Source organism: Corynebacterium sp. MC3, from assembly GCF_900099485.1.
In the GTDB taxonomy this organism is placed as follows: Bacteria; Actinomycetota; Actinomycetes; order Mycobacteriales; family Mycobacteriaceae; genus Corynebacterium; species Corynebacterium pseudogenitalium.
Map to the genome: position 1 here is coordinate 1 of NZ_LT622814.1, position 55,859 is coordinate 55,859.

Genomic DNA, 55,859 nt, shown 5'->3' on the forward strand with positions numbered 1-55,859 from the left:
GGTCGGGTGAAATGTATTCAGAGTATGTAGCACCAATTATGACGTAAATACTGGTGGGACTGTGCTACGATCAAATCGAAAAGGATCGGACCGTTAATCTTTCGTTAAGGAGCTACTGTGCGGTATCGAGTTTTGGTTGAGGGTCTTCTGCTTGTCTTCGCTTTTGGCGCTGTAGGGACGCCGGTGAGTGTTGTGCAGGCTCAAGAGGCTGGAGAGCAGGTCAATGAGTTATATGAAGGTGGTGAGGAACAACATTGGGTGGATGAGTCTGATGGAAATGAACCGTACGATGAGGGGTTGGACTGGTTCACTACCAATAAAACTCCTACATACGACAATAGGATCGGTGCCTTATATTTCTCTGACGGATTAAAATCGGAGCGAACATGTACAGCCAACTATATTGGAGATTATTACTGGCTGACGGCTCGGCACTGTGTTGAGGATGAATTGAATTCAATTGGATTTATCCAGCAGTCTGATGGTGAATTTGCCGGGATTGAGTTAATTGAAATGGCTCCCGACCCGGAGCACGATCTTGCGCTCATACGTGTGGGAACTGGAATTAATGCTAGAAAATTTGAGTTGAGTGCGAGGCCGCCACGAGTGGGTGACGGCGTTCGAGTAATTGGCTATTCGGGGCAGGTTGGGCAGCGCAATAATTTTTCGTCGGCAGCAGACTTTCGTGTGGGGGTAGTTGATTACCTGGTTCATACCACCAGGGGAGACGTTTACTCCGATCAAATGCGTTTAGACCCAACCGGCGACGCCAATTTGTGTCACGGTGACTCTGGTGCAGCGGTTTTTGCCGGGAATGAGATAGTTGGGGTTGCTTCGACTACTGAAATCCAGAATGATAGCTCTGGGCGGAAGCAGTGCATTGGGTCTGGATCGGCTGCAAAAATCGACTCGAATTTGGGTTGGATACAAAAAACGGTACAAAATCAAAGCTTGACTCAAGCTCAGAAGCACCGAGCTTGGCGGGGCGGTGTTACGGCGAAATTTAATCGTAAGTCCCTTGGTGTCCATGAGCGTTCGAAGCTCCCAGGCAGTTCTTGTGGGGGATCGTCGTGCGGAAAGTAAAGAAGATGCAGCGAAGATTTCTAGTGTGTGGCATGACTGCGTTGGTTACAGTTGTGCCTGGGGTTACCCACGGTGTTGGTGCAGCGGTTTCGGTTGACCAAACTGTGGGAGCAACAGTGGCGTCGAGCAAAACAGACAACGTGTTCGATTTCGCTGATGCTATGTGGTATGTATTCAAGCATCGTGAGGAGTCTGAAGAGATGAGCGAGGCGATGCGCTGGGGGGTGACATCAGAAGAAGAAGCAGCGAAGTGTCGTGAGCTGAAGAAGTCTCCAGTCCAGCCTGCAATTGGTGGCCCAATTTGTCCATCTCAGGCATATACGTCGGCAGACGTGGCCCTAGCGAAGTATGCCTCCACGTTTGCCAAAGGGTCGCCTATTTTGGCCTTGCGGATAGCTCTAGCGGTCTTGGCCGTTCTTGGTGGGGCTGCCTATGCGGTAGGTCCACATTTATCGAATTGGGGTGTTCCAGTCCCCTGGCTGTGATGACGTAAAAACCAACAGACTTAAAGGTTTTCGTACAACACCTCACAAAGATAAAGATGATGCCTTAACCGATCGCCACCGCACCGCCCCGGACTACCGCCCGATCGCCTCCACCGCCGCGGCGGCACCCCACTTGCCGAGCTGCTGCGCGTGGTGATCGACCGCACCTGAGACGTCGGCGGCGAGGCGTTGTGCCTGCTCAACAGTGCGGACCTGGCCGGCGCGCTGGGCGGCAACTTCGGCGTCACGTTGGGCGGCGGTGACGGCCTCGTCGAAGCCCTGCTTGCCGGTCTTGCTCGGTTTCAGTTCGGGGTTGTCCTGCATGATCTGGTGCATGAGGGCGCCTTGCTCCTGGTTGAGCGGGGTGAAGTTGCCGTGGGGCGCGGTGGAGTCGGGGAGGGTGAAGGCTTCGTTGACTTTGCCGTCGGGGACGTTGAAGGCGTCTTCGATGATGCGGTCGGCACGCTGGGCTTTGCCGAGGGGTCCTATGCCCATGGAGCTGACGCCGAGGACAGCGCCGTCGCGGGGGTCGTAGTTGATGCCGCCGGAGTCGCCGTGTTCGTAGCGCAGGCCCCAGGAGTAGATGCTGTTGCGGGAACGGGCGAGTTGGTGGCCGCAGGTGCGGCCGGTGGTGGCGCCGTCTTTGCAGATGGGCTGGCCGAAGTTGGAAGTGTCGAAGTAGCTGTAGGGCAGGTTGCGAGTGTCCTGGATGTAGCGCAGTTCGCGGGGTGCGCCGTGGGCGTGGCCGTTGGCGTCGCGCGAGAAGGACATGCGGGTGGCTGGGGTGCCGGGGGCGGCGGTGACGACGCCCCAGTCCGGGGTGTTGACGGTGTCCCAGAAGAACTGTGAGGGGAGGTAGACGTCGGCGTAGTCGGTGGAGGGTTTGAGATTGGTTGGGGTGCCGATGGGGCGGTAGCTGGCGTCGATAGGTACTTCGACGCGGTGGGTGCGCATGACGTCGGTGGGCTCGTTGTCGACGCCTTGGGAAAGGTCGAAGCAGTGGCCGGCGGTGAGCATGACGAGCTGGCCGTTGATGGTGCCGCTGAAGCCTTGGGAGCAGGACGCGGCGCTGGCGTGTTCGGGGATGGAAATTGTGTGATTGCCCACTCGCATTGTGGTCGGCGGCTGCTCGGGGAGGACGCGAAATGGCGCCCCAGGTGCGAGAAGTGCGACGGAGAGCGCGGCGGCGACGGCGTTGGCGTAGATCATGAGACCCAACCTTAAAGAAAAATCATACGATTCGTGGCATGATTGGTGCCATGACGAATGGAAAGTTGATTCTTGTCCGTCACGGACAAAGTGAATGGAACAAGTCCAACCAGTTCACCGGCTGGGTCGATGTCAATCTGACCGAGCAGGGTGAGCAGGAAGCCGTCAACGCCGGTAAGTTGATGGCAGAAAAGGGCGTGCTGCCGGACATCGTGTTCACGTCGCTGCTGCGTCGTGCGATCCGCACCGCGAACATCGCGCTGAACGCTGCGGACCGTCACTGGATCCCAGTTGTGCGTAACTGGCGCCTCAACGAGCGTCACTACGGCAAGCTGCAGGGCCTGAACAAGGCAGAGATCCGTGAGGAGTACGGCGAGGAGCAGTTCATGAGCTGGCGCCGTTCCTACGACACTCCGCCACCAGAAATCGACGCCGACAACGAGCACTCCCAGACCGACGACGTGCGTTACGCGTTCCTCCCAGAGGTCCCTCGCACGGAGTGCCTGAAGGACGTTGTGGAGCGCTTCCTGCCGTTCTACATCGACGTCATCCTGCCTGAGGTTCTCGACGGCAAGACGGTCATGCTGGCTGCGCACGGTAACTCGCTGCGCGCGCTGGTGAAGTACCTGGACAACATCTCCGACGATGACATTGCTGGTCTGAACATCCCGACCGGCATGCCGTTGGTCTACGAGATTGACAGCAAGGGCAAGGTGCTCAACCCAGGCGGCACGTACCTCGATCCGGAGGCGGCTGCGGCAGGTGCTGCTGCGGTTGCTAACCAGGGCCAGAAGTAAGTAGCCACATTGTCCCCGCTACTGGCGTTTTTAGGGGGCGTAGTTCTCGCAGCGCTTGCTGCACCGTTGGTGCGGCGGGCGCTGCGTTGGCGTTTACGCAACCGGGTTGATGGTGGTTCGGATTCCCGTAGGGCGGCCACGATTAGTGAGGTGCTGCAGCTGGCGGTGCAGGGCTCGCCGACGGGGATTGCGGTGATGAACCAGGAGGGCAAGGTGCTGCTCTCGAACGCGAGGGCGCACGATATGTCGCTGGTGTATGACCGCACGGTGCAGCCGGAGGTGTGGGAGACCGCACAGCAGGTCTTTGAGGATCAGGAGACGCACGTCCTTGACCTTGACCTGCCGATTCGCGCGACGGGGTCCCGCATTCGGAACGTGCGCGTGGTGGTCAAACCGCTGACGCTGACGGAGAACTCCTACGTGATTGCTTACAGCACGGACGAGTCCGAGAACGTGCGGATGGAGCACGCGCGCCGCGACTTCGTGGCGAACGTCTCGCACGAGCTGAAGACGCCGGTCGGCGGGATGGCGCTACTCGCGGAGGCGCTGCTGCAGGACCCGGATGACCCGGAGATGGTGGACTACTTCGGCACGAAGGTGCTGAAGGAGGCTCACCGGATGGGCGACATGATCACGGACCTGATTTCGCTGTCGAAGCTGCAGGGTGCGGAGGCGTTGCCTGAGATGTCGCCGGTGAGCCTCGACGAGGTGATTGACGACGCCATCACCCGCAACCACGTCACCGCCGAGGGCCGTAACATCGACCTGATCCGTGGAGAACCCACCGGGATTACGGTGATGGGGGACCAGTCCCTGCTGACGTCCGCGGTGAGCAACCTGGTGTCGAACGCCATTAACTACTCGCCGGACGGCCAGCCGGTGAGTATTACGCAGCAGGTGCGTATGTCCGGGAAGCAGAAGGTGGCGCTTGTGCGCGTCACTGACCGCGGGATCGGGATTGCGCTGGAGGATCAGAAGCGCGTGTTTGAGCGTTTTTACCGCGTCGATAAGGCGAGGTCGCGCTCGACTGGGGGGACTGGCTTGGGTTTGGCCATCGTGAAGCATGTGGCGCAAAACCACGGGGGTACTATCAGAGTGTGGTCGCGCCCGGGGACCGGGTCGACTTTCACGCTCGAGTTGCCGATGTAGCTTTTGCAGGAGGGTTTCCCTAACCGTGTCTACGAAGATCCTGATCGTTGAAGATGAAGAGTCCCTGGCGGATCCGCTGTCGTATCTGCTGGAAAAGGAGGGCTTTTCCACGGTGTGGGCGGCCGACGGCCCGGCGGCGCTCGAGGCGTTCGAGGCCAACGAGGTCGATCTTGTCCTGTTGGACCTGATGCTGCCGGGCATGAGCGGCACGGATGTGTGCCGGAAGCTGCGCGCGAGTTCGTCGGTGCCGATCATTATGGTCACGGCGCGTGACTCGGAGATCGATAAGGTGGTGGGCCTCGAGCTCGGCGCGGATGACTACGTGACCAAGCCGTACTCGACTCGCGAGCTCATTGCGCGCATCCGGGCGGTGCTGCGCCGCGGCGGGGAGTCGGCGGCGGAGGAAAAGGACGAGCCGAGCCGCGACGTACTCATCGGCGGCCGCGTCACCATGGACGTCGAGCGCCACAGCGTGCTTGTCGACGGCCAACCAGTCCGCATGCCGCTCAAGGAGTTCGACCTGCTGGAGTACCTGATGCGCAACGCCGGCCGGGTGCTTACGCGTTCCCAGCTCATCGACATGATCTGGGGTGCGGACTACGTCGGCGACACCAAGACCCTGGACGTGCACGTCAAACGGCTGCGCTCAAAGATCGAGGAGGAGCCGTCGAAGCCGAAGCAGCTGGTGACGGTGCGCGGCCTGGGCTACAAGTTCGAGGCCTGATCGCTGGCCGGGTGCGTGGTCTTCGCCTCACGCGGGAGTTTCGCGCGGGCGGCGCAGTGCGCGGCGAGGACCTCGTAGGGCTTCTCGCCAATGAGCTGCTGTAGCTCCTGCTTCATCGACTGCCACACGGGTGTACCGCCGGTGTGGCAGGCGGGCGCGTCGGTGCACCACCAGTCGAAGTCTTCGCCGCCGCCACCCCACTGGCGCCGGTCGTACTCGCCGATGGTGGTGCGCAGGATCTCCTGGCCGTCGGCGCGTTCCTCCCAGGAGTCCTCCCGGGAAAACGGCACTTGCCAGCACACTTCCGGTTTGGATCCGATGATGTTGCGGCCTTCCGCCATCGCCCACTGGTGCAGGGAACAGCCCGGGCCGGTTTCGGCGCCGGTGCGGTTGGCGAAGATGCAGGCGCCATCCACCACGCGCGTCTTGATGTGTGGGCCGTCGTCCTCTTCTTCGGTGTCGTCCCACTCCAGCCAGGGCTCGAGGATGGTGGGGTCGGCGGCTGCGATGTAGGAATCGACGTCGCGGGGGCGCAGCTGCCAGTACTTCGCGGGCATCTCGGCGACCGCATTATAGAGGTCGTCGCGGTCCGTTTCGTCGGAGAGGTACGCGCCGTGGATGCAGCAGCCGACAACGGAGAAGTCCTCATCAATCCCGTGGCACTGCGGCGTGCCAAACCGGCACGACCAGGTGGATTCCACCCACGTCAGGTCGATGCTGAAGTAGTGCAGCGGGTCCTCCGGGTGCATGAACACGAACCATTCGCGGGGGAAGTCGGTGGGCACTTCGCGTCCCGCGAGGATCGAGCGGCCGGCGGGGGATTCGGCGGGGAATCCGAGAAAAACTGGTTGATTCACACCAACACACCGTAGACGCACTACGCTGAGGGTGTGCGATTAGGTGTATTAGACGTAGGCAGCAACACGGTGCATCTCGTGGGGGTCGATGCCCGCAGTGGCGGCCGCCCCACCCCGATGAGTGACTGGAAGCAGCCACTCCGGCTCGTCGAACTCCTCGACGATGAGGGCAACATTGCGCCGAAGGGCGTCGACAAGCTTATCGACGCCGTGGGAGAAGCCGCCGGCTTAAGCAACAAGCTGAAGTGCGAGGAGTTCCTCGCCTTTGCGACGTCCGCCGTGCGCTCGGCAACGAACTCCGAGGAAGTGCTCAAGAAGGTTGAGAAGAAAACCGGCGTGCGCCTCGAAGTCCTCTCCGGCGAGGAGGAGGCGCGGCTGACGTTCCTCGCGGTGCGCCGCTGGTACGGCTGGTCTGCCGGGCGCATCACCAACCTGGACATCGGCGGCGGCTCCCTGGAGATGTCCACCGGCACCGAAGAAAGCCCCGACCTGGCCGTGTCCCTCGACCTGGGCGCCGGGCGGCTCACCCACGAGTGGTTCGAATCCGACCCGCCCGAGCGCAAAAAGATCAACCTGCTGCGCGACTACATCGACGCTGAACTCGCCGGGCCCGCCCGGGAGTTCCACGCGCTGGGGGAGGCGGGGCTGGCCGTCGGCACCTCGAAGACGTTCCGCTCCCTCGCCCGGCTAACCGGCGCTGCACCCTCCTCAGCTGGGCCTTTCGTGAAGCGAACCCTCACCGCGCCGGGCCTGCGCCAGCTCATCGCATTCATCTCCCGCATGACCGCAGCCGACCGTGCGGAGCTCGAAGGCATCAGCGCCGACCGCTCACACCAGATCGTTGCGGGTGCCCTAGTTGCAGAGGCTGCCATGCGAGCGCTTAAGCTTGATAAGTTAGAGATCTGTCCATGGGCGCTACGAGAAGGCGTGATCCTCCGTTGGATCGACCAAGGGCATGACTTAGGAGATGACGAAGGAGACAACGACTGATGTCTGAGGACAAGCAGCTGACGGTTGCGGAGCTCCTCGCCCGGGCCCAGAAAACCAACCCGGACGTGGGTAAGCGTCCCCGCCGACGCCGCAGCTTGGAGGAAGGCGGCGTCTCGGTCGCGGAGCTGACCGGCTCCTTCAAGGCTGTCGACGCCCGCCCGGCCGAAGCGAAGCACTCCAGCGTGCCACTCGACGCACCAGCCGAACCCGCACCGGCGAAGCCTGAGCCTGCTGCAGAGAAGCCTGCTGCCGAGAAACCTGCGGCTGCAAAGCCTGCGGCCGAGAAGCCGGTTGACCCGCCCGCGCCTGCGCCTGCCGCGCAGAAGGCCAGCCCTTCCGAGGACGAAACGACGCAGATCCGCGTCGTGGAGGACACCAAGGAGCCAGCGCAGCGCACCAGGACTGAGTCTGCTGAGAAACCCGCCGAGGAAGACGCGCTCGACCTCTTCGACGACGAGCATGCTGAGGATGTGGACGTCGAAAAGGCTGAAGCCGCCGAGGTCGCCGAAATCGATGACGACGGCGCCGTCAACCCCATCATGCTGGTGCTCTTCGTGTTCATCGGCGTAGTCCTGGGCGTGCTCGGGTTCATGCTGTTCAGCTGGATCTGGGCGAACCTGGCAACCGCACTCGCAGCCATCCTGGGCGCCGCCGCTGTTGCGGGCGTCGTCTTCGGTGTGCGCGCGATGCACACTGGCCGCGATGGTCTGACCATGACGCTCGCGGGCGTTGCCGCCCTGGTCATGGCGTTCGGCCCGGCCCTGCTCTAAGGGCGTTTTCCACCACAGTGCCCCCGTGGCGCTAGTGTGTGGTGCATGGAAAAAATCGCAATCATTGGCGTTGGCAATATCGGCGAGGCCCTGCTGCAGGGGCTGATCGCCTCAAAGGTTGAACCGCACCACCTCATTGCCACCTGCCGCTCCGAGGAGCGCGTGGCGGCGCTCGCCGAGCGCTACGCCATCCAGGCCACGACGGACAACGTCGAGGCCGCCACCGACGCCGACGTTGTCTTCCTGTGCGTCAAACCCAACCAGATCATTGACGTGATCGGGGAGATCGCGGAGACCGTCGCGAGCAACTCGGTGCCCACCGTGCTCGTCTCGATGGCAGCCGGCGTCGACATCGCCGACATGGAAGAGGCCATCTCGTCCGCGGGCACCCCCATCATGCGCGTGATGCCGAACACCCCGATGCTCGTGGGCAAGGGCGTGCTCGCCGTCTCCGCCGGCCGCTACGTGGAAGACGAGCAGCGGGAGGCCGTCGAAAAGCTCTTGACGTCCGCGGGCCGCGTCGTCGCCGTCCCCGAAAAGGCAATGCACGCCGTCACGGCGCTCTCGGGTTCGGGGCCCGCCTACTACTTCCTGCTCACCGAAGCACTTATCGACGCCGGCGTTGCCCTCGGACTGCCCCGGGACCTCGCCACGGAACTGGCCACCCAAACCTGCGCCGGCGCCGGAGCGCTCCTGGACCAGCACCCCGACCCTGTCGGCCTGCGCGCCGCCGTCTCCTCACCGGGCGGCACGACCGTCGCCGCAATCCGGGAACTCGAGGAGTCCGGCCTACGCGCCGCGATCTACCGCGCCACCGACGCCTGCGCGACGCGCTCCGAGGAATACTGAGCCTTTTGAGCCACAGCAGTCACCGCTTTCACACCAGATACGGGGTGTTTCTCCAGGCACTTTGAAAAAGTATCGGCACATGAGTCGCATTAGGCCCAGTGTTCACGATAAGGTTGTTTGAAGCACGTGCGTGTTTCGTCCTGCAGGAGGGGAAGCCTGCAGCGCGACCGTGCTGAAGGGTTTATGAATTAATGGCAAATGAAGATAAAGGCAAGTTCTTAACCGTCGCTGAAGTCGCCGAAATTATGCGCGTCTCCAAGATGACGGTCTACCGCTTGTTGCACTCGGGTGAGCTGCCGGCAGTACGCGTCGGCCGCTCCTTCCGTGTCAACGAAACGGCGGTCAGTGAGTACCTTGAATCCTCCGTGTACGACGTCGGATAAATAGCACTCACCTTGCCCGAACCTTTTTGAGTGCCAAACACCTTGGTTGTATGCTTACACCCATTGCGTACACCACGAGTGAATGCTGGCACGTCAAGAACGTACTACGAAGAAACGAGGAAACCTTATGGGTTCAGTGATTAAGAAGCGCCGCAAGCGTATGTCCAAGAAGAAGCACCGCAAGATGCTTCGCCGCACGCGTGTTCAGCGTCGTAAGCTTGGCAAGTAAGCTTTTGCAGCGCCCGCACCACATGGTTGGAGCGGGCGTTTTTTCATGCGTGTGGCTCGCGCTCCATACCGGTGAGCGAGCGAATTAGCCTGGGGAAATGCGGTTGTGGGCGTGGCTAAAACCCAAATGGTAGTAACAGGATTGTAGTAATCCCCGTTTTGGCCCCCTTGGGGCTGCGGATGTTTTGTTGGAGTGCATCACGAGGGACTTTGTCTCGTAGTTATGCACTCAGTGCCTGTCTATGCTCAGCGATGGTCGTATAACCATCACCAAGTGTCGACTTCAACCTTGTATGGATATAGAAGTCAATGTAGGACTCAATATACTCGCGCATCTGCGCAACTGTCATCTGCGACGTATGCGCCCTGCCTTTGAGTAGTTCTTGTTTCATCGTGCCGAAGAACCCTTCTGTGCGCGCGTTATCACCACTGGTGCCCTTCCTGGATAGTGACGGGATGTAGCGCCACCTGGCCCGACACCACTTGCCTTCCTGACACTTCGGACAGTCCAGGCGGTTATGCGTGTGATCGGTAATCAACTTCACCCACTTAGTGCTGCGGTAGAGTCCACCCCGGTCAGAATGGATAATTGGCTGCACCCCGTCAGGTTTTACCGCATCAATACGCGCGATCATGTCTGCGACCAGATCATGATTCGGTGATGTCGACATGGTCACCGCAATGGGCATTCCGTCATAGAAGTCAATAGCGGCAGACAGATAGAGTTTGCCGTCTGGGCAGTGGATTTCTGTGACATCGGTACCGATTTTTTCCCACGGTGTATCAGCATGAAAATCATGGATTAATCCCTTGGCATCAGCGTGGGTGCGAAAGTGCTCAGATAGCTCGATGACTTCAGGCGTTGGCTGCTGTGCGGTGTCGTGACATGCACACGCAGTGGTGCGGGGTTTGACCAACAGGAGGTTTGCTGGACTGTGGGCGGTCTCACCGGTGTAGGACGAGTACTTCGTTGACTGCTTCGCCGGTGGCCTGCATGCAAGTTCACCCATTAACTCACGCACGATCTTTTCCGATACCCGATGTCCTCGAGCTTTCAGCCAGGCATGGATACGCCGATACCCATAGCTTTGATTCGACTCGGCAACTGCTTGCAGGATCATCGGTTTGTACTGCTCACGACGCGCACTACGCCGGGCCAGCACACGCTGATGCTTGCCCTGGTGGTGATAAAACGTTGACTCGGCAATACCAACAAGCTGACACGCTTTCTTGATAGAGACACCGCGGGCGTCCGTGATGGCAACAACGACGGCGGCCTTCGCCGCTGTCGTGAGTACACCGTCACGGACGGTGACTTTTCCCTGCGTCTCACCACCCATGAGTACTTCAATAATCGCGTCTTTGACTGCTTGGCGGTCACGTTCATCAGCCAGCATCTTTTTCAACACTTCCGGATCATCCGGCAAAGCATCCAAGTCAGGTATTGGGCCAGGCCCGGGCAACCACTCATCAACCGGGCGTGGCGGTGTCGCAGTGTTGCGGTTGATGGTGGTTCGTTGGTGTTTGCGGGCTCGTTTGGTTTTGCGGTTATAACTCACGCGTTTCATTGTGGCTTGATATGCCGCATCGAACGTCATCGACGCTGCGTCGTTGCGTTCTTCTTCGTCAGGCCATAATTCACGCGTCCACCTGCCTACCGAGTGAAATGACACCTGGAACTCCGCCGCGATCCGGCGCAGTGACTTCGTGGAGGTCAGTCTGCGCGCGACGGCTTTGGCGATCGCCTCCGCGGTTGGGGGACCATCAGATCGGATGTAGCCGTTGCGTCTGTCAGTAATCCAGTTTTTCACCGAGCCTGCTGCGGGGCGTCGGCCGGTAACGTGTGCTACCCAGTCGCAGACCTCGGGGGTGGTCATGCCTTCGAAGTACTTGTCGACCGCGGACTCGCGGACGGTGTCGGGGAACTTTGCGGGCATCGGAATACCTTCCAGCCCTCAACACTCCAACGAAATGTCCGCGCTCCCCTTTTCGAGGATTACTACATTCCTGTTACTACACTTTGCAGGTCAGGCGGGTGTTCGGGCGGGTGGAGTACCCCGAAATTGCGAAAAGTTCCTCGGATTTCTGTGATCGCGGGAACTTTTTGATGTGGGTGGAGGTTGGGGCACGAAACACCTGAACGGTGTTCAATTGCGGTCTACACTGATGCGTACTTACAACACGTCCCCGCACTGAACGGAGCGCATTACCATGACCGACATCCTCGATATCGCACGCGAAAAAGCCCTTGAGCGCGGCGAAGGCCTGAACAAGGAAGAGCTCGTGCAGATCCTCACCATCGAGGACGAGCGCCTGCCGGAACTGCTCGACCTTGCCCATCAGGTTCGCATCAAGCACTGTGGCGTCGACGTCTCCCTGGAGGGCATCATCTCCTTAAAGACCGGCGGCTGCCCCGAGGACTGCCACTTCTGCTCCCAGTCCGGACTGTTCGAGTCCCCGGTCCGTGCCGTCACCCTGAATATCGACGAGCTCGTGGAGGCCGCGAAGCAGTCCGAGAAAATGGGCGCCTCCGAGTTTTGTATTGTCGCCGCCGTGAAAGGCCCGACGCAGGACCTGCTGGACCAGGTCGCGGCGGCGGTGACTGCCATTCGGGAGGAGGTGGACATCTCTATTTCTGCCTCGCTTGGCATTCTGACCCGTGAACAGGCGCGCCAACTCGCGCAGATGGGCGTGTCCCGCTATAACCACAACTTCGAAACCGCCGAATCCTTCTTCCCGAACGTGGTCACCACCCACACCTGGCAGGAGCGCAAAGACACTCTCGAGCACGTGCTCGCTGAGGGGATGGAGACCTGCTGTGGCGGGATCATTGGTCTGGGGGAGACGATCGAGCAGCGTGCCGAATTCGCCACGCAGCTTGCCGAGATCCAGCCTCACGAGGTGCCGATGAACTTCCTCGACCCACGTCCCGGCACCCCGTTCGCCGACCGGCCACTCGTCCCGCAGGGGGAGGCGCTTCGTGCCGTTGCGGCGTTCCGCCTGGCCATGCCCACAACCCAGCTCCGTTTTGCCGGTGGCACGGAGCTCGCGCTTGGCGACGACGGCACCGAAGTCGGCCTGATGGGCGGCGCGAACGCCATCATCGGCGGTAATTACCTGACCACGTTTGGCCGTCCGATAGAGAAGGACCGCGACGCCGTGGACCGCGTCCTCGACGGGAGCTCCCGGCCGCGCATCAACCTGGGTATTACACCCGTCGGCCAGAAGGTGAACTCCGGCCACGGCATCCTCTACGACACGATCAAGTCACTCTGATGCGCATTCCAGACAACACCGATCTTGCCGACGCCATCCTCTCTGGCGACATCGCCTGGCCCCTCGACCCGGCCCGCCCCTACGACGCGCCACGTATCTGCCCGCTGTGTCAGCGGCGGATGGTGGTGAAGATTTCGCCGATGGCGTGGTCGGCGGCATGCTCCCGCCACGGATTGCTGCGTTCGGAGTGGCTTGAGCGGTGATGCCCGCACCAAAAAACTACCGTCGACGCAGCGCCACCACGCCAGCCGCGACACCGGCAGCGAGCGTGCCACCCGCCAGAGCGCCGAGGGCCGGGAGCATGTACCGGCGTAGGGAGCGGTAGTCCTCGATGGTCCAGCCTTGGCCGGTCGCGTAGCGGCGCAGCGCACGGTCAGGGTTGATGGCAACGGGGTTGCCGACCATGGACAGCATCGGCAGGTCGTTGATGCTGTCGGAGTAGGCGGTGCACTTTGCCAGGTCGAGCTTCTGAATCGCGGCCAGTGCCGCCACGGCGTGCTGCTTGCCGGGGCCGTGGAGGATGTCGCCGACGAGGCGGCCGGTGAACTTGCCGTCTTCCTCTTCGGCGACGGTGCCGAGGGCACCGGTGAAGCCGAGGCGTTCCGCGAGCGCCTGGCCGATTTGGACCGGGGTGGCGGAGACCAGCCAGACTTGTTGGCCTTGGGCGATGTGGCGGGACGCGGCGTCGATAGTTGATTGGTAGGTCTTGTCGAGCATTTGGCGGTCGACGATTTCGGCGCAGAGCTCTTTGAGCTGCTCGACGTTCTTGCCTTTGACTACTTGGAGGGCCTGCTCGCGGCCTTTGGCGATGTCTTTGGCGCTTTCGGAGCCGGAGACGCGGTAGCGGATTTGCTTGGTCAGCGCGGGGAGGAGCTCGCGAAGGGTGATGAAGCGCTGCTTGGCCAGGCCCTTGGCCAGCAGGATGAGCGAGGAGCCCTGGATGAGGGTGTTGTCGATGTCGAAGAACGCGGCCGCCTCGGTGTCTTGGGGGACGTCGGGGTCGGGCTGGGTGATTTTCTCCCGGCCGGCGGTTTTGAAGGCGCCGCCGACGGAGTCGACGCCGGTGGCGAATTCTTCGATGCTGATGCCGAAGGTTTCTTCGATGGCGGCGGCTGCGGCGGCGTTACCAGCGGTGCGCTGGGATTCGGCGTCAAGAGGTGGGAGGGCAACTTCTTCGAGGAAGCGGCGAAGGTTGCCTTGGGTGAGTGACCATTGGGCCAGGAGTTCTTTGTGGTCGGACATTGCCAGCGAGCCTTTCACCGTGTGGCAGACGTGATAGCTTGTATCGTAAACAAGATTGGCGGAGAGATGAAACAGGTTGAACTGATGGTGCGCGCGACCTGCGGGTCATGCGAGCGGGTGGCTGCGCAGATCGCCCCGGTGGTCGAGCAGTGCGGCGCGCAGCTCACGCTTGTTGATGTCGACGCCTCTCCGTCACTCAACGCCGAGTTCGGGGATCGCGTCCCAGTTGTGGTGATTGATGGGGACGAGTTCGCGTGTTGGGAAGTGGATAACGCGGACCTGGCCGAGGCGCTGTCAGAGTGACGCGCTATCCTTTGGTTTGATTCACGGCTGACTGGAGGGATTGAGTGAGTGTTCTCGTTGTAGGGATGTCGCACCGCTCGGCGCCCGTTGCGTTGTTGGAACGCTTGAGTATGGATGATGCGGTGCAGCATTCGGCGGCGTCGGCGCTGGTGGAGCGCCCGTCGTTGTCTGAGGCGATGATCATTTCGACGTGTAACCGGCTGGAGGTGTACACGGTTGCCAACGCGTTCCATGCGGGTGTGCAGGATGTGTTGGCGGTGCTGGCCGAGGTCTCCGGGGTGAGTGAGGCGGAGCTGCGCGGCTACCTGTACGTGCGGTATTCGGACGCGGCTGCGGAGCACTTGTTGACGGTCGCGTCCGGCCTGGATTCCATGGTGGTGGGGGAGCAGCAGATCATCGGGCAGGTGCGTACCGCGTATACGCACGCGGCGGAGCAGGGCACGGTGGGCCCGGCGTTGCATTCGTTGGCGCAGTCGGCGTTGCATACGGGCAAGCGTGTGCATACGGAGACGTCGATTGATGATGCGGGCGGCTCGATGGTGACCTTCGCGCTGGATACGGCGATGGAGACGATGGGGGTGGACACGCTGGAGGGCCAGACTGCGCTGGTGTTGGGGGCTGGTGCGATGAGCTCGTTGGCGGCGACGCATTTGGGCAAGAGGGGCGTCGATAAGTTGATTATTGCGAACCGCACTCGCTCGCGCGCGGAGCGGTTGGCGGAGCACGCCCGGGAGGCCGGGGTGGCTGCGGAGGTCGTGGACTTCAATGCGCGCGCGGGGGCGCTGGGCCGTGTGGATATTACGGTGTCGGCGACGGCGTCGGATGGGTTCACCATTTCGGGCGAGGACATCTCGGGGCCGACGATGCTGATTGATTTGTCGCTGCCGCGCGATATTGACAACTCGGTGCTGGAACACGAAGGCGTGCACCTGATCAACATTGAGTACCTGCATGAGCAGCTGCACAACGCGGACTCGGAGGACTCGAAGGCGCTGCAGGCCGCGGAGGCGATCGTGGCCGAGGAGGTGCAGGTGTTTAGCTCCGAGCAGCGGATGCGCGAGGTGGCGCCGGCGGTGGCGCAGCTGCGCCGGATTGGCGCGGAGATCTCGGAGGAGGAGCTGGCGCGGCTGCGCAAGCGTCTTCCTGACCTGGGTGAAGAGGACTTCCAGCAGGTGGCGCGGTCGGTGAAGCGTGTGGTGGATAAGCTGCTGCATAAGCCGACGGTGAAGATTAAGGAGCTGGCGGCGAGCTCGGACTCGATTAGCCTGGAGACCGCCGTTGAGGAACTGTTTGGGGTGCGCCCCGTGTCGGCCGCTACTGATATGGACCGGTTGCCGAGTCCCGACGAATTGAAGTTGAAGGAGTCGTAATTTACATGCTGAAAATTGGTACGCGGGGTTCGCACTTGGCCACGACGCAGGCGGGTCACATGCGTGATGCCCTGATCGCGCACGGTTACCCGTCTGAGCTGCACATTGTGAAAACTGCCGGGGATGTTTCCCACGCGCCGGTGGAACGCATCGGCGTCGGCGTGTTTACGTCTGCGCTTCGCGACGCCCTCTTCGACGGCGAGGTGGACGTCGCCGTGCACTCCTTCAAGGACTTGCCGACGGCCCCAGAGCCCCGCACCTACCTGATCGTTCCGGAGCGCGAAGACCACCGCGAGGCACTCATCGCCCGCGACGGCCTGACGCTGGACACGCTGCCGAAGGGCGCGAAGGTGGGCACCTCGGCGCCGCGCCGTGTTTCCCAGCTGCGCGCGCTGCGCCCTGACCTTGAGATCCTCCCGCTGCGAGGCAACATTGAGACGCGCATGGGCCGGGTGGAAAGCGGCGAGATGGACGCGATTGTCCTGGCATATGCGGGCTTGGTCCGTGGTGGGTTCGCGGACCGCGCCACCCAAGTCTTCGATGCTGAGGTGTTCATGCCGGCTCCGGCGCAGGGCGCGCTGGCCGTCGAGTGCCGCGTCGACGACACCGCGCTGCGCGAGGGCCTGGACAAGCTGCTGCATGCGGATTCCTTTGCGTGCGCGGCGGCGGAGCGCCAGGTGCTGGCAACCCTGGAAGCGGGTTGCACGGCCCCGGTTGCGGCGCACGCGACCATCGCTGACGGCACCATTACCTTGCGGGCGGGGGTATTCGCCCTGGATGGCTCCAAGCAGCTGATTGAGGAGGCAACAGGCACGGACGCCCGTGAGCTGGGCACACAGCTTGCGCAGACGCTGATTGGGCGCGGGGCGGCAGAAATTATGCAGTAAGTTTTCAGACTGGTTTTGAAACAGGTTTTGAAACACGGCGTATGCAAATTAAGGTGTAACTACCATACGTCCAATCGTCTCGGTGTATAGGGGTCCCTTTGGGACTCGCTGTACGCCGGGACACTTCTTTACGCCTTATACAAGACCAGAAAAGACCATTTTGATGACACTGCCCTCAATCACGCCCCAGCCGGGGAAGGTGATCTTCGTCGGTGCCGGACCTGGCAATCCCGATTTGCTGACGATTCGCGCTCGCCAGGTGATGGAACGCAATTCTATCGCGTTGGTGGAACCGGATGTTCTTGAGGGTGTCCGAAATGTTCTTGCCGCAGCGTGCGCGGTGCCGCAGGAGAAGATCGACGCCGCGGAGGCCCAGTATGAGGCGATGTGTGCGGAGGCGAAGGCCTCCGGGGCGCGGCGCCGCCCGCCGAAGCCTGCGGACCCAACCGCGGCTGAGGTTGAAGAGGTGCCGCTTGGCACGGACGATATTGTTGCGCGGTTGCGCTCGGCGCTGCAGGCGGCGGCCGAGGTGATCCGCAAGGGGGATGACGGTGACGGGGATGTGATCCGTCTGGTCAGCGGGAACCCGCTGACGCGCGATGCGGTGCGGGAGGAGATCGCCGCGGTGGCGGCCGCCGGCCTGGAGTTCCAGATTGTGCCGGGGATGTCGCTGCCGTCGACGGTGCCGTCCTTTGCGGGTATCGCGCTCGGTTCAACGTATACGGAAGCAGATCTGGCGAACGGGCCGGTGGACTGGGACCAGTTGTCGCAGGCGCCGCAGCCGTTGGTGTTGCAGGCGGTGCGCGAGCAGCTGCCGGAGATGGCGTCGCAGTTGATGCAGCGCGGGTTCCCGGGTGAGCTGGCGTGCAGCGTCACGGCCAACGGAACGACGCGGCTGCAGCGCACGGTCGATGCGACCCTGGAGACCCTGGCAACCATGGACTCGGTGACGGCGGATCTGCCTGGTTCTTTGGTGGTGACGCTCGGTACTGTGAATGATGATCGATCGAAGTTTTCGTGGTGGGAAAACCGTCCTTTGTACGGGTGGCGAGTGCTGGTGCCGCGTGCGAAGGAGCAGGCGGAGGCGATGAGCAGCCGCCTGGCGTCGTACGGGGCGATCCCGCAGTCGGTGCCGACGATTTCTCTGGAGCCGCCGCGCAACCCGGCGCAGATGGACCGCGCGATTAAGGGCATCGTGGAGGGTCGCTACCAGTGGGTGGTGTTCACCTCGACGAACGCTGTGCACGCGGTGTGGAAGAAGTTCGAGCAGCTTGGCTTGGACGCCCGCGCGTTCGCGGGTGTGCACCTGGCGGCGGTCGGCCGCAAGACGGCGGAGGCGCTGCGCGCGCTAGGGATGAGCCCGGAGCTGCTGCCGCACCGCACGAAACAGAACGCCGCTGGCCTGGTGGAGGTGTTCCCCGAGTACGTCGAGGACATCGACCCGGTCTCGCGGGTGCTGCTGCCGCGGGCGGACATCGGAACGAACGTGCTGGTGGATGGCCTGATTGAGAAGGGCTGGGACGTCGAGGACGTCGTGGCCTACCGCACGGTGCGCGCGGCCCCGCCGGCTCCTGAGGTGCGCGACATGATCAAGACCGGCGGTTTTGACGCAGTCTGTTTCACGTCCGGCTCGACGGTGCGCAACCTGGTTGGCATCGCGGGCAAGCCGCACCAGCGCACGATCATCGCGTGCATCGGCCCAATGGCGGCTGAGGCAGCGCGCGAGCAGGGGCTGCGTGTCGACGTCGTACCAGAGGTTGCGGACGTGCCGTCGCTGGTGGACGCGCTTGCCGAGCACGTCGCTGCCCTGCGGGCAGCTGGGGAGCTGCCGCCGCCGCGGAAGAAGCGGAGGGCGCGTCGGAAACCGGCGTTATGATGTAGCACATGACTACATATCATCTTCCACGCCGTCCACGTCGCCTCCGCCAGAATCCTGCGATTCGGCAGCTCACCGCGGAGACGCGACTGGCTCCGGCCGATTTTATTTTGCCGTTGTTCGTGGCTGATGGCATCACCGAACGCCGAGAGATTGCCTCCATGCCGGGCGTGTACCAGCACACCACGGACACCCTGAAGGCGATCTGCCACGAGGCACTCGAGGAGGGGATCCGCTGTGTGGACCTCTTCGGCGTGCCGCTCGATGAGGATAAGGACGCCACGGGTTCCGTCGCGTGGGACCCGGAGGGCATCCTGAACCGGAACGTGCGCGCACTGCGCGAGGAGTTCGGCGAGGATCTGCTGATTATGGCAGACACCTGCCTGGATGAGTTCACGGACCACGGGCACTGTGGCGTAGTGGGCGTCGATAAGTATGGCAACCAGGTGGTGGATAACGATGCCACCTTGGATCTCTACCGCGATATGGCGCTGGCGCAGGCCGCTGCGGGCGCGCACATCGTGAGCCCGTCGGGGATGATGGACGGGCAGATCGGCGTGATCCGCGAGGGGCTCGACGCCGAGGGCTACCAGGACGTGGCCATCATGGCGTACTCGGCGAAGTACGCGTCGAAGTTCTTCGGGCCGTTCCGCGACGCGGTCGGCTCCTCCCTGAAGGGCGACCGCCGCACGTACCAGCAGGACCCGGCGAACGTGCGCGAGTCCCTGCTCGAGACCGAGCTCGATATTGAGGAAGGCGCGGACTTCGTCATGGTCAAGCCTGCGCTGCCGTACCTGGATGTGCTCAGCCGCGTGGCGGACATGTCGCCGGTGCCGGTGGCGGCGTACCAGGTTTCGGGCGAGTACGCGATGATGGTGGCCGCTGGTCAAAACGGTTGGATCGACTTCGAGGCGACCATGATGGAGTCGCTGACCTCTATCAAGCGTGCTGGCGCGGACCAGATTTTGACGTACTACGCAATCGAGGGCGCGCGTGCGCTGAAGGAGCTTCATGGCTAACACACCTCCCGCGGCGCAGGCCCCGGCCCTGCCACCGAGACACCGGAAGGACGAGCCGACGCAGCAACAGCCCGAGGCGGTGCGCTATCTCCTCGGCGCGTGGGCAGTGATGATCCTCGGTGAGCTCCTGCACCAGATCCTCGCCGTGGTGGTGACGGTGCTCGACCCGGCTGCGCTGCGCGAGGCGGCGAAGCAGGCCGCGAAGAACCAGTCGGAGGCGCTGCCGGAGAACATGATGCAGGCGAGCATGTACGCCACGGTTGTGCTGATGGCGTTGCTGCAGCTGGGCATCATCGTGGTGTTTTGCCTGGCGCTGCGCTCAGTGCAGCGCCGCGGAAAGTGGATGCTCAACGCCACGCGGGTGCTGCAGGTCTTCTCGGTCTTCTTCGCGGTGCGCGTGCTCACGCTCTTCTTGATGACGCCCGCTGCGACTAAAGTGCCGGTTGCGCTGTTCGCCGTCGACGGTGCGGTGCAGATCGTGGTCGGTGTGGCGGGAGCATTGGGGCTGTTCTATGCTTCCCGGAAGGAATCGCAGGACTACCTGCGTCCGGCTGAGCAGTAGCAGCAGTAGGGAAGAAGTGGAGTAACGGCGCATGGCTGATAATGTGACGCGCTCAATTGACGACGCCCGCCTGGCGGCCAAGGACGCCGGGTTCGACCCGGACTCGCGCCACTCCGAGGACAGCAACGGCAACCCGTTGCGCCCCCACGCTTCCTACGCGTTCGAGCTCGAGGGCCTGGAGGACGGCGCGCAGCTGCGCGACATCGAGGAGGCCCTCGAAGAGCTGCCAGGCGTGCAGGCGCGCCTGGTGTATCCGACGAAGATGGCGTGGGTGACCGCGCCGGACACCACGGCACCGCACACGATCGCCGAGGTGATGCAGCGCTTCGGGGTGGAGGTGCAGCTGACGGATTCGACGCTGCGCCGCCGCGCCCAGGGCCACTCGGTGGTGGATCACACGCTGCCGCGGAGAGGCACGCGTGGCATGTCCGGCCGGATGCGCCGGATGAAGGAACACGACTGTCTCTTATACACACATAGATGTGGATAAGAGCCCGGCGCGGATCTCTTCGGCGTGCCGCCCGGTGAGGACAGCGCACCGCCCGACGGCGCCGCGGCATGATGCGTGGCCAGGACGTACTGTTTACCGCCCGCGACTTGGTCACGCCGCTTCGCATGTGGATCGCTATTGTGCTGAGCATTCCGGTCGTCCTGATGGCGTACGTGCCGCAGTTCCAGTTTCCGGGCTGGCAGTGGTGTTCGTTGGCGTTGTCCACCCCGGTCGCACTGTGGTGCGCGTTCCCGTTCCACCGCGCGATGCTCGGTGGCGTGCGCCGCGGGATTTCCGCGCTGGACGGAGCGAGCTCGATCGCGATTTTGGCCGCTTGGCTGTGGTCACTGGTCGCGGTGGTGCTGACGTCCGCCGGGCAGATCGGCTGGACTACCAGTAGTGGCTGGGTGCCGCACCAGATGGGCCACGACGTTGAGATCTTCTTCGAGGTCTCCTGCGCCGTGACCACGTTGTTGCTGGTGGGACGCTACTTCACCATGCGCGCTCGCCCCCGCCTCATGGAGGATTTGCAGGCCCGCAACCCTGATCCGGACGCGGTGTACAAGGTGGTGCGTCGTTCGCGGGCGGGCAACGTGACGGAGGAAGACTTCCCGGCAGTCGAGCTGAACAAGGGGGATGACGTCTACGTCCACGCGGGCGAGATCATCCCTGCCGACGGCGAGGTGGTCGGCGGCTCTGGCGTGTTGAACCCGCAGATTATCGACGCCCGCGAGCCCTCCGAGGTGAAAGTCGGCTCAACGGTGCGCGCCGGGTCGGTGCTGCGCAGCGGCAAGATCAAGATGCGCGTGGAACGCGTCGGACACACCACCCGCCTGGGCGCGGTGGAGCGCTGGGTGGACGCGGTGCTGCGCCACCAGAACGAGGCCACGTTGATGTCCACGCGCGCGGCGGGCCTGCTCATCCCGGCGGCCTATGCGCTGGCCATCTTGGATTTTGGGCTGTGGGTGCTGCTGACCGGCAACTACAATGCTGGCTTTTCCACGGCGTTGGCCATCCTGGTGGTGGTGGCGCCGGTGGCGCTGGCGATTTCGCCGTCGCTGGCGATCCGCCTCGGCATTGAGTCTGCGGTGCGAAACGGCATCCTGATCCGCGACGGCGAACCCTTCCGCGCGCTGGAGTCGACGGACACGGCTGTGTTCAACCGCGTGGGCACCCTGGTCAAGCCGCAGATGACGGTGGAGACCGTCACCGCCGAGCGCGGCGAAAGCCCGGAGATGGTGATGCGCGTGGCGGGTGCGCTGTCGGTGGAGTCCAACCACCCGTCGGCACGCGCGATGGTGAAGGCGGCGCGTGAGGCGCGCGATGGGCGCACGAAGAGCGCCGATGTGCCGTCGTGGATCGAGATGAGCAACGAGGAAATCACGCCCGGCGGCGAGTTCCGCGGCCGCCTCACCTTGACCTACGGCGACGAGGACGAGGACCGCACCGAGTCCTTCGACGCCTGCCTGTGGCGCCCCACGAACCTGTCCCAGCTGCACGGCCGCCTCGCGATGGCCGCTACCGCCGGCGGTACCCCCGTGGTGGTGCGCTGGCGCGGCAAGGACCGCGGCGTCATCACCCTCTACGACCCCGCGAAGGACGACGCCCACGAGGCCATCAACCGCCTGGAACAGATGGGCGTAGAGACGGTGATGCTCACCCGCGATACCTACCCGGTGGCCCGCCGCTTCGCGGACTTCCTGGGCATGTCCAACGTGCTCGCGGGTATTACCGCGCCGGATAAGCCGGGGGCGGTTCGCGCCATCCACACGAAGGGCGCCACGGTTGCCATGATCGGCGACGCCACCGCGCTTCCCACTATCAAGGTGGCGGACGTCGGCCTGCTCTACGCCACCGACGACATTATCGACGCCCAGTCCTCCACCATCGCCCGCGCCTGCAACGCCGTGCTGATCCGCGACGACGTCTCCGCCGTCCCGCAGCTCATCGCGCACGCGCGCCGCGTGTGCCACATCATCGACTACAACATGATCTTCGCCTGGGCGTACAACTCCACCGCGATCGTGCTTGCCGCGATCGGCGTGCTGCCCCCGGTGGGGGCCACGCTGCTCATGCTCGGCAGCTCGCTCGTGATTGAGGCGCACTCCTCGCGGGCAAATCATTTTCCCACCTAAACCGCAACGGCGGTAGGGTGGGAGACTATGACCAGACGCGACCTTTCTTCTGCCCCGTTCATTGAGGCCGCCAACGGCCGCACGCCCTCACGCACCCCGGTGTGGTTCATGCGCCAGGCCGGGCGCTCGCTGCCGGAATACCGCAAGGCCCGCGAGGGCATCTCCATGTTGGACTCCTGCTTCATGCCGGAGCTCCTCGCCGAGATCACGATGCAGCCGGTGCGCCGTCACGACATGGATGCGGCGATTCTCTTTTCCGATATCGTCGTGCCGCTGAAAGCGGCGGGTATCGGCGTGGAGATCGTGCCGGGCCGCGGCCCAGTGATGGAGAAGGCGATTACGACGAAAGAGGACGTCGATAATTTGCCGGTGCTGGACCACAACGTTGAGGAAGTGGCCAAGGGCATCGAGATGATTCTCGACGAGCTCACCGACACCCAGGCCCTGATCGGCTTTGTCGGCGCGCCGTTTACGCTGGCCAGCTACCTCATCGAGGGCGGGCCGAGCAAGAACCACGAGAAGACGAAGGCCATGATGCACGGCGACCCGGACACGTGGCACGCCCTGATGCGCCGCCTCGTGCCGACCATCAGCGCGTTCCTGCGCACGCAGGTCGACGCCGGCATCGACGCCATGCAGCTCTTCGACTCCTGGGCAGGCTTCCTCACCGAGGCCGACTACCGCGAGCACGTCCTGCCGTACTCCGCCGAGATCCTGAAGGAGGTCGAGGGTGTGATCCCGCGCATCCACTTCGGTGTGGCCACGGGTGAGCTGCTCGGCGCGATGTCCGAGGCCGGTTCTGAGGTGATGGGCGTCGATTGGCGCGTGCCGCTCGACGTCGCCGCGAAGCGCTTTGCGTCCCCGCGTGTGCTGCAGGGCAACCTTGACCCGGCGATGCTCTTCGCCGGCCCCGCCGTGGTGCAGGAAGAAGTGCGCCGCATCAAGGCCGAGGCCGCCCGAGCTATCGACGCCGGCACCGCCACCGGCCACATCTTCAACCTCGGGCACGGCGTCTTGCCGACCACCGATGCAGGCGCCATCACCGACGCCGTCGCAATGATCCACGAAGCATAACGAAGGAGATCCCCATTGAATATCGCCATTGTCGGTGCAGGGCTTGCCGGGCTGACCGCAGCGTTTGAGCTGCGCAACTCCGGCCACACCGTCGACGTCTACGAAGGCAACGACCGCATCGGCGGCAAGCTGTACACCGTTGCGTTCGACGGCGGCCCCACCGATATGGGAGCAGAAGCCTTCATTGCGCGCCGCCCGGAAGCAAAGCAGCTCGTCGAAGAGCTGGGCCTGCAAGACTCGCTGGTCTCCCCGTCGGGGATGCGTTCCCTGCTGTACGTCGACGGCGAAACCCGCGCTATGCCGGCAGGCGGCATGATGGGTATCCCATCTACCTCCGAGCCGGTCGCGCACCTGGTCAGCGAGGAAACCGCGCGGCGCATCGACACCGAGGCGGAGCGCGAGGGCTTCGAGTGGACCATCGGCGGCGACATGAGCGTCGGCGCCCTGGTCCGCGAGCGCTACGGCGACGACGTCGTGGACAACATCGTTTCCTCCCTGCTTGGCGGGGTGTACTCCTGCACCGCCGATGACCTGGGCGTTCGCGCTACCGTGCCGCAGCTCGCCGCCGAGTTCGACCGCTTGGCCGCCGACGGCCCTGTGCACCTGTCCACCGCGGTCGCCAACCTGGAGGCCGCCCGGAAGAAGGCCGTCGCCGCGGCTGGGTCTTCTGAGGCCTCGAAGCCCTCGAAGCCTGCGCCCATTTTCGCTACCTTCCGCGAGGGCTACCAGGAGCTCTACGAGGCGCTCGCCGAGCAGTCCGGCGCGAACATCTACGTCGATGCCTTCATACCGTCCATCAGCCGTGAGGGCGAGGGGTTCCGCCTCAAGGGTGGCGAAGACACCGTCTACGACCGCGTGCTTTTGGCCGCCCCGGCGCCGACGACCGCGCTGCTGCTTCGCGACATTGCCCCCGAGGCCTCCGAAGCGCTTCGCTCCGTCGAGTTGGCGAACTCCGCCGTGGTGGGCCTGCGCTTCGCCACCGACGAGGGCCTGCCGGAGAACTCCGGCGTGCTGGTCAGCACCGATGCGAAGGACGTGCACGCCAAGGCGTTCACGCTTTCGTCGCGTAAGTGGCCGCACCTCGCCGAGCGCGGCGGTGCCCTTGTACGCGCCAGCTTCGGCCGTTACGGCGACAACGTCGCCCTGACTGCCAGCGAGGACGACCTCGTGGACTGGGCCCTCGACGACCTGCAGACCATCACCGGCTTCGACGGCCGCGCCGCCGGCGTCGAGGAGATCTTCGTCCAGCGCTGGCTCGGCGGCCTCCCGCGTTACGACGCCACCCACCTGGCCACCGTGGCCAAGGTCCAGGACGCCCTCGCCGGTATCGACGGCGTTGGTGTGACAGGCGCCTGGGTTGCCGGGGTTGGGGTCCCGGCAGTGATCGGCAACGCGCGTGAGGCGGCGCAGGATCTCCTCTAGGCGGACTCTAGGCGGAAACGCGCACCAAATTCCAGTATTTCGGCGGGTGGGTTTTGCGTTTCCCCAGGTCGCACCCCTCGTGGGAGGGAATTTGGTGCTTGGGAAAAGAGGCGAGTGACAAAGGACGCAACTCGAAAAAGTAGGGTCGGCATAACCGCAGGTCACAAAAGGGCTAGCCAACAAGGGGTGCGTCTTTTGTCACTGGTGCAGCGGGACGCGCACCATATTCCTTGGTTTGGGACGGCGACGTGGCGTTTCCCCAGGTCGCGCCCCTTGCGCAAAGGAATTTGGTGCGCATTCCGTTTAATCCAGGGTTTTGCCCTTCTGCTCCGGCAGGACGAACGCTGCCACGGCTGCCACGGTGAACGCCACCGCGAAGACTACGAACACGCTGGCGTGGCCGCCGAAGGCCAGGACTGGCGGGACGATCAGCGGCGCCCGGATCGAGCCGACGCGGCCGAAGGCCGCCGCGGCACCCGTGCCGGTCGCGCGGATCTGGGTGGGGTAGAGCTCAGGACCGATGGCGTAGAGGGCACCCCACGCGCCCAGGTTGAACAGGGAGAGCAGGCAGCCTGCGGCGATGATCTGCCAGGGCGCGGTGGCGAACCCGTAGAGCCCAGCCGACACCGCCGACCCGGCCAGGAAGACGGCGAGGGTGGTGCGGCGCCCCCAGACCTCAATGAGCCAGCCTGCCAGGGCGTATCCGGGCAGCTGGGCCAGCGTGATGATCAGCGTGAAGCTGAAGGAGCGCACGAGGCTGAAGCCTTGGTCCACAAGCAGGGAAGGGATCCAGGTAAACGCGCCGTAGTAGGCGAGGGAGACGCAGAACCAGACGGTCCAGAACGCGGCGGTGCGGGCGCGCAGTTCGGGGCCCCAGATGTGGGTGCCTTTGCCAGCACTTGCATCGGGATCGGTGGTGTTGGCGATGGGGGCGTCGATAAGTAGTTCGGGTGGGACTTGCTCCTCGAAGCTGCGGACCACTGCCTCTGCTTCCTCGTCGCGGCCGCGCGCCTCCAGGAAGCGGACCGATTCGGGCAGCTGCATGCGCACATACAGCGCGTAGAGCGCAGGCACGGCGCCGAGCGCAAGCCCCCAACGCCAGCCGTTTTCGCCCTCGGCGACGACGAACGTGCCGATGACCGCCGCCAGAATCCAGCCCGCCGCCCAAAACGCCTCGAGCCAGACCACCATCCGCCCGCGCACCTTCAGCGGCGCGAACTCGCTGACCAGCGTGGACGCGACGGGCAACTCCGCGCCGAGGCCAAGGCCGGTGAGGAAACGGAAGACGAGCAGGACAGCGACCGACCCGGCAAGCGCCGAAGCGCCCGTGGCCACGCCGTAGATCAGGAGCGTGAGGGCGAAGACCTGGCGGCGCCCCAGCTTGTCCGCGAGCAGACCGCCGAGGGAGGCGCCGACCGCCATCCCGATGAACCCCACGGACGCGATCCAGCTCGTGGTGGTTTTCTCCAGGTCCCAGTGCACGGCCAGCGCCGCGATGACGAATGAGACCAGCCCGACATCCATCGCGTCGAGCGCCCACCCCACCCCCGATCCGACGAGGAGCTTCTTGTGTTTCGGAGTCACCGGCAGCCTGTCGAGGCGCTGCGTGCGGGTCAGTGCTGTTTTCATGGGCAAAACCTTAGAACAATTCTGGCTTTTATTTGGGAAAATTACGAAAGTTTCCTGCTAATCTGCCGGTATGAAGAAGCAGCTCGGACTCATGCTCGTTACTACCTGCTCAGCGGCCATGTTGGTGGCCCCGCAGGCCATGGCGGAGGACACCGCCCAGCTCACGGAGGCTCGTTGCGTGGCGCTTGTCGACGCGGTCAAGGACGCCACCGCGAAGCAGCGCGATGCGCAGGACCGCGAGCGCGCCACGCAGCAGACGCTCGATGCGGCGCAGCGCGACGTCGCCGCCGCACAGGAAGAACTCAAGGCAGCAAAGGGCATGGTCGCCGATGTCCAGCGCCTCCTTGACGACGCCACCACCGACCGCACCGCGAAACAGTCCGCAGTGCCCGCCGGCGTGACGGCGGAATCTGCACAGCAGGCGCTCGAGGACGCGAAGGCGCGGGCCGCCGAAGCAGCCGCCGCCCTCGAAGCCAGCAAGGCCGAGGCGCAACAGCAGTTCGACCGCGGCTCCCTCGGCTTCTTCGAAGCCATGGGCGCCACCGATGCCGTGGCCGAGCTGAACACTGACTACCGCTTCGAGGCGGAAGACCCGGTGGCGGGGCAGACGGGCTACCGCATCGCGGACGACACCCACATCGGTGAGGCCGACGACGCCACCCACCTGGACAACATGAAGGCAGCCATCGGCTGGCTGCCCGAGGCCAACGAGCTCCGCGAAAGCGACGGCCAGCCCGCCCTGCCCGTCTCCGACTTCCTGATGGCGCAGGCCCAGGTAAACGTGAACTGGTCGCACCAGCTGCCGCGCGGGCACTCGAAGAACGGATGGGACAACCTGTCCTGGAACTACGAGAACCCGTTCAAGGGCTGGTTCCACGAGGAGCGCGTCGCGTACTTCGAGGCACTCGAGAAGGGCGAGAAACCATTCGAGGCGGGCGCTGGCCACTACATGGCGATCGTCAACCCGGACATGCGCGCCACCGGCTTCGCCGTGAACACCAAAGCCTTCCGGTACCAGGGGTACCCGTGGCGTATTGCACACGCGCAGACCTTCGCCACCCACTGGATGAAGCAGGGCACTCCACTATTCACCGTCGACGAGTACACCGAGCGCTTCAATACCTACTACGACGGCCTGAAGCACGCCATCGAATTTGGCGACGCCACCAAGCGTCAAACGCTCGAGCAGCGCGAAGGGGACGTCGACAAGGCGGAGCAGACCCTGGAAGCCGCACGTGCGCTGCAGGCGGCGCAGGAGCTCGTCGCGAAGCGTGAACAGGAACTCGCCGCCGCCAAGGAGGCGCAGCCTGCCCGACAGGCCGCAGCCGAGGAAGCGCTGACCGCGGCGAAGCAGGCGCAGGAGGATGCAGCCGCGGCCGCCTCAGCAGCAAAGGCTGCCGCCGCTGAAGCCCTCGCAGCCACCGAACGCGCCGAAGCCGAATACCAACCCGTCAAAGCCAACTGCGACGCACTGACCGGCGCCGACAAGGAAGGCTCCTCCACCGGCGGCATCATCGCCGGCGTGGTACTCGGGCTGTTGGCACTCATCGGAATCGTGGTGGCCACTAACCCGGGAATCTTAAATATGTTCTAGCTAGGTACACTCTCTGCTTATGCAAAGCGAGGAGCAGACCACACCCGAACCAGAATGGTGGGAACAACCAGGCATGCCCTGGAACAGCAAACCAACCAAGGCCGACTACTGGTGCCTTGGCTGGTTCGGCTTCGTAGGCCTCTTCGGCCTTGCGATGATCCCGCTCCGCGCCTGGCTACTCGGCCTGCACCCGCCCATCATGCTGGCCATTACCGGTTCCCGGATTGGAGCGGCGTCGACGGGCGCGCTCGCCGCCGTCGGCGAGGTGCAGCACTGGCTGGGCTACCTGCTCATCGGCACGCTGATGGCCATCAAGTTCGACTGGATCTACTGGTGGGCCGGCAAACTGTGGGGGCGCGGAATCCTTGACGTGCAGGCGCAGAACTCCAAGCGCAGCGCCCGCAACATCGAACGCGTGGAAAAGTGGGCCCTCAAACTCGGCTGGCTGGGAATCTTCCTCGCCTACGTACCGATCCCACTTCCCATCGCCTTCGTCGTCTTCGTCCTGATGGGCATGACCGGCATGCCGCTGTGGAAGTTCATGGTGTTGGACTTCATCTCGAAAACCCTGTGGTCACTTGGGTACTTCGCCCTCGGATGGTGGATCGGGGAGCCCGTGGTGTACGTGCTGGAGCAGTACGCGAAGGTGGCCAACTGGATTGCCATCGGCCTGATCGTGGTGATCATGTTCGGCGCGTTCCGGAGGCAGGCGAAGAAAGCGTAGGCGGATGCGCGCACCAAATTCCCTCACGCAGTTTGCGCGACCTGGGCTTTTCCAAACCGCCGCGCGAAAATCCAGGAAATTGGTGCCGTCTCAACCGTGCCAGTGCCAAAGGACGCAACCCCCTTTTGACGACCTGGGCTTTTTCGTCCTCCCCGAACAAGAATTGCGTCCTTTGGCACTCGCTCCCCAGAAAATTAGCGGTACACCACCACTGAGGAGAAGTCCTCGTCCCCGTGGCCCTTCTTCTGCTGCTCCTGCAGGGAGGCAACCGTGGCTGCCACGGCCGGCAGCTCCTTGCCGGCGGCCTCGGCGGTGGCGAGCATCAAACGCGCGTCCTTCTCGATGGCGTCGGTGGAGAAGTCGCCGGGGTTGGTGTCGCGCTCGCCGAGTAGGAAGGGGGACTTCATGTTCACGATGAACTCGAGGCCGGTGGATCCGAGCATGTCGACGATGGTGGCATCGTCAAGTCCTTGGGCGTTGCCGAGGTGCAGTGCCTCCTTGAACCCCTGCATGGTCACTGCCAGGGCGAGGTTGGCAATGAGCTTGCCGGTGGCGGCCTGCGCGGCGGTGTCGACGACCTTGAGGCGCTCCGGGTTCGCGGCGGCCCACGGTGCGACGACCTCGGCGACTTCCTTGCGGCGCTGCTCGGTGGCGCCGCCGACGTAGACGCCGAGTTTGCCGGCGCGCGCCGGGATGAGCGAGCCGACTACTGGGGTGTGGACGAAGGCGGGGACGGCGTCGGCGAAGGAGTCGGCGTCGGCGGGGGAGATGGTGGTGGCGTCGGCCCAGGTGACGCCGTCGGGGATGAGGCCGGGTTCGATGACGACTTCGCGGACGGTGTCGGGGCCGAAGAGGGAGGTGATCACGAGGTCGGCGCCTTTCACGGCGTCTGCGGGGGTGTCGGCGGCGGTGGCGCCGCGCTCGACGAACGGGGCGGTTTTTGCCGCGGTGCGGTTCCAGACCGTGAGGTCGTGGTCACTGACAAGCTTGAGTGCTAGTTCGGTACCCATACGGCCGAGGCCTAAAAATGCAATCTTCATATCGCCTAGGATAGGCAACTATGACGAAGACGAATCTGACTTCAGAAAATACTGCTCGTTCTGCTGAGTTGTTTGCGCGCGCTCAGCGGGTCACACCGGGTGGGGTGAACTCGCCGGTGCGCGCGTTTGGCTCGGTGGGTGGGCAGACGCGCTTTATCGAGAAGGCGTTCGGCAGCACACTTGTAGATGTCGACGGCAACTCCTACGTCGACCTGGTGGATTCGTGGGGTCCGATGATCCACGGGAATGCGCACCCGGCGATCCTGGAGGCCGTCGAGAAGGCGTTGGTGAACGGGTTGAGCTTCGGCGCGCCGACGGAGGCCGAGGTGGAGATCGCGGAGATGATTACGCAGCGTACGTCCGTGGAGGAGGTGCGCATGGTCAACTCGGGCACTGAGGCGACGATGTCGGCGGTGCGCCTGGCGCGCGGGTATACGCAGCGCCCGAAGATTATTAAGTTTGATGGCTGCTACCACGGCCATGTGGACGCCCTGTTGGCGTCGGCAGGCTCTGGGATCGCGACGTTCTCGTTGCCGGATTCGCCGGGGGTCACCGGCGCGCAGGCGGCGGACACGATCGTGGTGCCGTACAACGACATTGAGGCAGTGAAGCGGGCGTTCGCGGAAAACGAGGGCCAGATTGCCGCCGTGATCGCGGAGGCGGCCGCCGGCAATATGGGTACGGTGGCGCCGCAGGACAACTTCAACGCGAAGCTGAAGGAGGTCTGCCACGCTAACGGCGCCCTGCTCATCCTGGATGAGGTGATGACGGGCTTCCGCACCTCCTACTCCGGCTGGTACGGGGTCGACGGTGTTGCGGGTGATCTGACGACCTTCGGCAAGGTCATCTCTGGTGGGTTGCCGGCGGCGGCCTTTGGTGGGCGTCGAGAAGTAATGGAGAAGCTTGCGCCGAACGGGCCGGTGTATCAGGCAGGAACCCTGTCCGGAAACCCGGTGGCGATGGCTGCGGGCATGGCGTCGTTGCGCCTGGCCAGCGAGGATATTTACCCGGTGCTGCACCGCAACGCGGACAGGCTGGAAGATTTGGTCAGCTCGGCGCTGACGCGTGAGGGCGTGGCGCACCACATCCAGCGCGCGTCGACGATGCTGTCGGTGCGCTTCGCGGAGAGCGAGGGCCACAACTTCGACGACATGAAGGCGGCGGACACGTTCCGCTACGCGCCGTTCTTCCACGCGCTGCTGGACCACGGCGTGCACGCGTCCCCGAGCCCGTTCGAGACCTGGTTCGTCTCCACGGCGCTGACCGACGACGACTTCGCCACCATCGAGGCCGCGCTCGTCCCGGCTGCGAAGGCCGCGGCCGCCGCGACCCCGGAGGGCCAGTAAATGACGCGAACTGTTGTTCACCTGGTGCGCCACGGTGAAGTGTTCAACCCGAAGAAGATTCTCTACGGGCGCATGCCGGGCTACCACTTGAGCTCTCGCGGCTACTCGATGGCGGCTGCGACCTCGAAGTTTTTCGAAGGCCGCGACGTCACCTACCTGGCGGCTAGCCCGCTGCTGCGCGCGCAGGAGACCGCGCAGCCGATTGCGGAGGTCACTGGTCTGGAGATTGATACGCGGGAGGAGATCCTGGAGGCCGGCAACACCTTTGAGGGGCTACGCACTAAGGGGTGGCGCTCTCAGCTGTGGAACCCGATCCGGTGGCGTCACATGCTCAAGCCCTGGGAGCCGAGCTGGGGCGAGTCCTATGAGGACATCTTTGCTCGCATGGACGTCGCGATCGAGGACGCGCGCCAGCGCGCCGAGGGCCACGAGGCCGTGTTGGTGAGCCACCAGCTGCCGATCGTGACGGTGCAGCGCTACGTGCAGGGCAAGCCCTTCGCGCATGTGAGCCGTCGCTGCGAGCTGGCCAGCGTGACGTCACTTGTGTTCGACGACGACGTTGTTGTTGACTGGTCATACTCAACCCCCGCATCCGCGATCTAACCTGGAAGGACCCTATGACCGTGCGCCGCAGCCTTGTCCCATTCGTTGCCGCAGCCGTGCTGCTGAGCGGGTGCTCGAGCGCCAGCGACAACGGCGGGTCCTTCGCGTTCCACTCGCCGGGCGGGCAGGTGGAGCTGTTCTACCCGCAGGAGGAGCGTAAGCCGCTGCCGGACTTTTCCGGCGAGTCCCTGATGGAGCCGGGCAGCGAGATTTCGCTCAGCGACTTCGACGGCGAGGTCGTGGTGCTCAACGCGTGGGGCCAGTGGTGCGCGCCGTGCCGTGCGGAGGTCGACGACCTCCAGGAGGTGCAGGAGTCCATCGAGGGCTTCGGCACCGTGCTGGGCATTAACGTGCGTGACCACAACGCGGACATTGCGCGCGACTTCATGAAGGACAACGGGGTGACCTACCCATCCATCTACGACCCGCCGTTTAAGACCGCCGCGTTCTTGGGCGGCGTGCCCAGCTCCGTGATCCCGACGACGATCGTGCTGGACACCCAGCACCGCCCGGCGGCGGTGTTCCTGCGGGAGGTCAACGCCCAGGAGATCATTGACCTGGCGAAGACGCTGCACCAGGAGGCGGAGACCTAAGTGGGGGAGGCGTTATCGGAGCTGGTCTCCCAGGGGCCGCTGCTGCTGGGAATGCTGGCGGCTGCGCTGGCCGGGTTGGCGTCCTTCGCCTCGCCGTGCGTGGTGCCGCTGGTGCCGGGCTACATGTCGTACCTGACGGGCATCGTGGGCGGGGAGCTCAACGTGGATGAGCACGGGGTATCTGTGACGCGGCGCCGCTGGGCCGTCGCCGGCGCGGCGGGCCTGTTCATCCTCGGGTTCACCGTGGTGTTCCTGCTGGCCACCGTGACCGTCTTCGGCGCGGTGAGCGCGGTGGCGCTCAACGCGGAGACCCTCATGCGTGCGGGTGGGGTGGTCACGATTGCGATGGGCCTGGTGTTCGCCGGTTGGGTGCCGGCGCTGCAAAACGACACGCGGCTGCAGCCAAAGAAGTGGACCACGCTGTTGGGCGCGCCGCTGCTCGGCGGGGTGTTCGCGCTCGGGTGGACGCCGTGCTTGGGGCCGACGCTCACCGCGATTGTCTCCGTCTCTGTGGGGACGGCAGGCATGACCGCGGCGCGCGGCGTGCTGCTGGTCATCGCGTACTGCCTCGGGTTGGGGCTGCCGTTCTTACTGGTGGCGCTCGGCTCGGCGAAGGCGGTGCGTAGTATCGAGGTGCTGCGGAAACACTCGCGTACCATCCAGGTGATCGGCGGGGTAGCGATGGTCATCGTCGGCCTGCTGCTGCTGACAGGGGCCTGGAACGTGTTTATCGGCTGGACGCGCCAGCTCGTCGTCGGATATGGAGCAACGGTGATTTAAATGAGCACTGCACTCACGTGGCTACGCAGGTCGTGGCACTGGCTGACCAGTATGCGCACCGCGCTGCTGCTCCTGTTCTTACTTTCGCTCGCCTCCATCCCGGGCGCGCTGTTGCCACAGCGCACGGTCTCCGCGACGCTAGTGGACGACTACCTGCGCGCCAACCCAACCATGGGGCCCATCTACGACAAGCTCCAGCTGTTCGACGTCTTCGATTCCACCTGGTTCGTCGCCATCGTGACGCTGCTGATGGTCTCGCTGGTCGGGTGCATCATCCCGCGCTCGATTGACCACTGGCGCGCGTACCGGGCCACGCCGACCAGGGCGCCGAAGTACCTGTCCAGGATGCCGCTGCATGCGGAGGGGGACGTCGATACGCCGAAGGACGAGTTGGAGGCGAAGGCGCGCGCAGTGCTGCGCAGGTGGCACGTGGCCTCCTACCAGCCGGAGGAGGACCGCGCCGGGGTGTTCTCCATCTCGGCGGAGCGCGGCTACTCCCGCGAGCTGATGAACCTGCTGTTCCACATCGGGCTGGTGGGCATGATCGTGGCGTTCGCGGCGGGCCGAATGGTCTTCTACGAGGGCCAGGTCATCATGGTGACTGAGTCCGAGTCACAGTACGCGGTGCCTGTGGAGCAGCCGCGCCAGTTCTGTAATACGTCGCCTGCGAACTTCGACGTCTTCCGCGCCGGCCCGCTTTTCGACGGCACCGGCCTGCACCCGTTCTGCATCGAGTCGAAGAACTTCCGCGCCGAGTACCTCAACACTGGGCAAGCGAACGGGTTCTGGTCGGACGTGGCCTACACCCCGGACGTGGCCGCCCCGCGCGAGCAATGGCAGGACTTCACGCTGCAGGTCAACCACCCGCTGCGCGTGGACGGCAACCGCGTCTACCTGCAGGGGCACGGCTTCGCCCCGCAGGTAACCATCACCTGGCCGAATGGGGAGTCGCGCACCCAGATGGTGCAGTTTAGGCCCACGGACGTGCAGAACTTCCTGTCCGCCGGCGTAATGCGCTTCGACCCGCCGGCCGGCATGTACCCGGACCTCACCGATCGCCGCGAGCACCAGATCGCCATCGAGGGCAACTTCGCGCCGACCGCCCAGTGGACCGGCGTGAACGGCGACATGCTGCAGTCCGGCTTCCCTGCGATGCAGGACCCAGCGATGGCCGTAGACATCTACGTCGGAGACGCCGGCCTGGACACCGGCCGCCCGCAGAACATTTTCGTGCTGGACCAGAACCTCATCGCCGAGGGGCGCCTGCAGAAGGTGGAGCGCGTCAACCTGGTGCCGGGGGAGGAAACCACCCTTGAGGGTGGCATCCGCGTGCGCTTCGACGGCGCAGCCGAGTACGCCAACTACCAAATCTCCCACGACCCGACCCAGGGCTGGATGCTGGCCACCTCGGTGCTCATGCTGGCCGCGCTGGCCGGCTCGCTGACCATCAAGCGCCGCCGCCTGTGGATCCGCCTGACCCCGACGGCCACCGGCACCCACGTGGAGCTCGCCGGTCTGGCGCGCACGGACCGCGCCGGGTGGGGCGCCGAGTTCGACGAAATCGTGGAGGAAATCCTGGGCGTTTCGGAGGAGGATCACCCCTCCTTCGAGGTTGATGACCTTGGCTAACCTGCGATGACGCGGTAGATTGTTCCCCATGCTTGTCGATTCCACGATGGCGGACCTCTCAGACCTCACGTTCCGCACCGCGTTCATCCTGTACCTGGCTGCGCTGATCATGTCCTGTATCTACTACGGGCGCATGTTCGGCGTGCTCGACATGCGCCGCGAGCGCGCCCGCATGGATCAAAAAGTCGCCGTGGGGGCCGGGGGCGGCTCCGAGCTTATCGACGTCCCCTCCGACTCCTTCGACCAGGCAGAATACGACCGCCGCGTCGCCGGCGCCCGCAAGTGGGCGAACATGACGCAGGCGCTGATCTGGTTCGGCATCGTGCTGCACGTCGCGTCCTTCATTACGCGCGGGCTGGCGGCGAAGCGCTTCCCGCTCGGCAACCTGTACGAGTACATCCTGGCCATGACGGCCGTCGTGATGGTCGCAGCCGCGATCGTGGTGCAGCGCAAGAACTGGCACACCATCTGGCCGTGGCTGCTCGCCCCGATGGCGATCGCGATGTTCCTCAACTCCACCGTGTTCCACATGCACGTGGCACCGGTGGTGCCGGCGTTGCAGTCCTACTGGCTGCCGGTGCACGTTTCGTCGGTGTCGGTGGGGGCGTCGATAGGTATTGTGTCGGGCATCTTTGCGCTGCTGTACTTGCTGCGCATGTGGCAGCCGCGCGGCGAGGAGCGCGGGTTCTTCGGCGCGATTGCGAAGCCGCTGCCGAGCGCGAAGACGCTCGACCAGATCACCTACAAGACGGCGATCATTACGCTGCCACTGTTCGGAATCGGCATCGTGTTCGGCGCGATCTGGGCTGAGGTCGCCTGGGGTCGCCCGTGGGGTTGGGACGCGAAGGAAACCGTGTCCATGATTACGTGGATTCTGTACGCCGCGTACCTCCACGCGCGCGCCACCGCCGGCTGGAAGAACTCGAAGGCCGCGTGGATCAACGTTTTTGCCTTGGCCATGACCATCTTTAACATGACCTATGTAAATACTGTCATTGCTGGACTTCACTCGTACGCAGGATTGAACTAATGAAAACACTGATTACAGGAGGGGCCGGCTACATCGGCTCCACAATTGCATCGTGCTGCTCCGACGCAGGCATCACCCCGGTCATCTTGGATGACTACTCCACTGGCCTGCGCGTCTTCGCCGAGCGTTTCGACCACTACGAGGGCGACATCGCCGACACCGAGCTGCTCAACAAGATTTTCGACGACCACCCCGACATCGAAGCCGTCATCCACTGCGCGGCCAAGATCATCGTGCCGGAGTCCGTCGCGCAGCCGCTCGAGTACTACGACGTCAACGTCGGCCGCGCAACCAAGATGCTGCAGGTCCTTCGCGACCGCGGCGTCAAGCGCGTCATGCTCAGCTCGACCGCCGCAATGTATCAGGCGGACGAGGACTTCACCGTCAACGAGTCCTCCGTCGTGGCGCCAACCAGCCCGTACGCCGCGTCGAAGTGGATGCTGGAGCGCGTCATGGCTGACGCCGCTGCCGCCGGCCAGATCCAGGCTGTGGCCCTGCGCTACTTCAACCCGATCGGCGCCGACCCACAGCTGCGCACCGGCCTGCAGAACCCGCTGCCGTCCCACGCGCTGGGCAAGATGATCACCGCCCACCAGAGGGGTGAGGCGTTCACGGTCACCGGCGTCGACTGGCCAACCCGCGACGGCTCCGGCCTGCGCGACTACGTCCACGTTTGGGACCTGGCCCGCGCCCACGTCGCCGCCCTCAAGGCCGACCTCGCCCCATACGAGGTCATCAACCTAGGCACCGGCACCGGCACCACCGTCTTCGAGCTCGCCGAGGCGTTCAAGTCCGCCAGCGGCTCCGACATGGAAGTCACCACCGCGCCGCCGCGCGAGGGCGACGTTGCCGGCTGCGCGCCGCGCATCGACAAGGCACGCGAAGTACTCGGCTGGGAGCCCGAGCTCACCATCGAACAGGGCGTTCGCGATTCCCTCGCCTGGGCAGAGAAGCTACCCGAGGTCCTCGCAGAGGAAGCAACGCGCAGCTAGTCCTCGCCGCGCCTCCTCCGACGCTCCTCCTCTTCACGACGCCGGCGCTCCGCCTCCTCGCGGGCCCGGCGTTCTTTAAACCTATTCTTCTCGATCTCCCACAGGAACTCCTCATCATCATCCGGCCCCTTAATAACCGGCGGTTGTTCCTGCTGCTGCACCCCGTACCCTCCATACCGTGCATTCGACCCCGGGCCGAACGCGCGCCACATCAAGTACACAGCCAGAATGATCAGAGCGATGAGTAGAAGCCTTCCCATGCCCTCTAACATACTGGTCCACCTTTGCGTTAGGCTAAGTCTCCATGGCCCCCATGAGTGAAGCACCCGAAGTTGACCCAAGCGCGAAGCGTCGCGCCAACAAAGCCGCCGCCATCTACGGGTTGTACCGGCTCCTCCTCTTCATCGTCCTCACCGTGGTGATCCAGCTGCTGGCCGTCGCGGTTGGGGCGCCCGTGCCGCTGATCATGTCGGCCCTTTTAGCCCTCATCGTGGCGTTCCCGCTGTCCATGCTGGTGTTCAAGAAGCAACGCATTGAGGCCGTCCAGGCGCTTGCGCATTGGAAGGAGCAGCGTCAGGCCCGCAAGGCGTGGATCGAGGCCGAGCTGGCCGAGCGTTAGTTCTCTCGTGGGTGGGGTGCACCAAATTCCTGCATTTTGGCGTCGTGGGTTCGCAAAAGCCCAGGTCGCGTGTTCTGCGCGAGGGAATTTGGTGTCAGGCAGGTCGGCTCGAGTGCCAAAAGACGCAATCGAATAAGGTCTATTGCTTCAAAGTTGCTGGCAGAAAATGTGCTAGACAACAAACGATGTCAGATTTGGCACTGGCGCCCACTCCATAGCTACTCAGCGACAAGAAAACCCCTCCGCAGCCAGTCCGCTGAACGGGTGACTTCAGGCAAGAGGGGAATACCCCTCACACTTTACACTCGAAAAGTTCAAAACCCTTGCCACCCGCACTCCGCTGGCGTAATGTTCCGCTGGTGCCTGCTGACATTCGGCACCGCCAGCTCAATAGTGCGGCGGTGATTTTGTTCGGCTTCCTGGTTGCCCTGTTTGTGGGCACCGTGTTGCTAATGCTTCCGGTTTCCACGGTGAATCCGGGTGGGTTGCCGTTGTTGCCGGCGTTGTTTACGGCGACGTCCGCGCTGTGTGTGACCGGCTTGGCGATTGTGGATACGGCGACGTATTGGACCACGTTCGGCAAGGTGGTTATTGCCGTGTTGATCCAGGTTGGCGGGTTCGGGGTGATGAGCTTCGCGACGATTCTGGGTCAGGCGGTGGTCCGCAAAGCGAATTTGAGTGCGAATGTGATTTCGGCGGTGGAGCGTCGTACGGCGGTGGGCGGGATCGCGCCGCTGTTGAGGCGGGTCCTGCTGGTGAGCATCGTGGTGGAGGCGCTGGTCGCGCTGGCGTTGACGGCGCGGTTCGTGGCGTTGGGCTACCCATTGCCGCGCGCGTTGGGGCATGGGGTGTTTCATGCGGTGTCGGCGTTTAACAATGCGGGGTTCGCGCTCTATTCGGACAACATGACCAGTTTCGTGGGGGATTGGTGGGTCTGCGTGCCCATCATGGCGGCGATCATTATTGGTGGTTTGGGGTTTCCGGTGCTGTTTCAGTTTCGGCGGGACGTGTTGCACCTGCACCGCTGGACGTTGAATACGCGCATGGTGGTTGCCGGTACGCTCTTCCTTCTTTGCTTTTCGACGGCCACCATCCTCGCCATGGAGTGGAACAACCCGCGCACGCTGGGTGGGTTGCCGGCGTCGGATGCGGTGTTGGCGGGGCTGTTTCAGGCGGTGCAGACCCGCACGAGTGGGTTCAACTCTGTCGATATTGGCGGGATGCACGAGCCGACGCTGTTTGCGATGGACCTGTTCATGTTTGTGGGGGCGGGCCCGGCCGGCACCGCGGGTGGCGTGAAGATCACGACGGTGTTGGTGCTGGTGGCGGCGGTGTCGGCGGTGGTGCGGGGTCGTACGCAGCCGGTTATGCTGGGCAAAGGTGTCCCGGTGGAGGTGGTGCACCAGGCGATCACGGTGGTGATGCTCAGTGGCGCGCTGGTGGTGGTGGCGACGTTCGCGTTGTTGGCGCTGACGCCGTTTCACCTGTCGGAGGTGTTGTTTGAGGTGCTGTCGGCGTTTGGCACGGTGGGGTTGTCCACGGGCATTACGCCGCACCTGGATGCGCCTTCGTTGTTGGTCATTATTTTTATGATGATTGTTGGCAGGTTGGGTCCGATTACTGTGGCGACGGCGTTCGCGTTTGCGGAGCCGGCGTCGAAAATTTTGCTTCCTTATGAAAGGCCGATCATTGGTTAAGTTTGCAACGCCCACGTACGCGGTGCTTGGGCTCGGGAGGTTTGGCTCGGCGGTGGGCCGGGAGCTCATGTTTGACGACGCCACCGTCGTCGGCATCGATCTGGAAGAGGCTGCCGTGAAGCGCAACAACGGGCTGCTGTCGAAGGTGGTGCAGGCGGACTGCACGGACGTGGCCACGATTGAAGAGTTGGGCATTTCGGAGTTCGACGGCGTCGTCGTGGCGATCGGCGGGGCGCACGTGGAGGCGTCGATTTTGACGTGTTCGCTGTTGGTGGATGTGGGCGTCGAGAATTTGTGGGCGAAGTCCTCCGGTAATGCGCACGGGCGCATCCTGGACCAGATCGGTGTGCCGCATGCGGTGCACCCGGAGGAGGCGATGGGGCGGCGCGTGGCGCACCTGGTGCGTGGGGCGAACCTCGACTACGTGGAGTTGTCCTCGGGCACGGCGCTGGTGCACACGGTGGTGCCGACGCACGTGGCGGGCCCGCTCGACGAGCAGGCGTTGTGGCAGAGCCACGGCGTGAAGGTGATTGCCGTGCGCCGCGAGGACCGCTGGCAACCGGTGCTTGGGCACATGGTCCTGGTGGCTGGCGAGCAGGTGCAGATCTATGGGGATTCGCGCCGGGTGGAAAAGTTCAGCCGCATGGCGGCGCGGCGACGCTAACCTGGGCTGCATGTCAGTACAGCACGCTTTCGACACTGCACGCGCGGCACAGCGCGCCTGGGCGACGACACCTCTTCGCCAGCGCAGCCGCATCTTTCTCCGCTACCACGACCTGGTGTTGGCGCACCGCGACGAATTGGTGGACCTGATCCAGCAGGAGACAGGTAAGGCGAAACACAACGCGTTCGACGAGGTCATGGACGTTGCGATTACCGCCCGCCACTACGCGTACCGCGCGAAGGCGCTGCTGACGCCAGCCCGAGTGCGGGGCGCTATGCCGGTGGTGACATGGACCGAGGTGCACCGGGCACCGAAAGGCGTGGTGGGAGTGATTGCACCTTGGAACTACCCGCTCTCGTTGGCGGTGTCGGATGCGGTGGCGGCACTGATTGCGGGCAACGCTGTGGTACTGAAGCCGGATACGCAAACCCCGCGCACCGCGCAGCGCGCCCACCAGCTGCTGGTGCAGGCTGGGCTGCCAGCCGACCTGTTCCAGGTTGTGGAGGGAAGCGGGCGGACGGTGGGGCAGGAGATTGTGAAGCGGTGCGATTTCCTCATGTTCACAGGGTCCACCGCCACCGGCAGGAAGCTTGCCGCGCAGGCCGGGGAGCGTCTGATTGGGTTCTCCGCTGAGCTGGGCGGGAAGAACCCGCTGCTGGTTCTGGCTAGCGCAAACCCCGAGACGGCGGCGCGCGGTGCCGTCGACGCTTGCTTCAGCAACACCGGCCAGCTGTGCATTTCCGTGGAGCGGATCTACGTGGACCGCGCCGTGGCAGAAGTGTTCCTTGAACAGTTTGTGGCGCTGACGAAACGCCTGCGCATTGGGCACGGGTGGGGTGACGATGTTGGCTCGTTGATTTCTGCGGAGCACCGCTCGCGTGTCGACGCCTTTGTCCACGACGCCGTGGACAAAGGCGCCACCGTCCTGGCTGGTGGGGAGGCGTTACCCCAGCTCGGGGATACGTTCTACGCACCGACCATCCTCGTGGACGTCCCGGAGGACGCCGATCTGTACCGCGAGGAAGTGTTCGGGCCAGTCGTCTTTGTGGAGGTGGTGGATGGGCCGGAGGTGGGCGTCGAGAAGATGAATGACACCGACTACGGGCTCAACGCTTCGATTTGGGGCGCGGAGGACGAGGCGCGCATGGTCGCGGAGCATGTGCATGCGGGAACCGTGAATATCAATGAGGGGTACGCGGCCGCGTGGGCGTCGATGGACGCGCCGATGGGCGGGTGGAAGCAGTCTGGTGTGGGGCGACGTCACGGTGATGAGGGGCTGCTGAAGTACACCGAGGCGCGCACCGTGGCGGCGCAGCGCTATTTGCCGCTCGGCGGGGTCGCACATCGCGATGGGTATAACAGCGGGGCGCCACACCGGGGTGCTGTCGGTGTTGCTGCGGGCGTACTGTGTCGGGCGGTGCACCCGTGAGGTCCGCTGGCGGCGGCAAGCGGGTCGCGGACGCGATGGCGCTTGCGCTGCGGCTGGGGAAACGCCTGCTGCGCTAGGCCCGGCTAGGACGAGCTCTCTGTGCTGTGGCCGGTGGCGTGCGCGATGGCGTCGGCGAGCCACTGCGCCAGGCCAGGTTGGCGTTCTTCGTAGTAGCGCTTGAAGCGTTCATCGGCGATGTAGCCGCGCGAGATCTGGAACTGCATCTCCGGGGTGACGTCGAAGAACTGCCCGATCACCTTCCGGTGCTGTTCGACGAGTTCGGCGGCTTCCGCGCTGTCGGTGGGCACGTCGCGGCGAACAGCGTCGGCGAGTTTGGTATCGATGGCGTCGAAACGCTGCTTGCTGTCCTCCCAGTCGCTCACGCCCCAGTTGCCGGTGCGGCCCTGGTACTGCGCCCAGCCAGCTGTATCGCCGTAGGCCTCTTGCGCTTCGGCTTGGTGTTCGGCGTAGTTCGGGTCGCCGAGGATCTTGCCGATTTCTTCGAGGGTTGGCTTGTGATTGTTCATTGCTTGCTCCAATAGCTTTTCGACGGCCACCACCATCCCATCGATCCGCGAACGCTCCTCAAGCAGGCGTTCGTGTTGCCTGCGCAGGTGTTCCCGGTTCGAGGTGGGGTGGGAGAGTACTTCTTTGATTTGAGACAGTTTCATACCGGTGGTCCGGTAGACCAGGATGTGCTGGATGCGCTCCAGGTCATCTGGCGTGTACAGCCTGTAGTTTGACCAGCTACGATACACAGGTTCGACGAGGCCGGCCTGCTCCCAGTGGTGCAGGGTTCGCACCGTGATCCCGAATGCGTTGGCCACTTCGCCGACTGTGTAAAGCTCTTCGTTGTTGGTCATGGCAGCCATTGTGCAGTCTGACGTTACGTCAGGGTCAAGCTTTGCTCTCGTCGATCTTGGAAAGCAGCTCGTCCGGGCCATACAGCGCGGTGATGTCGGCGGGAATGAAGAAGTCTTCGGTGAAGAACTGACCCTTGGATGCGAATTCTCTGTTCACCCACGCGCCGAATGCATCCACTGGGATGAGTGGTAAGCCGTACTGGCTGGCGGTCAGGTCGTCGGTGATGAGGGCGTCGCAAAGTGAGATGGGGATTTCCGGGCTGTACACGAGGCCGAGCTCGTCGCACAGGAGCGCCATGCGTGCACCGTCGGTGATGTGGATCCCGTTGATGACGATCGATCCGAGGAACGCCACCTGGTGGCCTTCCTCGAGGATGTCCGCGAGGAAGGTCTCGTAGGGCGAACCCGTGTAGTACCTATGCCAGTCCTCAAAATCGGCGAACGAGACGATCGGGATGCCCAGCTCCCTGGCGGTTCTTGCCTTGCGTGACATGGATGCCGGGTCCCACGCTACGAGGACATCGCACGTGATCTCAGAGACGCTGTCTTCGAAGATGAGCCCGCACGACTCGCAGGCGGAGATGAGCTGCTCTTCGCCGTCGTAGAAGCTGATGGCTTCGCGGCAGCCCGTAAACACCACCCTCATGCCTGGGGAGAGCAGCGCAGCAATGTCGATGTTTTGCTCTTCACCTTCCGGAAGGGACACCTGCGTCAGCCCTGTCATGATGGCGCGTTTGCGCACCTCCTCTTCGGCCCGCTTCGTCCAAACACCGCGAGACATCCCCCAGGAAGAAAGCCGCAGGGCAGTCTGTTGGAGCATGCGCTGGTCGCCGACTTCCACGCCGGAGCCGGAGAAGGCTGCCCAGGCATTATCGGAGTCGGTCGCGCGGGTCTGATCGAGCTTGAGCGGGACAGCGGGTGCCCAAAACGGCTGGAAGAGCGCGCCTTCTTGCGTATCGGATGCGTCGGGTACCGGCCGCACGTAGGGGATCTCGACGTCCCCTGAGAGGAAATCGAGCGCCATGGAGTGCGCGCGCTCGACGACGGTACTCCCCTCAACAACGATGTCGAGTGCTTCGGCGTCGATACCGTCCCCGAGCTCCATGTCGAGGCCTCGTGCCTGGTAGCGGCCCGCATCCTGGGCCATCTCCAAGCGATCGCCGACGACAATGCCACCCGCAGCCTGCCGCAGCAGCAGCGGCCAAAAGTCCTCGAGCTGCGGCGCGATAGCAACCCCACCCGGAGGAACTTCGTTGTCGAGGCCGAACTGCCCCAAGTCAGACATCGGGTTGAGCCACGTGCCAAAGTCCGCAACGACCTGGCCACGCTCCACAACCACCGCGTGAACGCGAACGACGTGGTAGCTGACGTTAAAACTGACACCGTCAAAGGAGAGGAACACATAACGCTCGGGATCCGGCTCCGGCTCTTGCACCATCGATCCCAGCGGTGAGTCGGACCTAGCCAATTCTCCCGCAGCGATGAGCTGTACGCCCCCAAACGGCTCGTTATTCTTTCGCACGCGCTGCAGCGCCACGCTCATCATCAACAGGAGCTCGGTGTTGAGGTTGTGGGCGTCGTCGATAACTAATGTTTCAACCAAGCTGAGCAGCAGCTTTGCACTGTTGGTGTTCCAGGAACCGCCAGGCAGGACGTCGTCGAGCGTCATGAAGGGATCGAAGTTGAATGCAGAGTCGATCGTCAACCCGCTGATACCGTCCGCAGCGCCCCCCCAACAGCGCGACGGGTAGCACCCGTTTACGCAGGTTTTCCGGTAGCGCGTCATTCGCTTCCATGAACGTGCGCAGCAGCGTGGACTTGCCGGTGCCGGGCGCCCCGTCGATCACAACGCTCTCGCCGTTGAGCATCGACGTGAGCGCATGCTCGAAGTCCTGCGGCATCGAAATCGCCATGACCTGCACCTTTCACATCAACTATCACTTGTTGACTTCATTGAAGCATGCAGCCCCGACATTGCACGGGCAGTGTTCGAACGGGGATTCGTGTGATGATGCCATTATGTGGTGTAGGGTCGTACAGCGATTAGTCTGGGAACATCGCTGTTTTCTGCTAGCCAGGCGGCCAACTTCGGGTCAAGCATGCTGGCAAGCTTCAGGGTTTCCTCATGTGCTTCCGTGCAGGTCATACGGTGAGGCTGTCCAGGCAACGGGAAACCTCTGATGAGCGGTTCGTGGTGGGCTACACGGTTTCGAATACTATTGACTCGCTTGCAAATCCCGTGCACCCAATCTCTAGTGAAACCAGCGTGTTGCCGTCTTGCTACGTTTCTTCCTTCAGGGAAAGCATGACGTAAGGCGGCTTCCCAGTTGTGCTCGTAATTGACGCGGACCCGTCTGGGGGACTTGCCTGTATGTCCTCCTTTGTCAAAGAGATTCGTCCAAAAACCAAATGTACAGTTAGCGAAAAGACGTCCGGGAACATCACCATCGTTTGGACGCTCACGCACCCTTCTGGAAAGTTGCGACCAGGCCATCGCAAGATTCTGCTCTGACCGCTCATCCAGCGGAATTTCGAGGTACCAGTGGCTGCCCCATTTTGCAGCTGCCGCTTTGTTGATTGATTCTCGTAGTGCAACTTCCAAAATGGCAATATCTGCTAGAAATGCAGTAGATAGCTTGATGTTCCATATGTAGAGTTCGAGGGCTTCGTCTATGTTGCCGTTCGGCGATTCGCTAAGAAAACTGGCTAAACGGGCGGGTGGGAGAGAGCCCCAAAGCAAGGCTGCATTTGTCGAAGGTAGTTGTGTAGGAAACGTCATTGCTATAGGCTAGCCAATGTAGTCCCCCGGATCCGGACCATAGTTAAATGTCTATGGTTCCCGGGGGTTTTATTATTCTGAAACGCTTATCGGGTGGTAGGCGGTGTTCTGGCTTAAGGGACATTTTGTTGTGACCTGAGGGGGCATCATCATGAAGTACCCTAGCCAGTTCAGGCATTGGTGGGCTACGCTTTAGATCTAACGCACGCGCCGGGAGGTGAACGACATGAAAAATCTTCAGCTGAAGCTTGATGGTAAACCGGGTGGAATTGATGCCGCAGCCCTGGCAAAGACACTTGAGCATACCGTCAGACTGCTTCGATCGGTGTCAGAAGACCCCATTGACTGCAAAATTGGGGAGTTGCGGGTCGGGAGCGCCTGTGTCGGGGTACTAGCTCCAGAAGACAACGTTGACTCGGTGCTTGATGGGCTTGAACGGTTGGAAAAGGGTGGGGCTCTCCCCGACAAATGGAGAAAGTCCTCGATAGAAGCTGTGCTTGAAATAGGTAAAATTACGCGGGACCAGGGGGTAACCGGCGTGAGCCTCGGCGTGCAGGGCAGCAGGATGCATGTCCTTGAACACCGACTTCTCGATAATGCGTGCGCGACTCTTCTCGAAAGTGACAATGCAATGGCCTCATATGGTTCTGTGTCAGGCCGTCTGTATTCTTACTCGCGCAGAGACGAAGAGGTGAAGGCCAGGCTCGAAGACGCACGAACCAGAGCGTCTGTACAGCTGAACGTTCCACATGAATTGCAGGAGCAAATCCGAGAACATGTTGATCGAAATGTCAGTGTTTGGGGGCGTGTCAGTAGATCCACGGAAACAAATGCAGTTGTGAGGATCGAAGTGCTTGAAATTGAGCCAGTGGAGAAACCATCACCGGGGAAAGACCCGGGCCGTTTCATGGGGATTTTGAATGACTACTGGCCCAGTGATCTTGATCCCGTTGAGGCAGTGAGGGAGTTCCGTGGCTAACACAGAACCAACTCAATTGTCATAGATACCTGCCTATACATCACTTTTCTGAGTGGACAGGACCCGAAGCTGGCGGCAAGAGTTAAGGAGCTGCTAGAGCTGGACGGAAAAGAACATGTAATCCTACTGCCAGCGATTGTTCAAGCGGAGACTGTTGGTGTTGCACGCAATGTGCTCAGGACTGACAAAAATACGCCGGAGACTCGAAGTAATGCAGCTCAAAAAGCGATCAAGTTCTTTGCGGAAATGAACTTGCGCTTTGTGGAACTAGATAGGTTAACGGTGCAGAAGGCTAATGAGCTGAGCGTTAAATATGATTTGAAGGGACCAGATTCTTCCATTCTGGCGACAGCCATACAATGCGGAGCAAGCCACCTGTATACGAGTGATGGGGACCTGAAGAAGCTTGATGGTGCGTTCCCGAACTTGAGCATTACAGATCCACCAGAGTGCATGATGCTTCCTGGGCTATAGGAAGAAATGGGCCCTCTGCTTTCAGGCTGTGGCTATTTCTGCCCTGGGCTGCCGACCTCACGTCACGTTCTATAACCCCTCGACCGCCTCGAGGAATCCCGCGATGATCTCCCGGTACGTGCCGTGCAGGTCTACGGTGGCGAAGCGGAAAGGGTGGCCCTGGATCACGACGGTTTCGTTCACAGCACTGCCTATCACTGGGTGCAGCAGTACACCACGGGTGTGCGGCCCGAAGTCCGGGTTGGTGTGCTGGCTCATCACGTAGGCGTATATCTGATACAGGTAGCCCGAGCGGAACTTGCCGGCGTGATACTGGGTGGGCTGCAGGATCTCGGTGAACTTGGTGTCCAGGATGATTGGGGGCGCGCCGGGTGGGCGCAGGATGATGTCGGTGATCATGCCGGGCAGCAGGGCAGCGTTGTCGTCGGCAGTGGAAGAAAGGTCCCAGCGCAGATGTTTGCCGCCCTTGATATCCCAGGTTGGGAGGTTGGCGGTGTAGGCGCCGAGGGCGGCAGCCTCGAAGAGGCGGCGCAGGTGGCGGTCGTCGCTGTTGAGGGACAAGGTGCGCAGTGACCCGGCTTGTGTGTTGGGCACGGCGAGGTCGTGGATGAGTTTCGCGGCGGCGATCATGTGCAGGTCGGCGGAGGCGTTGCGGTCGTGCTCGAGGGCGGCGACGGCACGGCCATCCGGCTTCAGCGCGCTCACACCGGCGGCGCCGAACTGATCGGCAAGGTGGTGGCAGCGGGGGTCCGCGTCGGGGAATCGGGTGGCGCGGATCAATGCGGAGCGCACAAGCCTGTTCGTTCGGGTGTCGAGGGAGACCTCATCGAAGGTGCAGCGGATGCGGCCACGTGTGAGGAGTTGGTCGCGTGCGGTGCCAAGCAGGTCGATCTTGCCTCGTACACGGCGGATGTCCGCGGTGTGGCGCTCGAATCCGACGCGCAGTCCGTTGCGGAGGCGGTGTTGGGCGGCGTTGGCAAGGATGGTTGAGACCAGCTCAATAACATCCTTATCGACGAGCTCCGTGCCGGACAACGCGATCCCACCGTCGCGGTACAACTTCGACGCCAGCAGCTGTAGCAGCCAGACGTTGCGGACAGGGATGGGCGTCACGCTTGCGTGCTTCCCGTGTGCAGTGCAGCAGTAAGCTGGGACTTCGCCTTCGCTACTTTGTCGCGATCATCAAACCAGTATTCCTCGAGTAGTGGCAGGATCTCGGTGTAGGTGACTACCTGCAGCCAGGCGCGGGTTTTCGCGGGGGCGTCCACGTTGGCTTGGGTGTCGATGCGTTCGGTGGGCACGACGTAGCTGTGGCCGATTTGGTACTCGGGGCCCAGCAGTTGGTCGTCGTGGATGTCCTGGTTTAGGTCGGCGAGGGCAGCGCGGTAGGCGTCGGCGATACTGGCGTCGTAGCCGAGCTGCGTGACGTACTCCAACCAGCGGTTGTTGATCTGGGGGTAGAGGTTGGTGAAGGCGAAGCGGCGTCGAAAAGCCATGTCGACGAGCGCGAGCGAGCGATCCGCGAGGTTCATTGTGCCGATGATGTAGAGATTCGGTGGGAGGTAGCACTGCTCGTCGGTCCGCGGGTAGATGAGCTGCATCGCGGCGGCGGGGACACGCTTGGTGTTCTCCATAAGGGTGAGCATCTCGCCGAAGATCTGGGCGGGGTTGCCGCGGTTGATTTCCTCGATGATCATGACGTAGCGGGTGTCCTGGTCCGCGCGGGCCCGCTCGGCGAGGGTGAGGAGGGGGCCGTCGATAAGCTCGAGGCTGCCGGTCGGCGATGGGCGGTACCCGCGGACGAAATCCTCGTAGCTCATGGAGGGGTGGAACTGCATGACCATGAGCGAATCCGTGTTTTTCTCCCCAATGAGCGCGTACGCGAGGCGGCGGGCGAGCCACGTTTTTCCGGTGCCGGGTGGGCCCTGGAGGATGAGGTTCTTTTTCGTTTCGAGGCTGTGCAACATGCTGGTTAGCTGGGCTTCTTCGAGGAAGCAGCCGTCATCGATGATTTGGCTGACGTCGTAGCTGTTGTCGGTGGACTCGGCAGCAGGCTCGTCTTCGATGATGGTGGCTGGCTCCACACGGTGCACGAACGCCTCGTGGGAAAGCTCCACGATGGTGCTTGGGCTTTCGGCGCCGGTGGTGATCCATTCGGTGACACTGTCGAGTGTTGCGACGTACTCATCGCCAGTCATGGCACGGTTGAGATTGAGCGTTTCCGGATTCGGGTACTGCTGGTTGAGGTAGCGCACATTCTGCGAATCGATGGCCACAAACTTCCGCGGGCGCAGGTAGAACAAGCCCATCGTGATTTGCACGACGGAGTTGCGCCGGGCCGCATCAAACGTTGCGACGAAGGCCTCTTCGTCCGCGTCTGTTCCCGAGTCCGCGTAGCGGATAGCTGCCTCGGCGAGATCCCACAGCTGCTCCACGTTGCTTTCGGAGTCATCAGCGTCTTTGGCTGGGAAGTGCATGAACCACGAATTGAGGTTGTTCAGGAGCGGGACGCCGCTAAACCCAGTCGGCGCCGGGGCCTCGATGCCAAAGACCTGCTTGTATGCCTCCGCGATGCGGAGGCGGTTGGCATCGATGATGCTCCGGTTGAACGGGGCGAAGACCGTAAACGGATCAATATCACGGACTCGTGTGCCATCACTGTAGCGCTCGTTGGAGGGAAGTAGGAACTTGAACAGGTCCGGCTTGCCACTGACCGTCCCGCACTCCAGCACCTTATCCAGCAGTTCGGCGCGGCTAGTTCTGTACGTGAGCACGGTATTGGCGAGCTGTTCGTAGAACGGCACCCAATCAAACACCGGTTGCTTGGTCGCAGGGTTGACGCCTCTGAGTAGATCAAGGATTTCCTGCCTGCCATTTCGCACCTCGAAGAAGGACGTCCCAGACCCGAGCGTGTTCAGCGTTGACTGGGACAGGTTGGTACGCGGGATATCGATGTGCTTCCACTCCACGGGCAACCGGTGAGGCGCCGTCGGGCCCTGTTCCTCGAAGTAGTACGGCCCGGTGACCACGCCGATGCTCAGCGTTTTGTTTTCCCGGTTGCTCAGTACAACCACGTCACCGACCTGTGCCTGGCGAGAAAAGCGGTAGAGCACCCCGATGACCTGGCCACTTTCATATGCGGTTTTGGCAGGGAACCATTCACTGTAGGCGTCCCTGAGCGCGTCCTTGGAGGCGAAGCTTCGCAGGTCAACGGGGAATCTGTAACTGACGCCGACGCAGCCTTGCGCAATCGGATCAAAATCCGTCTTGTTGTTGTGGGCTCCCCACACGTGCTGGGCCATAACTCTCCTTCGACGTCCACTGAAGCGTGTTGCCTTTACATTAGCGGGAACGAACGCCCCAGAAACGCCCCCAAAACCCATTCGAAAACCTTTACTCCAAACCATATATTGCACTAAGGTAAGGCAAGCCTAATATTTATACGAGGAGGGTGAACCTTATGAAGAAGTCCCAACGCAGGATCTACGCCACGCTGCCAGTGCTGCCCGCGGTTGCGCTCACGGCAAGTCTCGCCGTCGCGCCGTTGGCCGTCCCGGCCCAAGCCCAGGAGGCTGGCACCACGGCCGTCGCGCCCGTCGCAGCAGCTCAGCCAGCTGGGGCAACACCGCTTGCCGACGCCAAATCCCAAACCCTGCAGTGGGAACTGAGCAAACGCGCCCTGCTGTGGGACGCTGCCGTGGAAGGGGAGGGCGTCTCCATCGTCCCGGTTGACGAGTCCGAACCGAACAACGGGAGCCTGAAGCTGACGAAGGCGACCGGCTGGGTCGACGAGGACACCAAAGCGCTGTCGGTGCAGTGGACTGGCCAGGTGACCTACACGATTAACGGAGCGCAAACGATCACGTTCAAGGACTTCGCGCTCGAGATCGATGCGGAGGACGCCGGTAAGATTACGGCGGTCGTGAGTTCGATGGACCCGAACCAGGCGGCCAATAATAAGGAAGCGAAGCGGGTCACCGTCGCGACGTTCAAGGGTGCCAACGTTGCCGTCGAGGGCACGACGGTGACGGTGGGGGCGACGCCGGAGTACGAAGGGGTCGTCTATAAGCGGGATGAGGACATTTCCTACCCGGATGCATGGCCGACTGAGCTGGTCAACAACGTGACGGACTCGGTGCGGTCATGGTTCTACAACTCGGGGAGCAGGTGGGAGGACCAGAAGAAGCCGGCGCCGTTTGCTGTGACGCTGGAGCTCGGCGAGAAGCCCGAGAAGCCTGCCGAGTCGGAACCGGCACCAGCGCCAGGACAGCAGCCAGAAGGCGGCATCCGCGACGCCTCGATTAACCGTGACGGCCACCTGATCCTGACCTTCACCAACGGCACGACCAAGGACCTCGGCAAAGTGGTGGGGAAGGACGGGCACGATGGTCGTGACGGCCGCGACGCGCCTGCCGGTCGGGACGGTAAGGATGGTCGCGACGGTGCCGCAGGCAAAGATGGCGCCGCAGGCAAAGACGGCACCCCAGGCGCAAATGGCAACAACGGCAAGGACGGTCGCGGTATCGCGTCGGTGAAGACGGATAAGGGCGGCAAGCTCGTTGTGACGCTGACGGATGGGACGGTGCTGCCGCCTGTCGAGATGCCGTCGGCGCAGCAGCAGGGCATGGCCCCGGAGTCGATTGTGGCGATTGTGCTCGGGGTCATCGCCACGCTGTTGGGCGGGTTCGCCGCGTTGCATACGCTCGCGGCGAGCATCCTGCCGAAGATCTAACGCTGCAGGCGCTTGAGCAGCGCTGCGATCACGGGGGACTGGGTAGCCAGGCCGGCAACGACGGCGAGCAGGGCTGCCCCGCCCGCGATCAGCACCGCGCCCCACGCCGGGAACTTGACAGGGGTAGCAGGGGCAGTGGGCAATGCAGACTCAGCAGGCGCGGTAGGCGCTGCGGTCGTCGAAGTCGGGGTGGTCGGAGTGGTCGTCGGCGCCTCCTTCGCCTCTGCGACTTCAACCTGCACCGGGTTGGTCGGCATGGTGAAGCGCAGCGCCTGCGTCGCGGGGTCGACTGTATAGTCCTTCACCCCGGTCACGGACCACTTCGGCTTCGTGTTCAGGGGGTTCGCCAGGGTGACATCGGTGCCGGGCGCCACGTACTCGCCGTACTCATGCGCGATGCCGGCCGCGTACAGTCGCTGGCTGATCGGCTTATCGACGTCCCCTACGACAAAGCGCGTCGACACCCCGAAGTCTGTGGTGACGAACTTGCCGTTGACCCATCGGCTGGCGTTGACGGAGGCTTGGTAGACGCCGGGGTCGGCGTCGTCGAACTTGGCGGTGCGGGCGTTCGGGTCGGAAAGGTCGAGGCTGCGTAGTGTTTTGGCGCTGGCGCAGTGTTCGACGCATTCGATTTGAGTGCGCCACGCGGTGCCGGGGACAGACTCGGGGTAGTCCCATGCGACGGTGACGTTGCGCTGCTGGTCGATCTCGCCGCGGACGTTGGATGGCGTCGCTACGTGGTCCGTTGTTACCGACGGCACCTTGAACGTGACGCCGCGGTCGAAGTAGCGCTCGCTGAGCGCCAGGGCGTGCGCCGCCATGATCCCGACCGTGTATGTTTGTCCAGGTTGTAGCGTGTTTGCCTCCACGAGCAGGTCGAGGTCCAGCTTCCCGCCATTGTCTTCCATTACGGCGGCGGGGATCCAGCGGGCGACGAGCGCGTCGCCGTCGCCGGTCATGGTGGAGCAGTGGTTGAGGCGCCATACGCGCGTCGGCGTGAGCACCACGTAGACGCCGTTGGACGCCCCGGGCGTCGACGCCGGGTTGATCCCCGACCCTTTCAGCTTGAACGTGATGTCTTTGGTTGGGTCGATGGTGTCGGGACCGGTGACGTTGAACTGCACGCCGAGGTCCGGGTGCCGCGTGTCGAGTTCGCCGGTGCAGCCGGGTGCGGTGGCGGCGTCGATAGTTGGGAAGGCGTGCGCGACCGCAATGTTAGTGCTGAGCAGCGCGAATAGGGCAGCGCCCGTTGCGACGCGACGCCGTGTGGATACGTTCAAGATGAGACTCCCCTCATTGGGTAACTTAGGTTAGCCTTATCTTAAATGTCTATCGCTATTGTGTGCAACGGCTGGCACGCTTTTTGATACTGCGAGACTGTGTCTGGCCAAGTCGTCCCGGGGGACACAACCCGAATTACGGAGGACATGATAACGAAAGCTCCGAAACTGTGTTCACGTTGTCCTTCTGGAAGCGAGGAGAACTTGCGATTTGTTGCGAAACGGTTGTAGCTGGTTTGATTTTGCAGCTTGGCGAAGTATATCCCCCGATTGCAATAAGAAATCCAGCCCACACTCTGAGCTTGGCTCGGAGGCGGGCTGAACGATTGACATGAATCCTAGCGTTCGTGAGGTTAGTTCCACAAGCCTGAAAACTCGTTTGTATCAATTTGCTAGCTGTAGCTACCCAGAGATGTTTGTCGGGCTCCTCCGCTAAGGTAAAAACCACGTAACTAGCGGGAGGTGAGTGATGGCTGTTCGAGTCGACATTGCAGAGCCGACGCTGCGCTGGGCGCTGCAGCGTACCGGCAGCACGGTGGAAGAACTTGCCCAAAGAAGTGATTTTCGGTTGGTCCGGCAATGGCTGGAAGGCAAGGTGTCGCCGACGCTGCGTCAGGCTGAGCACTTGGCATCGCTCGCATGTATCCCGTTTGGTTACTTGCTTCTCGACGGCCCCACGGACGATCAGCCGGATTTCCCAGATTTTCGCACCGTGGATAGTAAGAAAGTAACTGAGTTCAGCCCAGCGTTGAAGGAGACGATTTATACCTGTGAGCGCCGCTTGAGCTGGTATGCAGAATTTGCGCGCGCGGAAGGAATTGATCCTCCAAATTTCGGTGGTGCCTGGACACTGCGTGATAGCCCGGACGATGCGGTGTGTGCATTGTTACCCCAGCTTGCCGATGCCGGATGGAGGCCAGGTAAAGCGCCCACTGGTCGGGAGAATGTGCTGGAATTAGCGGATGCAATTGAGCACTGCGGTGTCTTAGTGATGCGGAACTCCGTACTTGGAAATAACAACCACCGCAAACTCGACATCGACGAGTTTCGTGCTTTCACACTGTTCGATGGCCCCTACCCCTTGATCTTTGTTAACGGCAGTGATTACAAAGTTGGGCAGTACTTCAGCCTTGCTCACGAGCTGGGCCACGTACTGCTCGCTGCAGAAGGTCTCACAGGTGCCATGAATGATCATCACGATGTGGAGCGATGGTGTAACAGGTTTGCAGCTGCCCTGCTTCTGCCACAGCATGCGTTGTTGCAGGAATGGGACAGAAATCCCGATCTGAAACGCATCACTGAATGGGCATACGATGCGTACCGGGTAAGCGCGGATACGGCACTGTGGTCCCTTGTGGGGCAGCGCCGCCTTGGCAAACCACAAGTGCAGGAATTCCTTCGGCAACGTCCCTCGAACCCTACGCCTCCGATTGTTAGTGGAGGCGGTGACTTCTTCGTCACGTTGAAGTCGCGGCTGGGTGGCCGATTTTTGGACACCGTCACCGGGGCATATGTAGACGGTGCAATTTCTGAAGAGGAGGCTTCGCGTCAACTGGGGATTGCCAAGACCGAGACGTTGAAGAATACGGTTACTCGTGCGCAGGGGGTCGCATAGATGTACCTCATCGATACGAATATCGTGATTGGTGCGTTCAACCATCGGCCACGGGACATTTTTGAAACGTACTGGCGGCAGTTCGATTCGTTTTTCTCCAATGGTCAGTTTTATTTTCACCAGACTGTAGAAGATGAGTTGCTGAAACGAGATGACGAAAAGTCACAGTGGCTGAGAAGCTTCGTCCCTACGTCGCAGGTTCTCACTGTGACGCAAGAAGAGGTTGACTCCTATCGTGCGGTAACACGATGGGTGCGTGATCGTAAGGATGCTCCCTATGAAGAAAGTGCAATTCGAGAATTTTTGCGCGTTGCAGATTCTTGGATAGTGGCGAGTGCGCATGCCCGAGACTTCATCGTGATCACCAATGAGACCCCGAGTCCGCGAAAACGAACGCGGGTCAAGCTGCCTGACGTTGCCAATGGCTTGGGAGTGCAGTGCATGACAGAGTTTGATTTCTTAAGGCAACAAAGCATTATTTTTTAAAACGGCCAATCCGACCCCACGCCACGCTCTATAACCCTTCGACCGTCCCGAGGAACCCCGCGATGATGTCCCGGTACGTGCCGTGCACACACTAGGAGCGGCCATATCTGGAACTGGGGTTAAAGAGGACGGCGAGATCAAGTGGTTTGAGGGCCAGTCATCAGATGGACTAATCAATGTTGACGAACGGTTGAAGAAGTTGAAGGCGGGTTCGCTGACGATGATGCGCACGGACGATTTGACACCTACGGATGAAGTTTTGGCGGTGATTAGCGTTGATTGACGTTGCAGCACGGGCGGTGGAGCGCGCTAGGGAGGCGCTGCCCGAGCGCCTGTGGTCTAACCGGGTGGTTGTTTACGGTGACGAGGCGATGGTAATGCCGGAGGAAACAGTGCCCATGGTGGTTGGTGACGCTCCCGCCTGGGTAACCCCTACAGAGGTTGTGGCTTTGTCCTCCAACGCTGATACGTGGCCGGAGTGGTACTGGCAGGTGTGTGAGGACGATTCCGCCTGGGTGATTATCACGCAACACTGACCGCCACCCTGACTCCGCGATACTCCTCCCCGTTACCACCAAGGCGTGGAACACCACCCAAGCCCCCAAGGAGGAGACAAACCACATGTCGGATGAAAACACCACCCCCGCAGAACTCGCACAGCAGGCCGCTGACAAGGCGCAGCAAGCCCAGCACGACACCGAGCAGGGCAACTACACCCAAGCCGGTGAACACCTAGGCGAGGCGCAGGCCAACGAGGCGGACGAAGCCGTAGACCTTGACGCGCTACGTAAGCAGCTCGCCCGATACGAAGCGGAAAACCGCAAGTTGAAGAACGAGAACGGCGACCGCCGAGTGAAGGCGAAGCAGGCGGAAGAACAGGCAGCGACGTTGAAGAAACTCGCGCAGGTACTCGGTTTTGAACCGTCCGACGAAGACCCGGAGGAACAAATCAAGCAGGCCAAGGCCGCCGCGCAGGAACGAGAAGCCGAGCGTGACAAGCTCCAGGCCGAACTCGACCGAATGCGCGAGGACAACACCCTACGCAAGCTGGCGAAGGAAAACGGGGCAGACCGAGACATGCTTGTGCCGTATCTCCGTGGTG

56 protein-coding genes (1 of these 56 running past the window's edge) are annotated in these 55,859 nt (G+C 62.7%); 42 read left to right on the forward strand and 14 right to left on the reverse strand.

Annotated features, from left to right (window positions below; genetic code table 11):
* Positions 1 to 117: 117 nt before the first annotated feature.
* Together BQ4436_RS11625 and BQ4436_RS11985 are read left to right on the forward strand one after the other, a co-directional pair.
* Positions 118 to 1,083, forward strand: coding sequence for a S1 family peptidase (locus BQ4436_RS11625; RefSeq protein ID WP_083329443.1), 966 nt, complete (start codon positions 118 to 120; stop codon positions 1,081 to 1,083).
* Positions 1,084 to 1,115: 32 nt separating this feature from the next.
* Positions 1,116 to 1,568 carry a hypothetical protein gene (locus BQ4436_RS11985; RefSeq protein ID WP_143000818.1) on the forward strand — a complete coding sequence of 151 codons (453 nt, stop codon included), beginning with the start codon at positions 1,116 to 1,118 and terminating at the stop codon, positions 1,566 to 1,568.
* Positions 1,569 to 1,661: 93 nt separating this feature from the next.
* Here BQ4436_RS11985 and BQ4436_RS04715 read toward each other — a convergent pair whose 3' ends face one another.
* On the reverse strand, positions 1,662 to 2,777 hold the full coding sequence (locus tag BQ4436_RS04715) for a chymotrypsin family serine protease (protein WP_070975685.1): 1,116 nt from the start codon (positions 2,775 to 2,777) through the stop codon (positions 1,662 to 1,664).
* A gap of 50 nt (positions 2,778 to 2,827) precedes the next feature.
* Here BQ4436_RS04715 and BQ4436_RS04720 point away from each other — a divergent pair, with 50 nt between their 5' ends.
* Genes BQ4436_RS04720 through BQ4436_RS04730 form a run of 3 tightly spaced genes read left to right on the forward strand, consistent with a single transcriptional unit; the run spans position 2,828 to position 5,447 of the window.
* On the forward strand, positions 2,828 to 3,574 hold the full coding sequence (locus tag BQ4436_RS04720; RefSeq protein ID WP_070976015.1) for a phosphoglyceromutase: 747 nt from the start codon (positions 2,828 to 2,830) through the stop codon (positions 3,572 to 3,574).
* 9 nt (positions 3,575 to 3,583) lie between these two features.
* Positions 3,584 to 4,723: a sensor histidine kinase gene (locus BQ4436_RS04725; protein ID WP_083329444.1), complete on the forward strand. Its 1,140-nt coding sequence runs from the start codon at positions 3,584 to 3,586 to the stop codon at positions 4,721 to 4,723.
* Between the two features lie 25 nt (positions 4,724 to 4,748).
* Complete coding sequence (locus BQ4436_RS04730; protein WP_070363208.1) at positions 4,749 to 5,447, forward strand: response regulator transcription factor; 699 nt, start codon at positions 4,749 to 4,751, stop codon at positions 5,445 to 5,447.
* Here the strand turns inward: BQ4436_RS04730 and BQ4436_RS04735 are convergent.
* On the reverse strand, positions 5,429 to 6,304 hold the full coding sequence (locus tag BQ4436_RS04735; RefSeq protein ID WP_070975687.1) for a DUF3109 family protein: 876 nt from the start codon (positions 6,302 to 6,304) through the stop codon (positions 5,429 to 5,431). The genes BQ4436_RS04730 and BQ4436_RS04735 overlap by 19 nt on opposite strands.
* Before the next feature lie 33 nt (positions 6,305 to 6,337).
* Between BQ4436_RS04735 and BQ4436_RS04740 the strand changes: the two genes are divergently transcribed.
* From BQ4436_RS04740 to BQ4436_RS11630, 5 genes are all read left to right on the forward strand, one after another.
* A complete protein-coding gene (locus tag BQ4436_RS04740; protein ID WP_070975688.1) occupies positions 6,338 to 7,294 on the forward strand; it encodes a Ppx/GppA family phosphatase in 957 nt (318 codons plus the stop codon).
* On the forward strand, positions 7,294 to 8,064 hold the full coding sequence (locus tag BQ4436_RS04745; protein WP_070975689.1) for a hypothetical protein: 771 nt from the start codon (positions 7,294 to 7,296) through the stop codon (positions 8,062 to 8,064). Before BQ4436_RS04740 ends, BQ4436_RS04745 begins: the two co-directional genes overlap by 1 nt.
* Positions 8,065 to 8,109: 45 nt before the next feature.
* Positions 8,110 to 8,913 carry a pyrroline-5-carboxylate reductase gene (gene proC / locus BQ4436_RS04750; protein WP_070976016.1) on the forward strand — a complete coding sequence of 268 codons (804 nt, stop codon included), beginning with the start codon at positions 8,110 to 8,112 and terminating at the stop codon, positions 8,911 to 8,913.
* A 191-nt stretch (positions 8,914 to 9,104) separates the two neighbouring features.
* Positions 9,105 to 9,296 (forward strand): helix-turn-helix domain-containing protein, encoded by a 192-nt coding sequence (locus tag BQ4436_RS04755; protein WP_070363204.1) that lies wholly within the window; start codon positions 9,105 to 9,107, stop codon positions 9,294 to 9,296.
* Positions 9,297 to 9,423: 127 nt separating this feature from the next.
* Positions 9,424 to 9,525: a 30S ribosomal protein bS22 gene (locus tag BQ4436_RS11630; protein ID WP_003855542.1), complete on the forward strand. Its 102-nt coding sequence runs from the start codon at positions 9,424 to 9,426 to the stop codon at positions 9,523 to 9,525.
* Positions 9,526 to 9,745: 220 nt separating this feature from the next.
* Here BQ4436_RS11630 and BQ4436_RS04760 read toward each other — a convergent pair whose 3' ends face one another.
* Entirely contained in the window at positions 9,746 to 11,461 is a 1,716-nt protein-coding gene (locus BQ4436_RS04760; protein ID WP_070975207.1) for an IS3 family transposase, read from the reverse strand.
* 274 nt (positions 11,462 to 11,735) lie between these two features.
* On the opposite strand from BQ4436_RS04760, the gene bioB reads away from it, so the two are divergent.
* Both bioB and BQ4436_RS04770 read left to right on the forward strand, forming a co-directional pair.
* Positions 11,736 to 12,800, forward strand: a complete 1,065-nt coding sequence (gene bioB / locus BQ4436_RS04765; protein ID WP_070975690.1) for a biotin synthase BioB — start codon at positions 11,736 to 11,738, stop codon at positions 12,798 to 12,800.
* Complete coding sequence (locus tag BQ4436_RS04770; RefSeq protein ID WP_070363202.1) at positions 12,800 to 13,003, forward strand: biotin synthase auxiliary protein BsaP; 204 nt, start codon at positions 12,800 to 12,802, stop codon at positions 13,001 to 13,003. The genes bioB and BQ4436_RS04770 overlap by 1 nt, the downstream gene beginning before the upstream one ends.
* Positions 13,004 to 13,019: 16 nt before the next feature.
* Here BQ4436_RS04770 and BQ4436_RS04775 read toward each other — a convergent pair whose 3' ends face one another.
* Positions 13,020 to 14,042 (reverse strand): HAD-IB family hydrolase, encoded by a 1,023-nt coding sequence (locus BQ4436_RS04775; RefSeq protein WP_070975691.1) that lies wholly within the window; start codon positions 14,040 to 14,042, stop codon positions 13,020 to 13,022.
* Positions 14,043 to 14,108: 66 nt separating this feature from the next.
* On the opposite strand from BQ4436_RS04775, the gene BQ4436_RS04780 reads away from it, so the two are divergent.
* From BQ4436_RS04780 to BQ4436_RS04820, 10 genes are all read left to right on the forward strand, one after another.
* On the forward strand, positions 14,109 to 14,345 hold the full coding sequence (locus BQ4436_RS04780) for a glutaredoxin family protein (protein ID WP_070363200.1): 237 nt from the start codon (positions 14,109 to 14,111) through the stop codon (positions 14,343 to 14,345).
* 44 nt (positions 14,346 to 14,389) lie between these two features.
* Positions 14,390 to 15,715 (forward strand): glutamyl-tRNA reductase, encoded by a 1,326-nt coding sequence (locus BQ4436_RS04785; protein WP_083329445.1) that lies wholly within the window; start codon positions 14,390 to 14,392, stop codon positions 15,713 to 15,715.
* Positions 15,716 to 15,720: 5 nt separating this feature from the next.
* Positions 15,721 to 16,602, forward strand: coding sequence for a hydroxymethylbilane synthase (gene hemC / locus BQ4436_RS04790; RefSeq protein ID WP_070975693.1), 882 nt, complete (start codon positions 15,721 to 15,723; stop codon positions 16,600 to 16,602).
* Between the two features lie 163 nt (positions 16,603 to 16,765).
* On the forward strand, positions 16,766 to 18,478 hold the full coding sequence (locus tag BQ4436_RS04795) for a bifunctional uroporphyrinogen-III C-methyltransferase/uroporphyrinogen-III synthase (RefSeq protein ID WP_070363197.1): 1,713 nt from the start codon (positions 16,766 to 16,768) through the stop codon (positions 18,476 to 18,478).
* An 8-nt stretch (positions 18,479 to 18,486) separates the two neighbouring features.
* Positions 18,487 to 19,497, forward strand: a complete 1,011-nt coding sequence (hemB, locus tag BQ4436_RS04800; RefSeq protein ID WP_070975694.1) for a porphobilinogen synthase — start codon at positions 18,487 to 18,489, stop codon at positions 19,495 to 19,497.
* A complete protein-coding gene (locus BQ4436_RS04805; protein WP_083329446.1) occupies positions 19,490 to 20,059 on the forward strand; it encodes a hypothetical protein in 570 nt (189 codons plus the stop codon). The genes hemB and BQ4436_RS04805 overlap by 8 nt, the downstream gene beginning before the upstream one ends.
* Before the next feature lie 31 nt (positions 20,060 to 20,090).
* Complete coding sequence (locus BQ4436_RS12490; RefSeq protein WP_083329447.1) at positions 20,091 to 20,549, forward strand: hypothetical protein; 459 nt, start codon at positions 20,091 to 20,093, stop codon at positions 20,547 to 20,549.
* A 68-nt stretch (positions 20,550 to 20,617) separates the two neighbouring features.
* Positions 20,618 to 22,684 (forward strand): heavy metal translocating P-type ATPase, encoded by a 2,067-nt coding sequence (locus BQ4436_RS04810; protein ID WP_083329448.1) that lies wholly within the window; start codon positions 20,618 to 20,620, stop codon positions 22,682 to 22,684.
* A 27-nt stretch (positions 22,685 to 22,711) separates the two neighbouring features.
* The gene (hemE, locus tag BQ4436_RS04815) at positions 22,712 to 23,758 is read left to right on the forward strand and encodes a uroporphyrinogen decarboxylase (RefSeq protein ID WP_070975695.1); all 1,047 of its coding nucleotides are present in this window, start codon (positions 22,712 to 22,714) and stop codon (positions 23,756 to 23,758) included.
* A gap of 15 nt (positions 23,759 to 23,773) precedes the next feature.
* Complete coding sequence (locus BQ4436_RS04820; RefSeq protein WP_070975696.1) at positions 23,774 to 25,180, forward strand: protoporphyrinogen oxidase; 1,407 nt, start codon at positions 23,774 to 23,776, stop codon at positions 25,178 to 25,180.
* Between the two features lie 303 nt (positions 25,181 to 25,483).
* Here the strand turns inward: BQ4436_RS04820 and BQ4436_RS04825 are convergent, their stop codons facing one another.
* Positions 25,484 to 26,809: an MFS transporter gene (locus BQ4436_RS04825; RefSeq protein ID WP_070975697.1), complete on the reverse strand. Its 1,326-nt coding sequence runs from the start codon at positions 26,807 to 26,809 to the stop codon at positions 25,484 to 25,486.
* A gap of 70 nt (positions 26,810 to 26,879) precedes the next feature.
* Here BQ4436_RS04825 and BQ4436_RS04830 point away from each other — a divergent pair, with 70 nt between their 5' ends.
* Both BQ4436_RS04830 and BQ4436_RS04835 read left to right on the forward strand, forming a co-directional pair.
* A complete protein-coding gene (locus BQ4436_RS04830) occupies positions 26,880 to 28,403 on the forward strand; it encodes a CAP domain-containing protein (protein WP_070975698.1) in 1,524 nt (507 codons plus the stop codon).
* Positions 28,404 to 28,422: 19 nt separating this feature from the next.
* Positions 28,423 to 29,127 carry a DedA family protein gene (locus BQ4436_RS04835; RefSeq protein WP_070363190.1) on the forward strand — a complete coding sequence of 235 codons (705 nt, stop codon included), beginning with the start codon at positions 28,423 to 28,425 and terminating at the stop codon, positions 29,125 to 29,127.
* A 194-nt stretch (positions 29,128 to 29,321) separates the two neighbouring features.
* Here the strand turns inward: BQ4436_RS04835 and BQ4436_RS04840 are convergent, their stop codons facing one another.
* Entirely contained in the window at positions 29,322 to 30,167 is an 846-nt protein-coding gene (locus tag BQ4436_RS04840; protein ID WP_070975699.1) for an NAD(P)-dependent oxidoreductase, read from the reverse strand.
* Between the two features lie 20 nt (positions 30,168 to 30,187).
* On the opposite strand from BQ4436_RS04840, the gene hemL reads away from it, so the two are divergent.
* Genes hemL through galE form a run of 7 tightly spaced genes read left to right on the forward strand, consistent with a single transcriptional unit; the run spans position 30,188 to position 37,140 of the window.
* The gene (gene hemL / locus BQ4436_RS04845; protein ID WP_070975700.1) at positions 30,188 to 31,513 is read left to right on the forward strand and encodes a glutamate-1-semialdehyde 2,1-aminomutase; all 1,326 of its coding nucleotides are present in this window, start codon (positions 30,188 to 30,190) and stop codon (positions 31,511 to 31,513) included.
* Positions 31,514 to 32,116, forward strand: a complete 603-nt coding sequence (locus tag BQ4436_RS04850) for a histidine phosphatase family protein (protein WP_070975701.1) — start codon at positions 31,514 to 31,516, stop codon at positions 32,114 to 32,116.
* Between the two features lie 14 nt (positions 32,117 to 32,130).
* A complete protein-coding gene (locus BQ4436_RS04855) occupies positions 32,131 to 32,709 on the forward strand; it encodes a TlpA family protein disulfide reductase (RefSeq protein ID WP_070975702.1) in 579 nt (192 codons plus the stop codon).
* A 51-nt stretch (positions 32,710 to 32,760) separates the two neighbouring features.
* A complete protein-coding gene (locus tag BQ4436_RS04860; protein ID WP_143000838.1) occupies positions 32,761 to 33,489 on the forward strand; it encodes a cytochrome c biogenesis CcdA family protein in 729 nt (242 codons plus the stop codon).
* On the forward strand, positions 33,490 to 35,118 hold the full coding sequence (locus BQ4436_RS04865; protein ID WP_070975704.1) for a cytochrome c biogenesis protein ResB: 1,629 nt from the start codon (positions 33,490 to 33,492) through the stop codon (positions 35,116 to 35,118).
* Positions 35,119 to 35,146: 28 nt separating this feature from the next.
* Positions 35,147 to 36,148, forward strand: a complete 1,002-nt coding sequence (gene ccsB, locus BQ4436_RS04870; RefSeq protein ID WP_070975705.1) for a c-type cytochrome biogenesis protein CcsB — start codon at positions 35,147 to 35,149, stop codon at positions 36,146 to 36,148.
* Entirely contained in the window at positions 36,148 to 37,140 is a 993-nt protein-coding gene (gene galE / locus BQ4436_RS04875) for a UDP-glucose 4-epimerase GalE (protein ID WP_070975706.1), read from the forward strand. Before ccsB ends, galE begins: the two co-directional genes overlap by 1 nt.
* Here galE and BQ4436_RS04880 read toward each other — a convergent pair.
* The gene (locus tag BQ4436_RS04880; protein WP_070976019.1) at positions 37,137 to 37,400 is read right to left on the reverse strand and encodes a hypothetical protein; all 264 of its coding nucleotides are present in this window, start codon (positions 37,398 to 37,400) and stop codon (positions 37,137 to 37,139) included. The genes galE and BQ4436_RS04880 overlap by 4 nt on opposite strands.
* Before the next feature lie 44 nt (positions 37,401 to 37,444).
* Here BQ4436_RS04880 and BQ4436_RS04885 point away from each other — a divergent pair, with 44 nt between their 5' ends.
* From BQ4436_RS04885 to BQ4436_RS04900, 4 genes are all read left to right on the forward strand, one after another.
* Complete coding sequence (locus BQ4436_RS04885) at positions 37,445 to 37,759, forward strand: DUF4229 domain-containing protein (protein ID WP_369822028.1); 315 nt, start codon at positions 37,445 to 37,447, stop codon at positions 37,757 to 37,759.
* 359 nt (positions 37,760 to 38,118) lie between these two features.
* On the forward strand, positions 38,119 to 39,456 hold the full coding sequence (locus BQ4436_RS04890) for a TrkH family potassium uptake protein (RefSeq protein ID WP_070976020.1): 1,338 nt from the start codon (positions 38,119 to 38,121) through the stop codon (positions 39,454 to 39,456).
* Positions 39,449 to 40,120: a potassium channel family protein gene (locus BQ4436_RS04895; RefSeq protein WP_176754815.1), complete on the forward strand. Its 672-nt coding sequence runs from the start codon at positions 39,449 to 39,451 to the stop codon at positions 40,118 to 40,120. The genes BQ4436_RS04890 and BQ4436_RS04895 overlap by 8 nt, the downstream gene beginning before the upstream one ends.
* 10 nt (positions 40,121 to 40,130) lie before the next feature.
* Entirely contained in the window at positions 40,131 to 41,549 is a 1,419-nt protein-coding gene (locus tag BQ4436_RS04900) for a succinic semialdehyde dehydrogenase (RefSeq protein WP_070975708.1), read from the forward strand.
* An 83-nt stretch (positions 41,550 to 41,632) separates the two neighbouring features.
* On the opposite strand, the gene BQ4436_RS04905 is transcribed toward BQ4436_RS04900, so the two are convergent.
* The 4 genes from BQ4436_RS04905 to BQ4436_RS11640 form a co-directional block, all read right to left on the reverse strand.
* The gene (locus tag BQ4436_RS04905) at positions 41,633 to 42,412 is read right to left on the reverse strand and encodes a MerR family transcriptional regulator (RefSeq protein ID WP_070976022.1); all 780 of its coding nucleotides are present in this window, start codon (positions 42,410 to 42,412) and stop codon (positions 41,633 to 41,635) included.
* Between the two features lie 34 nt (positions 42,413 to 42,446).
* Positions 42,447 to 44,081, reverse strand: coding sequence for a hypothetical protein (locus BQ4436_RS04910; protein ID WP_176754816.1), 1,635 nt, complete (start codon positions 44,079 to 44,081; stop codon positions 42,447 to 42,449).
* Positions 44,008 to 44,325 carry a hypothetical protein gene (locus BQ4436_RS11990; RefSeq protein ID WP_143000820.1) on the reverse strand — a complete coding sequence of 106 codons (318 nt, stop codon included), beginning with the start codon at positions 44,323 to 44,325 and terminating at the stop codon, positions 44,008 to 44,010. Before BQ4436_RS11990 ends, BQ4436_RS04910 begins: the two co-directional genes overlap by 74 nt.
* A gap of 104 nt (positions 44,326 to 44,429) precedes the next feature.
* Positions 44,430 to 45,191: an Abi family protein gene (locus tag BQ4436_RS11640; RefSeq protein ID WP_083329451.1), complete on the reverse strand. Its 762-nt coding sequence runs from the start codon at positions 45,189 to 45,191 to the stop codon at positions 44,430 to 44,432.
* Between the two features lie 226 nt (positions 45,192 to 45,417).
* Between BQ4436_RS11640 and BQ4436_RS04915 the strand changes: the two genes are divergently transcribed.
* Positions 45,418 to 46,170: a hypothetical protein gene (locus BQ4436_RS04915; protein ID WP_070975711.1), complete on the forward strand. Its 753-nt coding sequence runs from the start codon at positions 45,418 to 45,420 to the stop codon at positions 46,168 to 46,170.
* Between the two features lie 21 nt (positions 46,171 to 46,191).
* The gene (locus tag BQ4436_RS12650; protein ID WP_369822034.1) at positions 46,192 to 46,644 is read left to right on the forward strand and encodes a type II toxin-antitoxin system VapC family toxin; all 453 of its coding nucleotides are present in this window, start codon (positions 46,192 to 46,194) and stop codon (positions 46,642 to 46,644) included.
* Positions 46,645 to 46,713: 69 nt separating this feature from the next.
* On the opposite strand, the gene BQ4436_RS04925 is transcribed toward BQ4436_RS12650, so the two are convergent.
* Both BQ4436_RS04925 and BQ4436_RS04930 read right to left on the reverse strand, forming a co-directional pair.
* Complete coding sequence (locus tag BQ4436_RS04925) at positions 46,714 to 47,757, reverse strand: 5-methylcytosine restriction system specificity protein McrC (RefSeq protein WP_070975714.1); 1,044 nt, start codon at positions 47,755 to 47,757, stop codon at positions 46,714 to 46,716.
* The gene (locus BQ4436_RS04930; RefSeq protein ID WP_070975716.1) at positions 47,754 to 49,946 is read right to left on the reverse strand and encodes an AAA family ATPase; all 2,193 of its coding nucleotides are present in this window, start codon (positions 49,944 to 49,946) and stop codon (positions 47,754 to 47,756) included. Before BQ4436_RS04930 ends, BQ4436_RS04925 begins: the two co-directional genes overlap by 4 nt.
* 158 nt (positions 49,947 to 50,104) lie before the next feature.
* On the opposite strand from BQ4436_RS04930, the gene BQ4436_RS12320 reads away from it, so the two are divergent.
* Positions 50,105 to 51,376 (forward strand): HtaA domain-containing protein, encoded by a 1,272-nt coding sequence (locus tag BQ4436_RS12320; protein ID WP_070975717.1) that lies wholly within the window; start codon positions 50,105 to 50,107, stop codon positions 51,374 to 51,376.
* Here the strand turns inward: BQ4436_RS12320 and BQ4436_RS04940 are convergent.
* The gene (locus tag BQ4436_RS04940; protein ID WP_070975719.1) at positions 51,373 to 52,656 is read right to left on the reverse strand and encodes a hypothetical protein; all 1,284 of its coding nucleotides are present in this window, start codon (positions 52,654 to 52,656) and stop codon (positions 51,373 to 51,375) included. The genes BQ4436_RS12320 and BQ4436_RS04940 overlap by 4 nt on opposite strands.
* Positions 52,657 to 53,125: 469 nt before the next feature.
* Between BQ4436_RS04940 and BQ4436_RS12495 the strand changes: the two genes are divergently transcribed.
* The 4 genes from BQ4436_RS12495 to BQ4436_RS04965 all read left to right on the forward strand — a co-directional run.
* Complete coding sequence (locus BQ4436_RS12495) at positions 53,126 to 54,271, forward strand: ImmA/IrrE family metallo-endopeptidase (protein WP_070975721.1); 1,146 nt, start codon at positions 53,126 to 53,128, stop codon at positions 54,269 to 54,271.
* On the forward strand, positions 54,272 to 54,757 hold the full coding sequence (locus tag BQ4436_RS04950; protein ID WP_070975723.1) for a DUF4411 family protein: 486 nt from the start codon (positions 54,272 to 54,274) through the stop codon (positions 54,755 to 54,757).
* Positions 54,758 to 55,032: 275 nt separating this feature from the next.
* Positions 55,033 to 55,293 carry a hypothetical protein gene (locus BQ4436_RS04960; protein WP_143000822.1) on the forward strand — a complete coding sequence of 87 codons (261 nt, stop codon included), beginning with the start codon at positions 55,033 to 55,035 and terminating at the stop codon, positions 55,291 to 55,293.
* An 85-nt stretch (positions 55,294 to 55,378) separates the two neighbouring features.
* Positions 55,379 to 55,859: the 5' portion of a hypothetical protein gene (locus tag BQ4436_RS04965; protein ID WP_070975727.1), read on the forward strand. It continues 260 nt past the right edge of the window; only the first 481 of its 741 coding nucleotides appear in the window; its start codon is at positions 55,379 to 55,381; its stop codon lies beyond the right edge, outside the window.

Excerpts from the sequence above, each read along its gene's own strand:
- BQ4436_RS11985 (WP_143000818.1), top strand. The coding sequence starts at position 1,116 with ATGACTGCGTTGGTTACAGTTGTGCCTGGGGTTACCCACGGTGTTGGT.
- BQ4436_RS04715 (WP_070975685.1), bottom strand. The coding sequence starts at position 2,777 with ATGATCTACGCCAACGCCGTCGCCGCCGCGCTCTCCGTCGCACTTCTC.
- BQ4436_RS04720 (WP_070976015.1), top strand. The coding sequence starts at position 2,828 with ATGACGAATGGAAAGTTGATTCTTGTCCGTCACGGACAAAGTGAATGG.
- BQ4436_RS04745 (WP_070975689.1), top strand. The coding sequence starts at position 7,294 with ATGTCTGAGGACAAGCAGCTGACGGTTGCGGAGCTCCTCGCCCGGGCC.
- proC (WP_070976016.1), top strand. The coding sequence starts at position 8,110 with ATGGAAAAAATCGCAATCATTGGCGTTGGCAATATCGGCGAGGCCCTG.
- BQ4436_RS04755 (WP_070363204.1), top strand. The coding sequence starts at position 9,105 with ATGGCAAATGAAGATAAAGGCAAGTTCTTAACCGTCGCTGAAGTCGCC.
- BQ4436_RS11630 (WP_003855542.1), top strand. The coding sequence starts at position 9,424 with ATGGGTTCAGTGATTAAGAAGCGCCGCAAGCGTATGTCCAAGAAGAAG.
- BQ4436_RS04760 (WP_070975207.1), bottom strand. The coding sequence starts at position 11,461 with ATGCCCGCAAAGTTCCCCGACACCGTCCGCGAGTCCGCGGTCGACAAG.
- bioB (WP_070975690.1), top strand. The coding sequence starts at position 11,736 with ATGACCGACATCCTCGATATCGCACGCGAAAAAGCCCTTGAGCGCGGC.
- BQ4436_RS04770 (WP_070363202.1), top strand. The coding sequence starts at position 12,800 with ATGCGCATTCCAGACAACACCGATCTTGCCGACGCCATCCTCTCTGGC.
- BQ4436_RS04775 (WP_070975691.1), bottom strand. The coding sequence starts at position 14,042 with ATGTCCGACCACAAAGAACTCCTGGCCCAATGGTCACTCACCCAAGGC.
- BQ4436_RS04780 (WP_070363200.1), top strand. The coding sequence starts at position 14,109 with ATGAAACAGGTTGAACTGATGGTGCGCGCGACCTGCGGGTCATGCGAG.
- hemC (WP_070975693.1), top strand. The coding sequence starts at position 15,721 with ATGCTGAAAATTGGTACGCGGGGTTCGCACTTGGCCACGACGCAGGCG.
- BQ4436_RS04795 (WP_070363197.1), top strand. The coding sequence starts at position 16,766 with ATGACACTGCCCTCAATCACGCCCCAGCCGGGGAAGGTGATCTTCGTC.
- hemB (WP_070975694.1), top strand. The coding sequence starts at position 18,487 with ATGACTACATATCATCTTCCACGCCGTCCACGTCGCCTCCGCCAGAAT.
- BQ4436_RS04805 (WP_083329446.1), top strand. The coding sequence starts at position 19,490 with ATGGCTAACACACCTCCCGCGGCGCAGGCCCCGGCCCTGCCACCGAGA.
- BQ4436_RS12490 (WP_083329447.1), top strand. The coding sequence starts at position 20,091 with ATGGCTGATAATGTGACGCGCTCAATTGACGACGCCCGCCTGGCGGCC.
- BQ4436_RS04810 (WP_083329448.1), top strand. The coding sequence starts at position 20,618 with ATGATGCGTGGCCAGGACGTACTGTTTACCGCCCGCGACTTGGTCACG.
- hemE (WP_070975695.1), top strand. The coding sequence starts at position 22,712 with ATGACCAGACGCGACCTTTCTTCTGCCCCGTTCATTGAGGCCGCCAAC.
- BQ4436_RS04825 (WP_070975697.1), bottom strand. The coding sequence starts at position 26,809 with ATGAAAACAGCACTGACCCGCACGCAGCGCCTCGACAGGCTGCCGGTG.
- BQ4436_RS04830 (WP_070975698.1), top strand. The coding sequence starts at position 26,880 with ATGAAGAAGCAGCTCGGACTCATGCTCGTTACTACCTGCTCAGCGGCC.
- BQ4436_RS04835 (WP_070363190.1), top strand. The coding sequence starts at position 28,423 with ATGCAAAGCGAGGAGCAGACCACACCCGAACCAGAATGGTGGGAACAA.
- BQ4436_RS04840 (WP_070975699.1), bottom strand. The coding sequence starts at position 30,167 with ATGAAGATTGCATTTTTAGGCCTCGGCCGTATGGGTACCGAACTAGCA.
- hemL (WP_070975700.1), top strand. The coding sequence starts at position 30,188 with ATGACGAAGACGAATCTGACTTCAGAAAATACTGCTCGTTCTGCTGAG.
- BQ4436_RS04850 (WP_070975701.1), top strand. The coding sequence starts at position 31,514 with ATGACGCGAACTGTTGTTCACCTGGTGCGCCACGGTGAAGTGTTCAAC.
- BQ4436_RS04855 (WP_070975702.1), top strand. The coding sequence starts at position 32,131 with ATGACCGTGCGCCGCAGCCTTGTCCCATTCGTTGCCGCAGCCGTGCTG.
- BQ4436_RS04860 (WP_143000838.1), top strand. The coding sequence starts at position 32,761 with ATGCTGGCGGCTGCGCTGGCCGGGTTGGCGTCCTTCGCCTCGCCGTGC.
- BQ4436_RS04865 (WP_070975704.1), top strand. The coding sequence starts at position 33,490 with ATGAGCACTGCACTCACGTGGCTACGCAGGTCGTGGCACTGGCTGACC.
- ccsB (WP_070975705.1), top strand. The coding sequence starts at position 35,147 with ATGCTTGTCGATTCCACGATGGCGGACCTCTCAGACCTCACGTTCCGC.
- galE (WP_070975706.1), top strand. The coding sequence starts at position 36,148 with ATGAAAACACTGATTACAGGAGGGGCCGGCTACATCGGCTCCACAATT.
- BQ4436_RS04880 (WP_070976019.1), bottom strand. The coding sequence starts at position 37,400 with ATGGGAAGGCTTCTACTCATCGCTCTGATCATTCTGGCTGTGTACTTG.
- BQ4436_RS04885 (WP_369822028.1), top strand. The coding sequence starts at position 37,445 with ATGGCCCCCATGAGTGAAGCACCCGAAGTTGACCCAAGCGCGAAGCGT.
- BQ4436_RS04900 (WP_070975708.1), top strand. The coding sequence starts at position 40,131 with ATGTCAGTACAGCACGCTTTCGACACTGCACGCGCGGCACAGCGCGCC.
- BQ4436_RS04905 (WP_070976022.1), bottom strand. The coding sequence starts at position 42,412 with ATGACCAACAACGAAGAGCTTTACACAGTCGGCGAAGTGGCCAACGCA.
- BQ4436_RS04910 (WP_176754816.1), bottom strand. The coding sequence starts at position 44,081 with ATGACGCTCGACGACGTCCTGCCTGGCGGTTCCTGGAACACCAACAGT.
- BQ4436_RS11990 (WP_143000820.1), bottom strand. The coding sequence starts at position 44,325 with ATGGCGATTTCGATGCCGCAGGACTTCGAGCATGCGCTCACGTCGATG.
- BQ4436_RS11640 (WP_083329451.1), bottom strand. The coding sequence starts at position 45,191 with ATGACGTTTCCTACACAACTACCTTCGACAAATGCAGCCTTGCTTTGG.
- BQ4436_RS04915 (WP_070975711.1), top strand. The coding sequence starts at position 45,418 with ATGAAAAATCTTCAGCTGAAGCTTGATGGTAAACCGGGTGGAATTGAT.
- BQ4436_RS04930 (WP_070975716.1), bottom strand. The coding sequence starts at position 49,946 with ATGGCCCAGCACGTGTGGGGAGCCCACAACAACAAGACGGATTTTGAT.
- BQ4436_RS12320 (WP_070975717.1), top strand. The coding sequence starts at position 50,105 with ATGAAGAAGTCCCAACGCAGGATCTACGCCACGCTGCCAGTGCTGCCC.
- BQ4436_RS12495 (WP_070975721.1), top strand. The coding sequence starts at position 53,126 with ATGGCTGTTCGAGTCGACATTGCAGAGCCGACGCTGCGCTGGGCGCTG.
- BQ4436_RS04950 (WP_070975723.1), top strand. The coding sequence starts at position 54,272 with ATGTACCTCATCGATACGAATATCGTGATTGGTGCGTTCAACCATCGG.